Source organism: Streptomyces chiangmaiensis (assembly GCF_036281785.1).
Lineage (GTDB): Bacteria > Actinomycetota > Actinomycetes > Streptomycetales > Streptomycetaceae > Streptomyces > Streptomyces chiangmaiensis.
In genome coordinates, this window is record NZ_JAYWVC010000025.1 from 1 (window position 1) to 55,195 (window position 55,195).

Below are 55,195 nucleotides of genomic sequence, written 5' to 3' on the forward strand. Positions count from 1 at the left end.
CGTGGCGAGGTCGTGACCCGCGACCTGGCCCTGCCCGCCGTCGGCGGTGATCAGCGTGGACAGGATCTTCACGACGGTGGTCTTGCCGGCGCCATTGGGCCCGAGCAGCGCGAACACGGACCCCGCCGGGATACGCAGGTCGATGCCGTCGAGCACGGTCTTGTCGCCGTACGACTTGCGCAGAGCGACAGTGGAGACGGCGGCGGGCGGCTGCGGCCCCTCACCCTGGCTGGATGTGGGCATGACAGAAGAAGGCATGAAGTCCTCCCGTTCGAAGGCTGAAGTGACTGGGGAGTGGGCGAGTTGACGGGGTCGGTGCTCAGGGCCGGGCGCGGCGGATGTCGATGTTGCCCCAGCGGGTCCGGGCGCGAACCTCGACGGTGTCCTCGGTCTTCTGCGGAGGTTCGGAGTCGGCGAGCGTGTTGCGCACCTGCCCGCGCTCGGAGCTGACGTCGAGCCAGGCGGCGGTGCCCTCGCGGATACCGACCTCGATGGCGCCGTAGGAAGTCTCCAACTGGACAGTGCCTCGGGCCACTTCGCCCACGCGCAGGGTGCCGTGGGCGGTGGTGGCGGTGACCGACTCCTCGGCGCGCGCGATGTCGATGTCGCCGTGGGCGCCACTCACCCGCAGCTCGCCGGTCGCGGCGCCGACGGTCGTGGTGCCGTGCGAGTTCTTCAGAACGGCGGGTCCGTCGACGGTGCCGACGCGCAGGCTGCCGGAGCTGGTGGTGATCTCAGCCGTACCCTCGACCCGGTCCACGGTGATCGAGCCGTGCGAGGCGGTCAGCTGCAGCGGCCCGGTCGTGTCGAGGCGGACGTCGCCGGAGGAGGTCTTCACCCGGACCTCGCCGAGCCGGCCCTCGCCGAGCACCTGGGTCCAGGAGCCGGTCATGTCGACGCGCGAGCCGGTGGGCAGGTCCACCGTCACGTCGACGGCGCCGCTGGGCCCGATGATGCGGCGCTCCTTCGTCCTGACGGTCAGGACGCCGCTCGCGTAGGTGGCCTCGGTCTGCTCGGCGGCCCGAACGTCCTTGTCCCGCTTCGGGTCGCGGGGCCGCACCTCGACGAGGGTGTCGGGGCGGTCGACCGCGGTGAACCGGATGGAACCCGCGCCCACGTGGGCGGTGACCGAGATCGGTTCGGGAGTGTCGAAAGAAGGCATGGCTGTCCCGTCCTCTTGAGTCCTTGGGTCGTCCCCGCTGGTGGGACGTGGTGTCGGTGAAGTGGGGCGGGCTCGGGCGCGGTCAGCGCACCCAGCCCGTGAAGCTCTGTCCGGTGGTGCGGGTCTTCTCCGTCGTGCGCGGCTGTGGGGCGCCGTCGACCGCGGCCGACACGGCACGTACCAGCCACGCGTTGACCGACAGGCCCTCGCGGCTCGCGGCCTCCTCGGCGCGGGCCTTGAGGTGGGCCGGCAGCCGCAGGTTGACGCGGGCGGTGCCGCCCTCGTCGCCGTCGGCCGGGGCCGGGGCTTTGAACTGTTCGGCGGGCGCGGCCGGCTCCGCGGTGGCGCCGCCGCCGACGGGCGGCGGCGTCACCACGAAGTCGGGGTCCAGCCCGCGCAGCCGTACGTCGACCGAGCCGGGGGCGAGCTCGCGGGTGATCTCGTCCATCGCGGCGGAGAGCACATTGAGCATGGTCAGACGGGTCGCCGACTCCAGAGGAGCGGTGAGCCGCTCGGCCAGCTCACGGGCGTCTTCCCCGCCGGCCTCGGCGGCCACCGCGAGTTCGCGACGCAGGGTGTCGACATACGGAGTGAGGTCCATAACGCCATAGTGGCATCATCGTGGCGCCATAAGCAAGCCCACATGGCACCCCATATGGCACGCCTATGGAGGCAGCCACCCTGACCTGGGAAAAGGCACGGGGCGTGACCCTGAGCCATGGTGGCACCATCCGTGCTCAGGTGTTTTTGGGAGCCTGGAATGGCACCAGGTGGCGCCATCCGGTGCCACGCTACGTCATGTGACGCGATGTGATGGCGATCGCCACCTTTCTGGCGCGGAAGCCCGAACAACTCTGAGGAGGTCCTGCTTCCTCACCCTGGCGGGAACGCGTGGGGCCTCCTACAGCTTGGGGCATCACGAAGCATGCGCCCGGATGACTGGCACCTCACCGAAGACATCGACGACTTCAGCGGTCGGCGGAAAGCCCGGCCGCCCGTTGACCTCCCTGGTCTCCGTGCGGCAGCGCACGGGCAAGATGGGGGTTCGCCGTCGGTTTGCCGGGCAGTCCCAGCGCTGCCGTGGCCTCCGCCAAGGTCATCGCATACATGTCCACAGCCCGGCGGACGTTGGGGGCGTCCAGGCTGTCGCCGGTCACGAGACGATCGAGGTCCACGTAGGCCGAGCGGACCACCTCCATCCACCGATAGACGCGCCAGTCCTCCTGCCAGCCCTCCGTGTACTCCGCCGGCAGCGAGCGGGACCAACGCGTGAACATCCTCCCGCGGATCTCGGGACGTGTGGGAGTGAGATGCATATGGCGGACCAAGTCGTACAGCGGGTCGCCCACCATGGCCATCTCCCAGTCGATGAGCGTGAGTCCGCCCGACCGACGCACCAGATTCCAGGGGTTCAGATCGCCGTGCAGCAGGGCGGTGGACCGGTGGGTCACCCGGTGCCGGGAGAGGATCTCCCGCAGGCGTTGCGCATCAGGCAGGCCCAGGACTCGGGCCAGTTGCTGCGACTCCTTGGGCAGATTTGCCACCAGCAGGACGAGTTGCTCACTCAGCCATCCGTAGAAGCCGTCCCCGACGGGCGCCTCGCAGGACGTCGGATCAACGGGGGCACAGTCGACCTGCGTCAGGGCGCACAGCTGGTCGACCAGTCCGTCCGCCTCGTGGGGGAGCAGACCATGGACCGGATGGTTCGGTGGCCGGTCCCCTTCGGGAGGGCCGACGTATGTATGGATGGCGAAGGGATCGCCGGCGTGACTCTCGCCGAGGGCGAGCACCCTCGGGGCCATCACCGCGACACCGGACCGCTCGATGGCCGCGAGCACCGCGTGTTCGCTCAGGTAACCGCGCTCGCGACGACAGCCGGATGCCAACCTGCGCCGTACCACAACGGAACGATCGATGTCCGCCACCCGCACCACCGAGTTGAGGTGGCCGGTGCCTTTGAACACCCGGTTGGCCGGCGCGGATCCCTCGGCGAGCAATGCGTCGCGAACGGCCGAACGCGGAAAGTCAGGGTGCTCGGGAAGCCGCTCGTCCGGCTTCCACCGCAGAGCGGTGACCGTCCGGCGGACACCCCTCGCCTGCTCGCCCCGAGACGTCCGCCACCGAATGAGAACCCGCTCGATCTCGGCGACGTCCGGCACATGAGCCAGCCGAAGCGGTTCGGCCGCAGCCTGGAGAGCGCGGCTCACGCTCGCGGTCGCCGCGTCCAGGCTCTTCTGGTCCGGCGAGTTCTCCAGGGACTTCGCCGCACGCATCACATCGGGGTAGATGGACTGGGCACGCTCGAACGCGATGTAGTGACGCAGATCGCCCGCCAGGCCGTTCGCCGCCATCGGTCGGGTCGCCCGGATGGCGTTCGCCCACGCATTGATCACCTCGCCCCACTGGAACTCTGGGTACTGCATCCGGACCAGATGGGTGGCGAGGTCGTGCAGGGGATCGCCGTATGTCGCGAGCTCCCAGTCCACACAGATCAGGGGCGGGTCACCGCGGTAGGTGACGATCACATTGTCCCGGTGCAGATCCGCGTGGAGCAGGCTGAACGGCCTCCGGACCATGAGTGGCACTCGCTCGGCCAGCCGGATCAGCGCGTCCTCGGGGATGCCGAGTGCGGCGAACAGTCCGCCGAAGGCAGTCCAATTGGGCTGACGGATCTGTCGGTCAGCCAAAAGGGCCAGCGTCCTCAGAAAGCCCTGACTGTCCTTGTCGTTGCGCGGCCACCCTTCGGGCAGTCGCGGCAGCGCCTCCCTGCGCACCTGCGACATCTGGGCGAGCAGTCCTGCCAGTGCGTCGATCAGCAACCCGTCGACCGGCTTGCCGTTGGGACAGACAGTGGACAGCGGGACACCTTCCACAAAACTGTGGATGGAAGCCCCCCGCCCGCGGGCCAGACAGATGGGAACGTGCGGAAGTTCCCCTTTGATGGCGTCGAGGATCTCCGCCTCGTCCCGCCAGGTCCTGATGACGACCGGCAACGCTTCGGGTCTGCGCATGCGCACGGTCACATTCGTGCCCGGCTTGCGTCGCACGTGGCGCGCCATGGCCTCGGTAAGGGGCAGCACATAGTTCCGGTTGTGATGACCCCCGGTCATCACCCCGCCCAGCTTTGCCTGGCCCACGAACTCGTCGTAGGCGTCACCGGCGGCCCATCGCCCCCATAAGGCGTGCCGGGGAACGGGAGGTGCGCCCACGGGCCTCTCCTGTTGCTCAAGTTGCGGCAACATTAGCGGCAACCGGAACCGCGCACCTTCCGGACTGGTCTCAACGACGTAACGGGTCGCGATGATGCAAGGCGGCGTGCCGCCATTACGGCGAGTCGGTCACCCGATGCGGAAGTCAGACCGAGAGCAGATCCCACAGCGAGTCGAACCACGACTGCATACTGTCGACGAACGTCGAACCAGGTGAGTTCGGGTCGCGGTCCCTGATGTGGTGGGTGAGCGTGGCGCCGAGTCCGATCACATCGAGCGCCTCGATCTCCTTGCCGCTGTCCAGGACGATGGGCCGCTCGCTCATGTTCGCCATCCTGATGTCTCAGGCCTGAGCGCGCAGCGTCCGCAGCACCGGTTCGAGCGACTCCACGACGACCTCGGCCCCCGCGCTCCTCAACCGCTTCTCCTTGTCGTGGTTGCGTGCGAAGCCCAGGAACGAGACTCCGGCGTCCTGAGCGGCATAGAAGTCCGAGGGGGTGTCTCCGATCATCAGGGATGCGGAGCGATCGGCCCCCATCGCGTTCAGGGCCTGGTTGAGGCAGTGCGGATGAGGCTTCAGCAGGTCGAGGTCGAGGGTGCGGCCGAAGACATAGGGCGCGAAGCAGGAGGCCAGTTCGCGCCTGGTCAGGTATTCGGACGCCACCCGGGCCGAGTTGTTGGTCGCCACGGCGAGCTGACCGCCGAGGGCGCTCCAGGTACGGATCAGCGGGTCCGCGTACGGCGTCGGCATGGCAGACGCCACCGCCTGCAACTCCTGCTGGGTGAGCCGCCCCTCCAACTCGGTCACCAGATCGCTCTGCGGATGTCGTCGATGGATCGTCTCGAGAACGTAGTGCGGGTCCGGATGGACCCGTTCCTCCTCGGTCAACAGGTCCCGCAGACCCCGGCTTTCGAGCCATGAGACCAGTCGGCGCGCCACGTCCTCGGCTGCATGCCCGGCGAAAAGCCGACATATCGGGCCATCGAAATCGAAGAGCACATAACGCACTCCGGCGATCAACTTCCGCAGATTCTCTGTCTCTTCTGCCACCTGTTCAGTCTGCGTCGTATCAGAAGTCACTAGGAGAGTGTCAGGTCCGTCGTGATGGTTTCCCAGAGGGCGTCGAACCACTTCTGGGACTGCTCGACGAAGGCCGCGTCCCGGTGGCCCGTCCGGCGTTCGAAGGAGAAGAGGAGCGACTCGCTACCCAGGGCGTCGTACATCTCGAGGGTCTGGCTGTACACCTCCTCCTCTCGCTTCGTGAGCATGTAGTAGGCGATCAAGGCCTCCGACCCGTTGAGGAGGTACAGCTTCACCGGCGGAGTGAAGGGCAGAGCGCGGAACGTCACGCGTACGTCGATGTTGTGCGACGAGCGCAGGGCCTGGAGGTTGTGGCGCAGGACGTGACCCTGGGCGTTCCGCTGGCCCAGCCAGCGCTTGTGGACCAGGTCCTCCTCGCCACGGCCGTCGACCGGGACAGGGAACGCCAGGTTGATGTCCCGGGACGGCAGCAGAATGCGCGCGTCGATGGACTCCGGGTGAATGCGGCCCTCATGGATCAGTCGCACCGGCTCACCCAGCGCCAGCATCAGCGTCTCGGCGGTCAGGCAGGCAGCGTCGATGCGGACGTGCGGTGCCGCGAACGCCGCCGCGAGCCTCGGGGCGAGAGCGACCATCGTCGGCTGTGGGTCGCCCCTGACCGGCGGCGGCTCGGCGATCCTGGGCGGGCTGCCCTTGCTGACGTTGCTCAGCAGGCCGGCCTCCTGGAGGACGCGCAGGGCCTGGCGGACCGTGCCCCGCTCCACGCCGAACTCCTCGGCCAGCTCGGCCTGTGTGGGCAGGCGGTCTCCTGCCTTCAGCTCGCCGGCGCGGATGCGACCCCGCAACGCGTCGGCGATCTCCTGGGGCGAGAGCCTTCTGCTGCCGTTCATTGCGACGTTCTCCTGAGTCACGACCAAACGCTACAACCTACCTCCATCTATGTGGAGTTGTCTGATGGTTGTTTATACGTATAGACCAACTGGGGATAACTCCAATGAAGTTGGTTGCCAACTTAAGAGTGTTGGCGGAGGTTTTGCCTCCTCTCGCACACCATCCGCAGGTAGTCACCCCATGCAGACGGTTCGCTCCTCCTCGCCCCGCCCTCCGGATCGCCGAGATCCACCCACCCGGAAAGAGGTGCCACCATGCCCGCCATAGCCCTTCTCTCCGCTCTCTTCGTCGTCGGATTCGACCAGTTCGTCCAGTGGAAGTACGGAACGATGGGCATCCTCGGCCTGCTGCTGCTGACCGTCGGCATCAAGGCCAAGAGCCCCACCTGCAGCTCCGTCGGGGCGGTCGTCCTCGCCCTGATGGTCGCTCAGCCGGCCCTCTGACCAGGCCTTCGGGAGACCGTCCGAGCGACTTGGGGGATCGGCTAGTCGCCGAACTCCAGGTCCGAGCTGATGGTCTCCCACAGGGCGTTGAACCACAGATGGGACTGCTCCACGAAGGTGGTGTCCCTCAGGCCCGTTCCCTGCGCGAAAGGGAACAGCATGGACCGCGTGCCCACCGCGTCGTACATCTCCAGGTACTCGTGGTCGATCTCCGCACCGCGGCGCGTCACCGTGTAGTACGCGAACAGCGCCTCCGCCCCGTTGAGCAGATACAGCTTCACCGGTGGGGTGAAGGGCAGCGCCCGGAAGGTGACATCCACGTCGATGCCGTGCGTGCTGCGCAGCGCCAGCAGGTTGTGTTTGAGGACCTGGCCCTGCGCGTTCCGCTGCGCCAGCCAGCGCCGGCGCAGCCGGCCGTCGTCGGTGTCCTCCACCGGCGTGGGGAACGCCAGGTCGATCCGGCCGCTCGGCAGCAGCACGCGCACATCGACCTTGGCCGGTTTCATTCGCCCCGCGTGAATCTCGCGCAACGGCTCGCTCATCGCGAGCGTGAGCGATACCGATGTGAGGCAGAGGGCGTCTATCTCCACATGCGGAGCCGTGAAGGCCGCGGAGATCCGTGGGGCGAGCGCCACCATCGTGGGCTGCGGCGATGCCTCCGGGCCGCCCGCTGCACCGCCCACGTGCGGTGCGACGGTCGCCGGGCTTCCCTTGGACACATTGACGAGCAGATGCTCCGACTGCAGGATGCGCAGCGCCTGGCGCACCGCCCCCCGCTCCACGCCGAACTCGTCCGCCAACTTGGCCTGTGTAGGCATGCGCTGGCCCGGTCGCAGCACTCCGGACCTGATCCGGCTGCGCAGCTCGTCGGCCACGTCATGGTGCGACCTCTGTGGCCGCTGTGACCTCTTCCGCCCGTTGACGGCGGCGTGTTCCGGCTCCACGACCAAACACTACAACTTCACGCCATCTTTGGGCAGTTCAGAGAAAGGTGGTTATGAGACGACTCCAAGCGGAGATAAGTGAGGTGAAGTTGGTCGCCAACTTCGGCAAGTTGAGCGAGCTTGAGCGCTCTTGGCCAGGAAGACGACTGACCGAACTCCCTTCCGGAGGGGAGCCGGGAGCTCGGTCGGTCCGCACCACCCGCACCATCACAACCACAACTGAATCGCTACGGATGAACAGCAAGAAGAGCCACCTCCCGCACGGAAGGAGTGCCACCGAAGAGATCGGCTGCTGAGTCCGCGAGGGTTCAGAAGATGTCCGGGCACCACGGTCGCCTGGACGTACGCAGCAGGGCGTCGGCGACATGGGCGGCGCCCTCTTGCTGTTCCCGCACACGCCCGAGCGCCGCGAGGCGCACGGCGGACTCGTCCCCCAGCCACAGGGTCGCCAACTCGGCGACGGGCAGAATCAGCTGGGGTTCCAGGTCGGTCGGCGCGCACTTTGCACCGTCCGGGCCGGCCTCCAGCCGATAGCGGCCGCCGGTCAGTCCGGCCTCGTCCACGACCTCGAGGACGAGCGTGCCGGAACCGCCGTACGTCCGCGCCTCCAGGGCCCGTACGACGTCCAGGATCCGCACCCACAGCCAGTCCGCATACGTGGTGAGGCGGGCCGCACGCGGGTCCGGCAGGAGGTGCGGCAGCAGGTCGTCGGGCGCCCGGCGGCCCGACTTCACCGTGGTGACCCAGTCGATCGAGCAGAGATAGTGCCACAGGGCGCGCTCGGCGGCCGGGCTGGTGGTGATCAGGTTCTTGACGCTCGCGGTGTTCAGGGGCCGCTTGTCGTCGCCCCAGTGGTCGTCGCAGACATAGGCGGCGAGACCCTCGACCTCACCGGACGGGGACCGGTAGACGGCGAGGAAGGGCTGGGTCCACGGCCGTGCGTCCAGGCGGATCGCACCCGTGGTGACCTGCCACCAGCGCTCGCTGCGGTTGATCACGCCGGGCCGGGTGCGGCGGAGGCGTTCGTGGAGCTCGGGCCCGAGCTTGCGCACGTCGGAGCCGTCGACCAGGTCGATGCGGCCGCCGTCGTCCGGGGTGGGGCGGTGGCGGTCGAGACCGGTGCGGGGGACGTCGATGGTCCACTCGGCGCTGTGGGTGGCGGGGCCGAAGCCGTAGCGGCCGTAGATGGGGTACTCAGCGGCGATCAGCGTGGCGACGACGTCGCCGCGCTCCTTCGCGGCAGCGAGGTCGAGGGCCATCATGCGGCTGAGGATGCCGCGGCGGCGGTGGGTGGCCGTGACGGAGACGTTGGTGATGGCGTCGGCGGGGACGGGCGCGCCTCCGACGGCGGTGAGCTCCTGGGGGAAGGAGCGGAAGGTGGCCACGACGGGGGCCCCGCCGCTCGAGCGAAGCGGGGAGTGGGGGTCGAAGGCTGCGAGCGTACGGGAGGGGATGAGGTACGTGCCGAGGTCGGCGACGTCGTGGTCCGAGAGGTCCGGGGGGCGGAGGAAGCCGGTGTTGAGCGCACGGTTCCATTCCCGGATCTCGGGCTCGGTGATCGGGCGTACCTCGATGTCTTCGGCGCGGCGGGTCATGGCCCCACGCTAGGGGTACGGCGAATCGGGTGTCGCGCGGGTTTCGGCGGCCTACCCTCGCCATACCCCTGTCCCGGGGCCGGACTCGGACTCCAGGAACGGCCCCGCCAGTGCTGTGGCCGGAAGGGTTCGCCGGTGAACCCTTCCGGTCGCAGCACTAGAACACCGCCCGTATCTCCCCCACCTCGCGGCTCCCGCCCAGCAGCGGTGCCCGGCCGATACGGTCCACCACCGGGGCCTCCACGCCCATCAGGGTCAGGCCGCGGGACAGTATCGGTCCCAGCGCCCGGGACGCGCCGTCGTCCACCTTGAACGCCAGGGCCCGGCCGTCGGGGAGGGCCACCGCCTGGACCGCCTCCGCGCCCATCTTCGACAGGGCGCCGGGGATCTCCCGCATGAGCCAGGTGTCGGGGCGGCGCGTACCGGCCACGTACTCCGGGTGCGCCCGCATCGCGTCGGCCACGCGGCGTTCCGCCGTGCCCGGTTCCGCCAGCACGAAGGACCGGAAGGCGCGGGCCAGGCCGGTGAGGCTGATCGCCATCAGCGGGGCGCCGCAGCCGTCGGTGCCGACCGCCGCGACCGGCTCCCCGGCCACCTCCTCCACCACCGAGTGGATCAGCTGCTGCAGCGGGTGTCCGGGGTCGAGGTACGAGTCGAGCGGCCAGCCCCGCAGCGCGCACACCGCCAGCATCGCCGCGTGCTTGCCCGAGCAGTTCATGGCGAGGCGCTCACGCACGGCACCGGACGCCAGGTACGCCTCCGCCTCGGCCGAGTCCAGCGGCAGGTCGGGCGGGCACTGGAGGTGCTCTGCGGTCAGGCCGTGCTCGGCCAGCATCGTGCGCACCAGGTCCAGGTGGAACGCCTCGCCCGAGTGGCTCGCGGCGGCGATCGCCAGCCGCTCCCCGGCCAGCTCCAGGCCCGCCCGCAGCACACCGGCCGCCTGCATCGGCTTGTTGGAAGAGCGGGGGAAGACCGGCGAGGAGACATCTCCGAGCGCGTACTCCACGGAACCGTCCGCACCGAGCAGTACCAGGCTCCCCCGGTGCCGTCCCTCGACGAACCCGGACCGCACCACCTCGGCGAGCACCGGGGGCACGGCGGAGAAGGCGGATTCGGCGGGCAGGACGGTCTGGGCGGAAGTCGACATGGGTGCTTGCCTTCGCGACGGGGACCCGCACCTTCACCCGGATGCCGCCGGGGTACCGGGGCCGCCGCGCACACTCGGGGACCCCGGGTTCGCCGGGGCCCTCCGCGTCACATGAGCAGGTCGTCTACTTGTGCTTCTCCCTCACGGTACCTGCGTGCGATCTCGGCGCTGCAATCGTCCGCCGTGCGCTGCAGCCGCTGCCGCCTTCGGGAGACCTGCCGCTCGTACCGTACGAGCCGCCCCATGCCCGCCCCCAACTCGTCGTCGGTGCGCGCCTGGAGGTCCGACAGCTCGACCTCGGCGAGCATCTCCGCCGCCAGCCGCCGGTACTCCTCGCTCTGCGGTGTACAGACCGTCACATGGCGGGCCGAGGAGCGGTGGCGGGCGGGCGCGTCCCTGAGGATCTCCGGCAGCCGCTTCACGACCTCCTCGGGGGCCCGTCCGCCGCGCCGGGCCAGTTCGGCCCGCAGGATGTCGATACGACCCTGGAGCAGCCGTCGTACGTAGCTGAGATCGGCTTCGTCCCGCTGGGCGTCGCGGCGCAACGCGCGCAGTTCGGTCAGCCGCAGCGCGGACAGGTCGTGCCCCGGCGGAGCGTCCGCGGGCAGCGGGCTGTCCGTGCGCTGCACGGGAGCCCGGCACTCCCCGGCACTTCCCGAACGGGCGGGCGCCGCAACCCCGGGTCGCCGCCCGGTACCCGCTGTGCTCATGTCCTTACCGTCCCCTCGACCGGCGCGGCACCCCCCACGGATGCGCCGCAACACACTCATCGTGCCACCCAAGGTGCCGCTATGTGACCGAGTGCCCCTGATCTGCCCCGGATGGAGGGTTACGGGCCGATAAGAATGCTCTCGTAAGAGATCACAAACAGGGGCGTGAAACACCCCGGACGGACGGCCGCGCGAGGTCCCGCGGGTACCGTCGGCCCCTTCCCGGCGCTGCCGGGCGGCACGGCATGATGGTTTCCATGCGTGCGGTGGTGCAGAGGGTGGACGGCGCGAGCGTCGTCGTGGACGGCGAGACGGTCGGCGAGATCAGCGGCGAGGGACTGTGCGTGCTCGTCGGGGTCACGCACGAGGACACCAAGGAGAAGGCGGCCCAGCTGGCCCGCAAGCTCTGGTCGATCCGCATGCTGCAGGACGAGCGGTCCTGCTCCGACATCGACGCGCCCCTGCTGGTGATCAGCCAGTTCACGCTCTACGGCGATGCCCGCAAGGGCCGCCGCCCCACCTGGAACGCGGCCGCCCCGGGCGATGTCGCCGAGCCCCTTGTCGACGAGGTGGTCGCCCGGCTCCGCTCGCTGGGTGCGACGGTGGCGACGGGCCGGTTCGGAGCGCAGATGCGCGTCTCGCTGACGAACGACGGCCCGTTCACCGTGCTGCTGGAGATCTGAGCCCTACGGTTCGACGATCACTTCCTGGGCCGCCGCCGTCGAGTCGGCGACCAGGCGGGCGTCGACCGGCACGTTCCGTTTGACCAGGGCGAGGGCGACCGGACCCAGTTCGTGGTGGCGCACCGAGGTCGTCACAACGCCGATCTTGCGGCCGTCCGGTCCGTCGTCCGCGAGACGCAGTTCGGTGCCGTGCGGCGGCAGGTGCACCTCGCTGCCGTCCAGGTGGAGGAAGACCAGCCGGCGCGGCGGCTTGCCCAGGTTCTGCACCCGGGCGACCGTCTCCTGGCCCCGGTAGCAGCCCTTCTGCAGGTGCACCGCCGTGCCGATCCAGCCCAGTTCGTGCGGGATGGTGCGGTGGTCGGTCTCGAAGCCGAGGCGGGGGCGGTGGTGCTCGACCCGCAGCGCCTCATAGGCCAGCAGGCCCGCGGCCGGGCCGTTCTTCTGCCCGTACGACTCGAGTTCCGCACGCGGAAGGAAGAGGTCACGGCCGTACGGCGTCTCGCGGACCACGGCACCCCCGGGCGCCTCGGCGATCGAACCGGCCGGCAGATGCACGACCGCGAAGTCGTCCGTCCGGTCGGCGACCTCGACGCGGTAGAAGAACTTCATCGACTCCAGGTAGGCGACGAGCGCGTCCTGAGTGCCGGGCTCGACATGGGCCCAGACCGTCTCGCCGTCGTCCACCAGATACAGCGCGTGCTCGATGTGGCCGTGCGCGGAGAGGATGAGCGCCTCGGTGGCCTGGTTCGGGGGCAGCTCGCTGACATGCTGGGTGAGCAGCAGGTGCAGCCAGCTCAGCCGGTCCTCGCCGCTGACGGTGACGACGCCGCGGTGCGAAAGGTCCACGAATCCGGAGCCGTCGGCGAGGGCACGCTGCTCGCGGAACAGGTCGCCGTAGTGGGCGGCGACGCCTTCGTCCACGCCCTCGGCGGGGACGGCACCGGGCAGGGCCAGCAGGGGACTCTTCATGGGTCCAGCCTACGACGGGGTAGTTGAACTCTTGAGCGAGCAATCCTGGCAGCGGCCGAAGATCGCGAAGTGCTTCATGTCCGTCTCGAAACCGAACGTGTCGCGAAGCTTGGCGGTGAACTCCGCCGCCACGTCGAGGTCCGCCTCGATGACGTTCGTGCAGTCACGGCAGACCAGGTGCAGGTGGTGGTGCCGGTCCGCGAGGTGGTACGTCGGCGCCCCGTGCCCGAGGTGGGCATGGCTGACCAGACCGAGCTCCTCGAGAAGCTCCAGGGTCCGGTAGACCGTGGAAATATTGACCCCCGACGCCGTCTTCCTCACCTCGCAGAGGATGGCGTCGGGGGTCGCGTGCTCCAGGGTGTCCACGGCTTCGAGCACGAGTTGCCGCTGCGGGGTCAGCCGGTAGCCGCGCTGCCGCAGATCACTCTTCCAGTCGGTGCTCACCACACTGGAAAGTCTAGAACTACTTGAAGAATGCGATCCCGTCGTCCGGAAGGTCGTCCGGGAGGGCCTTCGCCCAGCGCTCGACGTCCTCCGGGGTGACGACCTTCTTCAAGTGGGCCGACATGTACGGGCGCAGCGGCACCTCGGGTGTCTGCTTCTCGCCCACCCACATCAGGTCGCTGCTGACATACCCGTACAACCGCTTGCCGCCGCTGTACGGACCCGATGCGGCCGTCCGGGCGACGGCGTCCGTGGCGAGCTCGATCTGCGGCTTCTTCTCGGCCAGCTCGCCGTACCAGACCTCGACGACTCCGTCGTTGCGGACCATGGTGGCCTCGACCTTGCGGTCCGCGTCGATCCGCCAGAAGCCCGACTCGCTCTCCAGCGGCCTGACCTTGTTCCCCTCGCCGTCCAGCACCCAGGTGTGGGAGTGGTACTCCAGGAAGTCCCGTCCGTCGTGGGTGAAGACGGCCTCCTGCCCGAAGTTGCACTTCTCGGAACCGGGGAAGTCGTGCACGCCCGCCCCGGCCCAGTTGCCGAGCAGGAAGGCCAGGGGGACGAGGCCCTTGTGGAGGTCGGACGGGATCTCGATCATCAGCAGCTTTTCGTCGTGGAGGTCGTGTACGTCAGGGGTGCGGGGGTCAGCGCTGGCCCTCGTACAGCTTCTTCACGGTCAGTCCGGCGAAGGCAAGCACGCCGACGCAGACCAGGACCAGCAGGGTTTCGAAGAAGATCTCCACGGGTGCTCCTCGGTTGAGCAGGGTGCGGTATGTGCACAGGGCTGGGCCCCAGCTTAGTCGGCCGGGGCCCGGCCCTCTTGGCGAGGTGCCCGCAGGCTCAGTCGAGCAACTCGGTCTGCAGGGTCACCGTCTGCTGGAAGGGCACGGCGGGGGTGGTGCCCTTGCGGGACTGGATGATCACGGCAAAGACGTCACCAGCGCGGAGGTAGGCCTCGCGGACCTGCTGGGCGCCGTACGGCTTGGGCTCGACGTAGACGGAGCGGGAGATGTCCCTGATCCGGGCCTCGCCCGGGAAGGCGCTGTCCATGACGGAGTCGTGGGCGTCGCGGACCGCGTACTCGAGACTGTTGAAGCTGGCGAACTTGTTCGAGCCGAGGTCGTCCACAACGGTCGCGGTGTCGAAGTGGAGCAGGTAGATCCGTGTGTGCGTGCCGTCCTCAGTGGTCCAGCCCCGGGCGGCGATGTGCCGCAGACCGTGGTCGGTCAGCCGCTGGCCGAACTCCTTGCGGTCCTGCTTGCTCGTGTACTCCGCGAGAAAGTCCTCGGTCGGCAGCCAGCCGTCCGTCCCGCGCAGCGCTTTGTCCTCCCGGGCTCCCGCGGGGGCGGGCAGCACGAGGGCACGCAGGTCGGCGTGGTGCGAGCCGGCCACGTTGGCCTCGGCGAACGGGCGGGGGCTGCCGGACGGCAGCGGCGGCCGGACGATCTCAGGGAAGGTCCAGCGCCCGTCCGCCTCGGTGGCGAGGCCGGGCACGTCCGTACGGTCCATGCTCGTGATGCCGAACGCCGTGGACGCACCGACCGCCGCGAAGACGGCGACGGCCGCGGTCCAGCGCAGCACGGCCCGCAGCACCCGGCGGTCCTTCTTCATGGGCGGCGATCCGGCGCCGGCGAACGCGTCGGGACCGCCGGCCACCGCCGGAGCCGCCTCGGACACGGGCGCGGCCACCTGCTGCGTGGCGACGGCACCCGGCGGGCTCGCCGGCACCGCCGGGTGATCCGTGGTCTGCTGCTCGGTCATACCGCCTCCCCGGGGTCCCCGATACGGTCCAGTTGTGCGCGGAGCAAGGCCGCCGCCCCCTTCTTGTCCAGCGGCTTGACCCCGGACACGGTGGCGCTGACCAGGACGTCGCCCTCGTACGCGGAGCAGACCATCAGGTCGAGCTTCTCGTCGCGGTCCGTCGGCGGCAGAAAGCAGCGGGCGTTCTTGTGGCCCTCGATCGTCGGCCCGGCCCGGAACACCTTCATGGCGCCGAGGAACTCCTGCTGAAAGGCCGCGATGGAACGCACCGTCCGCCGGCTCTCCATCCGGGACAGCACGATCTCGACGGTGAAGGCGTCCTGCGCGTACGCGGTGGAGCCGGACGCGCTCGTCGAACTGAGGTAGCTGCGCATCGCCATGCCCTGGATGTGCTGCCTGTCGATCTCCTTCTCCAGCCGCAGCCGCTGGGAGCGCGGCAGGTTGCGGAGCGACTCCTTGCGCAGCTCGGTGGCCTGCCCACCGCTCAGCTCGGCGTCGGAGCCGAACTCGCCCATGTCCGGACCGCGGCCGTAGCCGCTGGTACCGAAGGGCAGCAGCATGCCCTTGAGGCCGGTGGCCTCGGTCTGGACCTTCTTGTCCGCCTCGGTCTTCGGCAGGCGCCAGACCGGCGCGCCGGGGTCACGCTCGGCGTTCTGCACGGTGACCACGGTGTAGCCGGCGCCGCCGAGCACCGCGGCGAGCAGCACGACACATCCGGCGATCGCACCGACGCGCCGACGGCGGGCGGGGCGCGCGGTTGCGGGTACGGCCGTCGCCGGCGCCACGGGCGGCTCTCCGGTCGGGGCTACGAACCCCGCCTGTCCGGCCTCGTCCACCGGGCCGGCGGGCACGGGATTCTGCGGGTTCTCGCTCACAGCCGTCCCATCTGCCGCTCGGCCAGGCTCATGATCTCCTTCTTGGTGATCGCTTTGGTGTCGGCGACGAAGATGTCCACGGCGATGTCACCACGCCAGGCGTGCGCCTCGGCCGAGTACATCGCGAGGTAGCCCGGCTTCCGGTCGGGCGTCGAGTCCACGTATGCCATGCCGTCGCCGGTACCGGGGATCGGCCAGCCGTGCGAGCCGGATTCCCGTTCCGCCCAGTACACCTGGTTCTCCGCCTGATCCACGGCGTCCATGTCCTCCTCCTGCCGGTACTGCACGAGGCGGATCTCGACATAGTGCGTGTCGCTCGTCCGCCAGGAGGTGATGGCCGCACGCCGGAACTCGCTCGCGATCTGGTCGGTGAAGGCCTCGTCCGGCTTCTCGTAGTTCTCCGCGTACGCGAGGAGGGCCATCCAGCCGTCGTCACCCACCGGGTGCGGGGCGTTCCGGGCTCCGCTCGGGCGTGAGATCAGCAGCTTGCGCAGGTCGCCGTCGGTCTTGACGCGTCGGTCCTGTGCGGCCGACAGCGGCTCCGCCCCTCCCTTGGCCTGCTTGACCACAGGCTGGGACAGCGGCGGCAACGGGGTGGGTGTACGGCCCGCCTGCTCGACGTAGCCCGTGCAGGTTCCGGCGACGACGCCGAGCACGGCGGCACCGGCGAGGAGCATGGCGGTCCGGCCGCGCCGACGACGGCGGGGTGCGTCGTCCATGGACCCGTCCGGTGCCCGCCCCGGTCCTCCGGCCGGGCCCTCGGCACCCTCCGGCAGCTGCGCCTCCGCAGTTTCCGGTGCCACGACGGGACTTTCCGGCCGTTCTTCGGGTCTTTCCTGTTGTTCCAAGACGTCCCCCCACAGAACGTGAAGCGCGATCTTGTGTCCGCGCTTCACAGGAGACCCATGGGTAACGTTCGGAGTTGTAAGGGAGTTGATTACGATTCGGGCATGGCGAAAAAGCTCGTGATCAAAGCGACGGCAGGATCGGACGCACCCGAGCGCTGCTCCCAGGCGTTCACTGTGGCGTCCGTGGCGGTGGCCAGTGGAGTCGACGTCTCGCTCTGGCTGACCGGTGAGTCCTCGTGGTTCGCGCTGCCGGGCCGTGCCGCGGAGTTCGAGCTGCCGCACGCGGCGCCGCTGCCCGACCTGCTCGATGCGATCCTCGCGGCCGGGCGGGTCACCCTGTGCACGCAGTGCGCGGCCCGTCGGGACATCACGGAGAAGGACGTCATCGACGGCGTACGGATCGCCGGCTCCCAGGTGTTCGTCCAGGAGGCGCTGGCGGACGACACACAGGCACTGGTGTACTAGCGGTCCGCGCTGCCGGAGGAGCCGCCCCGGGCGGGAACTAGTGCCGCTTCTTCCCGTCCAGCTCGTCCCACCACTCGTCGGACTTGGGGTCCCCGGAGGGGTCGTCCCACCAGCGGTCCTCAGGGCCGCGCCGGTTCGCCACCATGGCGGCCAGCGGCGGAATCACCATCGCGACGAGGCACATCCCCACGGCTGCGGGGATCGACCAGATCCGCACGACTCCCCAGGCCAGGACGAACATACCGATGCACGTCCCCATCATGGCGAAGTAGATGTGACGCCGTCGTGCGTACATACTTCAAGGCTATGCCCGGACATGCCGAAGGGCCGCACCCCTGCCGGCAAGTGTCCAACCCCCGGCGGATGCGGCCCTTCAGCCGTACACGTACGGTCCCTCGGACCGTCGTGGAGTGACCGTCAGACGGCGATCGCGACCTCCGCGAGGCCGCCCGTCCGCGCGACGACCGTACGGTCCGCGGTGGCGCCCGGCACCAGGGCCCGGACGGTCCAGGTCCCCTCGGCCGCGTAGAAGCGGAACTGTCCGGTCGCCGAGGTCGGAACCTCGGCGGTGAACTCGCCGGTCGCGTCCAGCAGGCGCACGTAGCCCACCACGGGCTCGCCGTCGCGGGTCACCTGACCCTGGATCGTGGTCTCACCGGGCTTGATCGTCGAGGCGTCGGGGCCGCCGGCCTTCGCTCCACACATGGCTCTTCCTTAGGGGTAGGTCCGGGGATCCGGGAATTACTTGGCGGCGCCGAGCTCGATCGGGACGCCGACGAGCGAGCCGTACTCGGTCCAGGAGCCGTCGTAGTTCTTGACGTTCGGGACCTCGAGCAGCTCGTGCAGGACGAACCAGGTCAGCGCGGAGCGCTCACCGATGCGGCAGTAGGCGATGGTGTCCTTGGCCAGATCGACGCTTTCCTCGGCGTAGAGCACCTTGAGGTCCTCGTCCGACTTGAAGGTGCCGTCGTCGTTGGCGTTCTTCGACCACGGGATGTTGCGGGCGGTCGGGATGTGGCCCGGACGCTGCGACTGCTCCTGCGGCAGGTGTGCCGGGGCGAGCAGCTTGCCGGAGAACTCGTCGGGCGAGCGGACGTCGACCAGGTTCTGCACGCCGATCGCGGCGACCACCTCGTCGCGGAAGGCGCGGATGGACGTGTCCTGCGCCTTGGCCCGGTAGTCGGTGGCCGCGCGCTCGGGCACGTCGGAGCCGTCGACCAGCTCGCGTGCGTCCAGCTCCCACTTCTTGCGGCCGCCGTCGAGCAGCTTGACGCCCTCGTGGCCGTAGAGCTTGAAGTACCAGTAGGCGTAGGACGCGAACCAGTTGTTGTTCCCGCCGTAGAGGATCACCGTGTGGTCGTTGGCGATGCCCTTCTCCGACAGGAGCTTCTCGAAGCCGGCCTGGTCGATGAAGTCGCGGCGGACCGGGTCCTGGAGGTCCTTGGTCCAGTCGATCCGGATGGCGTTCTTGATGTGGTTCTTGTCGTAGGCGGAGGTGTCCTCGTCGACCTCGACGATGGCGATGGTCGAGTCGTCCAGGCGCTCCTGCAGCCAGTCGGCGTCGACCAGGACGTCGCTGCGGCTCATGCTCTATCTCCTCCGGGGCAGTTGCGGCGGTGTCTGCGAGTCGAGGTGCGGGTACGCGGATTCGCGGTGGCGTACACGGCGCACGGATGGCCCGGCATCAGGACCAGGGCCGGCGATACGGGAGTCCGCTCTCCCGTTCAGGAAGTGCGACAGAGCATGGCGGCGACACGGCACAGGTCTACTGCCCGCCGCTTCGTGAGATCCGCCTGTCGCTGCATATGTCGATCGTAGGGAGGGACCGCCGGGCGTGTCACCGGGGTGTCGAATGGTGAGATGCGATCGTCCGCAATATGGGAAAGAGGGCCCGACAGACCTGCCGCCGCACGGCCTCCGGGCATCCCCGCGCCCCGCCCCATCTGCGGTACGGACGAGATGTCTCGCCTTTCGGACGCCCGGAGCCCACCGGGCGTCGTCCTACCCGGCCAGCTTGACGTCCGAACCCTTCACCGTGACCTCGACGCCGCCCTTGGCCGCCCGCACCGTGTCGACCCTGATGCCGCCGGGCAGCTGGTCGATCGCCTGCTGGAAGTCGGTGATGGCCCGGACCCGCCCCTCGGCCGGCTGGACGCCCCCGAACTTCGGCAGCGCGTCGGCGTGCACCATCACGGTCTTGCCCTGCACCGTCACCGAGCTGAGCACATAGATCGGGTTCGGCAGCGTCTTGCCCAGGACCGTTGCCTCGATCGCGACCTTGATCTTGCCGTTGCCGCCGTCCGAGAGGCCGACGACGCGGGCGGTGACGCCGGGCGCCACCTGGGTGGACTCGGACTTGGCGGTCCTGAGCAGTTCGTCGTAGGCGATGAGCGCGCTGCCGGTGGCGGTGGCCGCGGTCGCGGAGCTGTAGTCCCCGGTGAACCTCACACCCTTCATGTCCGCGTTCAGATCGTCTATACGGATCTTCTCGCCGTCGCCGGTGGGGGCCTCGTAGTTCCTGATGCCGACCTCGACGTCGTCCAGTTCGCCGCCGGCCACCTGGGTGAGGAAGGGGAAGCCCTTGATGGACACGTCCGGGGTCTCGGCCAGGCTCTCGGATGTCTTCAGCTTGTCCGCCGCCTCGCTCTCCGCGAAGTGGACCGCGACACGGTCCACGATCACGAAGAGAACGCCCAGGATCACGGCGACGATCAGCAGTATCCGGAGTGCGCGCATGCTCGGTGCTCCCCCACCTCGGCGATCGGTGACGACCTGGGTGACCGTCAAGCGCGACTGTAATCCCGTACGGGCCGGCGTCCGCCGAATTGTCGATCACCTGTGACACGGACTGGTGCTGTGGCCGGAAAGGTTTGCCGGTGAACCTTTCCGGCCACAGCACTGGCTAGCCGATGGCACGCCCCAGCAGATAGATCACCGGAGCCGCCGCCGTCAGCGGCAGGGCGACGCCCGCCGTGAAGTGGACGAAGCGGGAGGGGTAGTCGTAGGAGGCGACCCGGTGGCCGATCAGCGCGCAGGCGCCCGCGCCCAGGCCGAGGAAGGCACCGGACGTGCCCAGGCCCGTGGCGTCCCCCATCGCGATGCCCGCGCCCGCCGCCGCCAGCAGGGCCACGACCACCGAGGCCGCGGTCGGCAGCGGCAGCACCCGCGCCAGGACCGCCACGGCGACGGCGACGGCGCCGACGGTGACGGCGTCCGGCTCGGCCGCGAGGTACCCGGCCGCGATGATCGACAGGGCGGCCGAGGCGACGGTCGCCATCAGGCCGTGCATCCGGGTGTCCGGGTCGGCGTGCGACCGAAGCTGCAGGACGAGGGCGAGCAGCACCCACACGCCGGCGCCGACGATCGCGGCGGGCGCCTGCTCGCGGCCGGCCACGAGCACCGCGACGTCCGCGGTCACGGCTCCCAGGAACGCCAGGGCGATCCCCTGCCTGGCGGGCCACATGCCGTTCAGCCGGAACCATCCCGCGGCTGTCACGCCCTGCAGGATCACGAGGGGAAGCACGAGGGCGTACGTCCCGAGGGCCGCGGCACCGGCGAGCAGCGCCCCGAGCGCGGCGGTCAGCGCGGCGGGCTGCAGCCCGGGCTCGATGATCGGCGAACGCCCTTCCAGCCGGGCCCGCTGGTTGGCGGGGAGGCGGGAGATGTCGACGGGGGGTACTGCGGGCGGCGTCGTGGTCTGCGTACCGCCACCGCCGCGGGCCGTCGTCCCGCCGGGGCCGGAGGAATGGGCGAGGCCGCCGACGCCGGGCGCCGCGTAGCCGTGGGGGTCGTACTGGGACTCCGGCGGCAGCGGCTGCGCGGACCCGTACGCCCGTCCGTCCCAGTGCTGCGGGTAGGCCGAGGGCTGCTGCGGGTACCCGGTGTTCGGGTCGTACCACTCCTGCTGCCCAGGCTGCCGCTGGTGGGGGTCGTAGCCCGCGTCGTAGCCCTCGTACGGCTGGTTGCTCATCGCTGCGCTCATCCTCCTGCGAACGGCGGGAGCACCTCGACCGTGCCGCCCTCGGCCAGCCGTACCGTCTCGTGCTCACGGGTCCCGACGGGGTCACTGTCGACGAGGAAGGAGCATCGCCGCAGGACGCGGACGAGTTCGCCGGGGTGTCGACCGCGGGCTGCTTCGAGCGCCTCCGCGAGTGTGGTCGCGTCGTACGGCTCCTCGGCGGTCCCTGCCGCGGCCTTGGCGGCGGCCCAGTAGCGCACCGTGCCTTTTGCCATCTGCTTCCTCAGCTCGGTCGTGGTGAACACCGTCAGGCTAGCCCGCGCGGGAGACCACCCACGCCCCGATCCTCGCCATCAGTGCGTCGTCGCTGGCGTGCTCGGCGTGGCCCATGCCGGGCTCCAGCCACAGTTCGGCGTGGCCGGGGGCCGCGGCGGCCAGCATCCGGGGGTGGTCGAGGGGGAAATAGCCGTCCTGGTCGCCGTGGACGATCAGCAGCGGGGTCGGTGCGATCAAGGGGACCGACTCCACCGGTGAGGCGGGGACCGGGTCCCAGTCGCGGTGGTGGATGCGGGTGCGCAACCCGTAGCGGCCCAGCAGGCGCCCCGCGCGCCGGGTCACCAGCCAGTGCAGCCTCCGCATGGGGGCCGTGCCCCGGTAGTACCAGCGCGCGGGAGCGCTCACGGCCACCACGGCGTCCGTGCTTGCGTCCCCCAGGTGCTGTGCCGCGTGCCGCAGCACCACGGACCCGCCCATGGAGAACCCGACGGTCACCACCCGCGCGTGCCCGAGACTGCGCGCCCACTCCACCGCGGCCGCGAGGTCGTACACCTCGCGGTCGCCGACCGTCGACCGTCCCCCCGACCCACCGTGGCCCCGGAAGGAGAACGTGACCACGGCGCCGTAGTGGGCGAGAACACCCGCCACCCGGCGGACATGGGGCCGTTCCAGATCGCCTGTGAAACCGTGGGCCACCACGATCGCAAGATCCTCGAGGTGGCCGGAAGGTGCACGTCCGGTGTTGTGCACGAAGGAGCCCGGATCGTATGCGGCGTCGATCGGCACCCCGTCGACCGTGTGCAGCAACGTCCGCAGAGGGCCCCGCCGTGCCGTCTCACACTTCGGACGAACCGTGGATCGTGCCATATGACCTGCCGGACCAATGCTCATGTGGGCTATTCTGCTGGGGAGAGGACTCGGGCAGCGTAGCCCCCGGGTCCTTTTGTGCTTTCGGAAGCGTTGTATACGAAGCGGGAAACCGCAGGTGTACGGGCCGTCGAACGCACAGCGGGTCCCAGCGGCGCGGGATTCGCACCGTACGAAGCTGTGCCGAAGGCTCCCTCACTGCCCGAAGGGCGTGGGAGGTACCCCCACTCGCAGGGACCGAGGAGGAACCAGAAGCTATGGGCGAGCGAACCGTGCACGAACGTATGACGACCGAGGCCGGTGGGGTGCGATGAGTTCTCTGCTGCTCCTGACCAATGCCCTTCAGCCGTCGACGGAGGTGCTTCCCGCTCTCGGCCTGCTCCTGCACAACGTGCGAGTGGCTCCGGCGGAAGGCCCCGCTCTCGTCGACACCCCGGGCGCCGACGTCATCCTGATCGACGGACGACGCGACCTTCCGCAGGTGCGCAGCCTGTGCCAGCTGCTGCGGTCCACCGGACCCGGCTGTCCCCTCGTCCTCGTCGTCACCGAGGGCGGCCTCGCGGCCGTCACCGCCGACTGGGGCATCGACGACGTCCTGCTGGACTCCGCGGGACCCGCCGAGGTGGAGGCCCGCCTCCGCCTGGCCATGGGCCGCCAGCAGATCGTCAACGACGACTCCCCGATGGAGATCCGCAACGGCGACCTGTCCGTGGACGAGGCGACCTACAGCGCCAAGCTCAAGGGCCGTGTCCTCGACCTCACCTTCAAGGAGTTCGAGCTCCTGAAGTACCTCGCGCAGCACCCGGGCCGCGTCTTCACCCGCGCCCAGCTGCTGCAGGAGGTCTGGGGCTACGACTACTTCGGCGGAACGCGCACGGTCGACGTGCACGTACGGCGGCTGCGCGCCAAGCTCGGGCCCGAGCACGAGTCGCTGATCGGCACCGTCCGGAACGTCGGTTACCGCTTCGTCACCCCGGAGAAGGCGGAGCGCTCCGGCGGGGGCGCCTCCCGTTCGAGCGAAGCCGAGAGCAGGGGAGAGGCGAAGGCCAAGGCCACCCGGTCAAAGGCGGAGGATGCGGGCGAGATGGCCTCCCTGTCCGGGGCCGAGGTCACGGCTGAGGCATAGAACCGCGTACGCCCTGCCCAGGGCCGGTCCATCCGCGTAGACTCCGCGCGTGGCCAAGGTGACTCGGGACGATGTGGCGCGGCTGGCGGGTACTTCCACCGCCGTCGTCAGCTATGTCATCAACAACGGACCCCGGCCGGTCGCCCCGGCCACGCGCGAGCGCGTACTCGCCGCGATCAAGGAACTGGGGTACCGGCCCGACCGGGTCGCCCAGGCCATGGCGTCCCGGCGCACGGACCTCATAGGCATGATCGTCCCCGATGCGCGCCAGCCCTTCTTCGGGGAGATGACGCACGCGGTCGAGCAGGCCGCCGCCGAACGCGGAAAGATGGTCCTCGTCGGCAACACCGACTACGTGGCCGAGCGCGAGGTCCACTATCTGCGGGCCTTTCTCGGTATGCGCGTCTCGGGGCTGATCCTGGTCAGCCACGCGCTCAACGACCACGCCGCCGCCGAGATCGAGGCGTGGGACGCCCGGGTGGTGCTGCTGCACGAGCGGCCCGAGGCGATCGACGACGTCGCGGTCGTCACGGACGACCTCGGCGGGGCACAGCTCGCCGTCCGCCACCTCCTGGAGCACGGCTACGCGTACGTCGCCTGTATGGGTGGTACCGCGGAGACCCCGGCGGTCGGCGACCCGGTCTCCGACCACGTCGAGGGCTGGCGGCGGGCGATGCAGGAGGCCGGGATCCCCACGGAGGGCCGGCTCTTCGAGGCACCGTACAACCGCTACGACGCCTACCAGGTGGGCCTGGAGCTGCTGTCCGGCCCCAACCGTCCGCCGGCCATCTTCTGCTCCACCGACGACCAGGCGATCGGCGTGCTGCGCGCGGCGCGCGAGCTGCGCATCGATGTGCCGGGGGAGCTGGCGGTGGCGGGCTTCGACGACGTCAAGGAAGCCGCGCTGACCGACCCCCCGCTGACGACCGTCGCCTCAGACCGCTCAGGGATGGCCCGGGCGGCCGTGGACCTGGTCCTGGACGACGGCCTGCGGGTCGCGGGATCGCGGCGGGAGCGTCTGAAGCTGTTCCCGTCCAGGCTGGTCGTACGGCGTTCCTGCGGCTGCGAGGGCTGAACCGGCCCCGGCCGCGGCAGCCGGAGGGCGCACGCCCGGAGTGCTCGGAACAGCGGGTCGGATCGGTTGCAGCCCGCCCCTCCCACGGGACCCCCGGCCTCCGGGCCAGAAGGGCTCCGAGGCGTCTTTATATCGGGCATACGCGGTTCTGTCGGGCTTCTCAGGGACGACTCAGGTGGCTCTCATGATCCCGGGACACCCTCTATTACATGACCGAGAGCTTCCGCCGCAGCGGCGAGTACGAGCACCCCGAGGGTGACGGGCACCAGTTCGCATACCCCCGGCAGCACGCCTCTTCCCCCGTGAACCCCGAGTGGCCGCCTCCGCCGGCGTACCAGCCGGTCCCGCCGGTGACCGTCGAGCCGGGGACCACGGTCTGGCCGGGTCAGCAGCCCGCATACCCCGCCGCCACCGGACACGGCGGTGCGGGCGACGGCGGTGGCACGGCGCCCCACGCTGCGGTCCCCGCCGAGCCCGGGACGCCGAAGAAGCGCGCCAAGGGTCCGCTCGCCCTCGTCGCCTCCGTGGCGATCGTCGCCGCGGCCGTCGGCGGCGGCACGGCCTACGGCATCCAGGAGCTGACCGGCAAGGGCACGGTCCCCTCCAGCTCCACCAGCACCACCGTGGTGCCGTCGAGCAAGAGGGGCACGGTGGCCGGAGTGGCCGCCGCGGTCAGCCCGAGCATCGTGGAGATCAACGCGGCGTCGAACGCCGGCGAGTCGACCGGGTCCGGCGTGGTCATCACCGGCAACGGCGAGATCATCACCAACAACCACGTCGTCTCGGGCGCCTCCTCGATCAAGGTGACGACGAGCAACGGCACGTCGTACCGCGCACAGATCGTGGGCACCGACAGCAGGAAGGACATGGCGCTGATCAAGCTGGACGGCGCCTCCGGCCTGAAGACCGCCACACTCGGCAACTCCGACGGTATCCAGGTCGGCGACCAGGTCGTGGCGATCGGCTCCCCCGAAGGCCTGACCGGTACGGTCACCAGCGGCATCGTCTCCGCCCTCGATCGCGACGTCACCGTCTCGACCGACGACAACCAGGGGCAGGGCCAGGGCAACGACCAGTGGCCGTTCGAGTTCGGCGGCCGGCACTTCAACGGCGACACGGGCTCGTCCACCACCACGTACAAGGCGATCCAGACGGACGCGTCCCTGAACCCGGGCAACTCCGGCGGCGCCCTGATCGACATGAACGGAAACATCATCGGCATCAACTCGGCGATGTACTCGGCCGCTTCCGACTCGACCTCGTCGAGCGCCGGCAGCGTCGGCTTGGGTTTCGCCATCCCGATCAACACCGTCAAGTCCGACCTGGCGAAGCTGCGCTCCGGCTCCCAGAGCTGAGCGAGTCTCCCGCCGGGCGACCGGTAAGGAGTACGACATGATCAAGCAGGTTCTGCACGAGGCCACCGCCCCCATCGCCCCCGCCGGGGTCGCCCTGGCCCTCGCCGTGGCGTACGAACTCCACGCACCGTCGATGAAGCGGGTGCCGAAGCCCTACGAGGCCCCCTCACGCGAGATGCGGCTGCCGGAAGTGGCGGTCCCGCAGCTCATGGGCCTGCGCACCAGCGCCGCACGCCCCCACCGCCGCAAGGTGCCGCTGAGCCGGCTCACCGCGGTGCTCGGCTGAGCCGAGTGCCGTACGGCTCGGGGGTCCCCGGCGAAAAGCCCGAGCCGCCCTTCCCGTCCCGGCCGGGAAACGTGCGAGGCTGAATGCGTTCAGCCCCACCCATCCACCTCGAGGACACTCCACCCCATGAGCCCCGCCGAAGGCGACCGTGAATCGCAGCGCATCCTGATCGTCGACGACGAGCCGGCGGTGCGTGAAGCACTCCAGCGCAGCCTCGCCTTCGAGGGCTACGACACCGAGGTCGCCGTGGACGGCGCGGACGCGCTGGAGAAGGCGACCGCGTATCAGCCGGACCTGGTCGTCCTGGACATCCAGATGCCGCGCATGGACGGTCTCACTGCCGCCCGCAGGATGCGCGGCGCGGGCACCACCACACCCATCCTCATGCTCACGGCCCGCGACACGGTCGGAGACCGCGTCACCGGTCTCGACGCCGGGGCCGACGACTACCTGGTCAAGCCGTTCGAGCTGGACGAGCTGTTCGCCCGTGTCCGTGCCCTGCTGCGCCGCAGCTCGTACGCGGCCGTGACGGTCGGCGCTCCGGAGGACGAGGCGCTGACGTTCGCCGACCTCCGTATGGACCTCGCCACGCGTGAGGTCACACGGGGCGGGCGGCCGGTGGAGCTGACCCGGACCGAGTTCACGCTCCTGGAGATGTTCATGGCCCATCCGCGCCAGGTGCTGACCCGAGAGCAGATCCTGAAGGCCGTATGGGGCTTCGACTTCGAACCGTCGTCGAACTCCCTCGACGTCTACGTGATGTACCTTCGCCGCAAGACGGAGGCGGGCGGCGAGCCTCGCCTCGTGCACACCGTCCGCGGAGTGGGGTACGTCCTGCGGCAGGGCGGCGCCGAGTGATCAAGCGGTTCCGGTCCCTTCCGCTTCGCTCCCGGCTGGCTCTGCTGGTGGCGGCGGCCGTGGCGTTCGGGGTGGCGGCGGTGTCGGTGAGCTGCTGGTTCGTCGTGCAGGGCAAGCTGTACGAGCAGGTGGACAACAACCTGAAGAGCGCGAGCGGTCCGGTCCGGGCCGGGGGACTGGCCAGCGTCCTGAACGACTGCACGACCACGCCGTCCCCGCAGGACGAGCGCGGTCCGGAGCCCGGCACCTACTACACGCAGGTGATCAATACGAGTGGCGATGTCTGCGTCTACCCGAACTCGGCAGGTGTCGTCGAGGTCACGGGCAGCGACATCGACATCGCCAAGAACCCGACCAAGGGTGTCCTCCACAACAGCACGGACAGCAAGGGCAGGCCGGTTCGGGTGTTGACGACGCCCCTGATCAGCGACGGTCTGGGGGGGCCGCAACTGCAGCCCGACAGCGCCCTGCTCCTGGCGTACCCGCTCAAGGACACCGACAAGACGCTCAACGACCTGGCCGTGCTTCTCCTCATCGTGTCCGGGCTCGGAGTCGTGGGCGCCGGTGCCGTCGGTCTGGCGGTCGCCCGCGCCGGTCTGCGCCCCGTCGACAAGCTCACCGAGGCCGTCGAGCACATCGCCCGGACCGAGGACCTGACCACCCGTATCCCCGTGGAGGAGCACAGCGAGGACGAGATCGCCCGTCTCTCCCGCTCCTTCAACTCGATGACCTCGGCCCTGGCCAACTCCCGTGAACTGCAGCAGCAGCTGATCGCGGACGCGGGCCACGAGCTGCGGACGCCGCTCACGTCGCTGCGGACGAACATCGAACTCCTCAGCCGCAGCGAGGAGACGGGCCGCCCGATCCCGCCGGAGGACCGCAAGGCACTGCTCGCCTCGGTGAAGGCGCAGATGACCGAGCTGGCCTCGCTCATCGGCGACCTGCAGGAGCTGTCGCGGCCGGAGAAGGGACAGCACACGGGCAAGACGCAGATCGTGGAGTGGCAGGACATCGTCGAAACCGCGCTGGTCCGGGCGAGGCTGCGCGGCCCGGCGCTGACGATCATGACGAGCCTTCAGCCGTGGTACGTACAGGCGGAGCCGGCCACGCTGGAGCGGGCGATGGTCAACGTCCTCGACAACGCAGTGAAGTTCAGCCCCGAAGGCGGCACGATCGAGGTCGCGCTGGCGAACGGTGTACTGACCGTCCGCGACCACGGACCCGGCATCGCGGCGGAGGAACTTCCGCACGTCTTCGACCGCTTCTGGCGTTCCCCGAGCGCCCGGGCGCTGCCCGGCTCGGGCCTCGGCCTGTCGATCGTGGCCCGCACGGTCCAGCAGGTGGGCGGCGACGTGTCCCTGACGCCGGCGGAAGGCGGCGGCACCGTGGCGACGGTACGGCTGCCGGGGGCGCCGACGCCGCTGCCGGAGACGGGCCGGCACGAACTCGCCTGATGTGCACCAGTCCGGTCGAACCGGCAGGCCCCGCCCCCGTCGAGGGACGGGGGCGGGCCTTCGATCAGCGCACTCCGGTCACCGCACGACCGTGATCCGGTCGGCCGCCGGCACCGGATAGGGTGCCGAGGCCGACGAGTTGGCCGTCAGATACCCCTCGAACGCGGCCAGGTCGTCCCCGCCGACCAGCATGTTCGAGCCCTTGCCGAGCTCCGCGAAGCCGTCGCCGCCGCCCGCGAGGAAGGAGTTCATCGCGACGCGGTAGGTGGCCGCCGGGTCGATCGCCGTGCCGTTCAGCTTGACGGAGTCCACGACCACCCGCGCGGCACCCGACTTCGTCAGGTCGAGGGTGTAGGCCAGGCCGCCCGACACCTGAAGGATCTTCGGCGAGGCCTCGTTCGCGCCGCTGACCTGCTGCTGCAGCGCGGTGATCAGCTGGGCGCCCCTCAGGTCGACCAGGTTCACCGTGTTGGAGAACGGCTGGACCGTGTACGCCTCCCCGTACGTCACGACGCCGTCGCCCTCGCCGCCGCTCGCGGCGTAGGTGAGCGACGCGCGGATGCCACCGGGGTTCATCAGGGCGAGGTCCGCCTCGGGGTCGAGGGACTTGGCGTACGCCAGCTGCGCGTCCGCGATCAGGTCGCCCATCGGGGACTCGGCACCGCTGTTGCCGATCTCACCCGCGATGTAGCCGATGGGACGGGAGGCGATGGGCGCGGCGAGCGTCTTCCACTTCGTGATCAGGTCCGTCATGTCGGGGGCCTTGGCGACGTCCCGGGTCACCACGTGGTTGGCCGAGGTGACGGCCGTTCGTGCGATGTCGCCGGTCCAGCGGTCGTACGTCAGCGTCGTGTCCGTGTACAGACGGCCGAACGAGGAAGCCGACGTCACCATGCGCGGGTGGCCCGCCGGGTCGTCGATCGTGCACACATACGCCTGGTGGGTGTGGCCGGTGACCAGTGCGTCCACGGCAGGGGTGACGTGCTGGGCGATGTCGACGATCGGGCCGGAGATGCCGTCGCCCGCACCCGGGCTGTCGCAGTCGTAGTTGTAGGCGCCGGACGCGGGCGCCCCGCCCTCGTGGATCAGGGCGACGATCGACTGGACGCCCTGCCGCTGGAGCACCTTGGCGTACTTGTTGATCGTCTCCACCTCGTCGCCGAACTTCAGGCCCTTGACGCCTTCCGCGGAGACGATGTCCGGAGTGCCCTCCAGCGTCACGCCGATGAAGCCGACCTTGACGCCGTTCTTCCTCCACACCCAGTACGGGTTGAGGATCGGCTTGTCGGTCTTCTCGGATGTCACGTTCGCGGCGAGGTAGGGGAAGTTCGCCCCCTGGAACTTGCTGCCCGCGTCGTAGCAGCCGTCCGTAGGGTGGCAGCCGCCGTTCTGCAGCCGGGCCAGTTCCCCGGCGCCCTCGTCGAACTCGTGGTTGCCCACGCTGGTGACGTCCAGGTCCAGCTTGTTGAGCGCGTCGATGGTCGGCTCGTCGTGGAACAGTCCGGAGATCAGCGGCGAGGCGCCGACCATGTCACCTGCGGCGGCCGTGATCGAGTAGGGGTTGCCCTTGCGGGCCTCGCGCAGATGCGTGGCGAGGTACTCCACGCCGCCCGCGTCGATGGTCTTGGTGGTGCCGTCCTCCTCCTGCTCGGTCACCCGTCCCGAGGATCCGGCCGGCGGCTCCAGATTGCCGTGCAGGTCGTTGAAGGACAGCAGCTGAAGGTCCTGGTAGCGGCCGGGGAGCCGGTGCCCGGACGTGCTGCCCTGGGCGCCGGCCGGCAGCGCCGCCACCAGGGCGCCGATGGTGGCCAGGCCGGCGGCCGCCCCGAGGATGCGGTGAAGACGTCTGTGCCGGTAGGTCGGCGGCATGTGCCCCCCTCGGTGTAGTGCGCGCAGCCGGCCGCGTGCGCGGAGCCGGCCTCATGTGTGCGGCCGGCTGCCTGTGCGCGCGTTGTGTAAAGAGCGTGCCAAGGCGGCCATTCGGGCAGCCTAGGATCAACGCGCGTAGCGCAACAGGGGGTTCAGGGTTACAAGCGCGTTGCCTTTGCCTCCCTTTTCCCCGGTCCGCCCCGTACCCTCGTACCCATGACCAGCGACGACACCGCCCGCCAGGCACTGCCCCGCTCCCTCGAGACCGTCCCGGAGCTCTCGCCCGAACAGACCGAGGCCGTGCTCGCGCTGCTCGCCGAAGCCGCCCGGGTCGACGGCCAGCAGGCCGTGTCCGAACAGGGACGTCTGCAGTTGCGCGGCGGTGAGCGGGACGGGGTGTCCCATCTGCTGCTGTCGGTGGGCGACACGCTCATCGGCTACGCACAGCTGGAGGACACGGACCCGGTGGAGGCCCCGGCCGCCGAGCTGGTCGTGCACCCCTCGTACCGTGGCCACGGGCACGGCCGGGCACTGGGCTCCGCGCTCCTTGCCGTCTCCGGCAAGCGGCTGCGGGTCTGGGCGCACGGCGGTCACTCGGCCGCCCGGCACCTCGCCCAGGTCCTCGGCCTCTCCCTCTTCCGTGAACTGCGCCAGCTGCGCCGCCCGTTGACCGATCTCGACCTGCCCGAGCCGGGGCTGCCGGACGGCGTCACCGTGCGCACCTTCGTGCCCGGCCAGGACGACGCGGCCTGGCTCACCGTCAACGCGGCGGCCTTCGCCCACCACCCTGAGCAGGGCTCCCTCACCCAGCGCGACCTCGACGACCGCAAGGCCGAGCCGTGGTTCGACCCGCAGGGCTTCTTCCTCGCGGAGCGCAAGGGCGAACACGGCCCCGAGCTCATCGGCTTCCACTGGACGAAGGTCCATGCGGAGGAGGAGCTCGGCGAGGTCTACGTACTCGGCGTCCGCCCCGGCGCCCAGGGCGGCGGTCTCGGCCGTGCCCTCACCACGATCGGCCTGCGACACCTCGCCGCCCAGGGCCTGCCCACCGCCATGCTGTATGTCGACGTGGACAACAAGGCCGCGCTGGCGGTCTACGAGCGGCTGGGCTTCACGACCTACGAGACGGATCTGATGTACCGCACGGAGACGTGAGGCGCGCGGGCCGTCGGCCGGGCGGTGGCCTCACCGCTGAGACCGGCGAGGGGCGCGGAGCGAGGTCCGGCGTCGGCGGATCGGCTCCGGCAGGAGCGCCGCGCCCAAGAGCACCGTGATCACCAGGAGCGCCGCCCACCGTTGATGGGCCGCCGTCCAGCCGGGGGCTCCCACCGCAACAAACAGGGCCCAGCGCCCGGGCAGCAGCATCGCGAGCGCCGTGCCCGCGAGCAGGGCGGCCGCCACACCCGGTCCCGGCTGCGGCTCATCGGTGCAGCGCACGATGGCTGCCGCAGTGGTGAGCGCCAGGGCCGTGAGCACCGCCGCCTCCAGACTCACGTCCTCGGCCGGGGGCCGTATCCCCCGGGGCACGAGGAGCAGGGCCCCCGTCCAGCTCACCGCGGCGAGCGGGACGACGAGCACCATCCGCAGTCCGGTCCGCAGCGCCCGCCGGCACAGCACCACCGCGGTGATGTGCCGTGCCGGGTCGTCCAGCAGGAACGCCGCCCCTAGGGCGAAGGCGATCGCGACCGACCTCAGCAGGACGAGGGCGGGTGCGGTGCCGGACCCACCGGGTACCAGCCGGGTGACCCCGGCCAGGACGAGGCCCAGCCCGGCGGCTGCACCGAGCAGTCGCCAGGGCAGGCTGCGCCCCACCGGCGGAAGAAGGGCACGGATCGCCGCGCGTCTCTGCGCCCGCTCCGCTACTACTCGCACGTCTCCCCCTTCCCGGCCCCCCTTGCCGGGGGCACTCCGAGCAGCTCCGCCACCCGCGCCTGCGATGTCGTCGGGGACGTCAGCTCCGTCCAGTGGGCCTTCACCCTGGCCGTGACGCTGTGGAGGGGACGCCGCAGCAGTTCCCGGACGATCCGGGCCTGCTCGGCACTCATGGAGAGTGGTTCCGTGGGGGTCATGACGACGGCCGAGCCGTTGGCGCCGCCGTCCAGGCGGACCGTGCGCAACGCGGCCATCGGGTCGTCCTGCGCCGCCAGCGCCAGCCACATCACGGTCACCACGCGGGCGTCGCACATACCCGAGACGGCCTCCTCGTCGCCGGCGACGAGGACCGACGCCACCCCGACGGCGAACTCGGGGACCCGGCTGCCGCCCCAGCGTGTACCGACCGTGACCTCGCCCGGTGTGCGCAGAGGGGCGATGGCGGAGTCGGTGCTCAGGTCGTAGAGGACCGGTATCCGCTGCCGGATCGTCAGGCGCGCCCCTCCGGCGCTGCCGCCCGCGAGGTCCTGGACACGGTCGACGACCCGGGCCCAGTCGTCCCGCCAGGCGGTCCACTCCGGGAAGGAGCAGTACGTCGACCGGCCGTGCGCCACGCACGACTGGACCGTCTGCGGCATACGGCTCAGCTGCGCACGGGCCGTGGTCAGGGCGGCCCCGTGACTCGGGGACTGTCCGGCGATCCCCGTGGCCGTGGCACCGAGCGCGACGATCGTGAGCGCCTTCAGCATCCGCGTGCGTCCCCCGCTGAGCAGGACCGCGAGGCACAGCATCAGTGCGGTCAGGCCCGCCAGGTACAGGGCGTGCCAGGCGGCCGGACGGCCCAGGACATCGGAGGGGACCGGCGAGGAGCCGTCCTCGGTGAAGACCGGCTGCAGCCAGTTCAGCCAGTGCACCCGCCCGCCAGTGACGGAGGAGGCGACCATGAACGTGGCGAACCCCACGACCACGAAGAGCGGACCGCCGGCCAGGCTGGCGTAGAGCCGCGCGATGAGCACTCCCAGGGCGCCGCACAGGAGCACCACGAGGGGCGCCACAGCCAGTTCGGCCATCGATCCATGGCCCACGGCACCTGGCTTCAGCGCCGCCCAGCCGTACTCGACGGCGGCGACCACCGCGGTGACCGCCGCGAACGGCACCACGGACAGCACATGTGCCACCGTGCGCCGCCAGGGCTCCATGACCAGGATGTCGAAGTGCCGGTCCGTACCGTGGCGCCGGGACCGCAGCGCGGCGACGTGCACACATATGAGGCATGCGATACCGAGGATCATCGTGCCGGACTGCGTGGCACGATCGGCGTTCTGGAGGATGGGGAAGTCGTCCATGCCGTCCCGGGTGACGAGCAACTTCCAGGCCGTGGAGCCGACGTAGAGCGTGAAGAACACGAACACCGGGATCGTGAGGAAGAGTTCGCGGGCCTCGAAGCGGGCGAGGGCGACGACAGCGGGGGCCGAGTGACGGCCGGCCCGCGCGGGTACGGAGACCACGGAGGGCTCGTCGATGACCGTGCTCATACGGACGCCACCTCCGCGGGCTCTCCGTCCAGGACGAGCAAGTAGCCGTCCTCCAGGGTGGGTTCGAGGAGATCGGCGCCCTTCGGCGGATCGCCGACGTTCCGGAACGTACCCAGACCCGTGCGCCAGCCTGCGCGGGCGCCCGGGTCGCGTTCCGTGCTGGTCCAGACCCGGCCCTCCGCCTTCGCGGTCAACTCGGCCGGGGTGCCCGCGAAGCGGACACGGCCTCGGGCCATGACGATCACACGGTGGCAGAGCATGGCCACGTCCTCGGTCTGATGGGTGGACAGCAGCACCGTGCGGCTCTCACCCGCGTCGGCGATCAGCTCCCGGAACCGCATGCGCTGCTCCGGGTCGAGGCCGACGGTCGGTTCGTCGAGCAGCAGCAGGCCCGGGTCGCCGACGAGTGCGGCGGCGAGGGCGACCCGCTGACGCATACCGCCGGAGAGCCGCTTGATGCGCTTGCCCCGCACGTCGGAGAGGTCGACGGCCTCGAGCACACGCCGCACCTCGCGGTGGCGTGCGCCCCGGTCGGTGAGCTCCTTGAGGATCGCCACGTAGTCGACGAACGCGAAGGCCGTGAATTCGGGGTGGAAGCCCGGGTTCTGCGGCAGATAGCCGAGCCGGCGCCGCATCTCCCGGCGTCCGGCGGCCGTGCCCGGTTCGTGCCCCAGGACGGTGAACGCGCCCCGGTCGGCGGGCACGGCGGTGGCGAGCACCCGCAGCAGGGACGTCTTGCCCGCGCCGTTGGGCCCGAGCAGGCCGGTCACGCCCTCGTGCAGGCGGAAAGTGACATCGTCCAGAGCGGCCGTGCGACCGCAGCGGAGAGTCAGGCCGGCGGCTGAGACGGTGGGGGCACTGGTCATGAGGTGCTCCTGTGGGCGAAGTCAGTGAAGGGAGCGTGGGCCGGCGAGGCGTCGAATCGGTCACGCACGCGGTGCAGCACGACGGCTGCGATCACGGCGATCGCCGCCGCGGCACCCTGGCCCAGCCCCGTGAAAGGCGCGAGCATCCCGTTGGCGGTCGCCTTGGCCACCACTAGCAGGGCGACCCACCCTCCGCTGACCAGGGCGGGTGCCAGAACCGGGCCGAGCCGGGCGGTCAGCGCGAGCCCCGTCGCGGTCAGCGCCAGGGCCGGCAGCAGCCAGGCCAGGGCGCGCAGCCCGTACCCGGGGATGGCCAGCGTCGCCAGCCCGTTCAGTCCCAGGCTCGCGACGAGCACCGCGACCGTGCGGGTCATCAGCAGGCGGAAGCCGTGCAGCGGAGCGACGACCGCCAGCTCGTGGGTCGGGTCGAGAGCCGGGCCGTAGGACAGCGCGACGCCCGCCAGGGGCAGCAGGGGGGCCAGGGCCAGGAACAGGGCGGGCGAGTCCGACGTGTACACACTGGCCACGGTCATGGCCAGGACCAGCAGGACCGCGCCCAGCCAGGAGGTTCGCAGCACGGGTGTCGCGGCGAGCAGCCGCGCAGTGTGATCCGCGACCCCGATCCGCATCAGCAGTCCCTCGACGGCACCCGGCCTGGGCGCGTCAAGCTCGGCATCGAGGCGCTCCCAGCCGATGTGCATGGCCAGCGGGTCGCCGACCTCGGCGAGAGCGTCACGGCAGGTCGCGCACGCGACCAGGTGTGTGTCGACGGACCATAGCCGCGGGGCCTGCAGCTCGCCGTGCGCATAGGCGCGGAGGTCGTCGGTGTCCGCGTGCCATCCGGTGCCCTCGTGCTTCTCGTCCCTCATGCCAGCTCCTCCCGCAACCGCTTGCGTGCACGCAGCGCCCGTGTCTTGACGGTGCCGGGGGGAATGCCGAGCAGCACGGCCGCCTCCCTGGTCGTCAGTCCGTCGATCACCGTCGCCTGGAGGACGGCCCGCAGCTCGGGCGAGAGCCTGGTCAGGGCCCCCGCCAGGTCGCCGTGCTCCACTCCCGCCAGGACGCGCTCCTCCGCGGAGGCCTCGTGCCGGTGCCGCAGCCGGGCCAGCGTCTGGCGCAGCCGACCGCGGGCACCGTCGCCGCGCAGCGCGTCCACCAGCCGCCGGGCGCCGACGCGCCACAGCCAGCCGGCCACGTCACCGTCCTCGTGGTGGCGCGCGGTGCCGCGCCAGACGGCCAGGAAGGTCTCCTGCACGACGTCGTCCACGACCCCCGGGTCGGCGCACCGGCCACGGAGCCGTGCCGTGAGCCACGGCGCATACCGCCGGTACAGCTCCTCGAAGGCGCGACGGTCCCCGTCTGCCGCGGCACGCAGCAGCTCCCCGTCACTTCTCGTTTCCCTCACGCCCCTTCATCGGACGAGCCCCCGCGACCGGTTCACGTCTGAGAGAAGATTTTCGGCGGCACAGGACGAGCCGCCCCACACCCCCCGGTCAGGGACGGCGCACGCCGGTCTTACAGTGCCCCCGTACGCCTCAGCGCCGCCGTAGACGTCCGCGAGCCCCTCCCCGCTATCCCGCACGTCATGTCGCCGTAACCATTGATTCAGACGGACTTGCGACGCTCGGCCAATGAACGCCGCCGCGCCAGAACACACACCCCCCTCGGAGAACGGGGCCGGTGCGGGGCGCGGTCGTGCCTTCGCCGCGCCGCCACCCCGGCTCTCCGACGCGCCCGTCACCCGGCCGGCGCGGAAGAATAGGTCTATGAGCCAGCAAAAAGCCCAGGCACCGGCCGACACGTCCCCCACCGCCCCGGGTGATGGAGAGCCTTCGGGCCGCGCGAACAAGCAGCACCAGCAGCCCTCCGTAGGGTCCATCGCCGCGCATCGCCCGCACACCGTGGCCGCGACGGTCTCGGAGCTGGAACCGGACATCGACGCCGACCTCTCGTCGTACGAGGTGACCGAGGGAGCCCAGCTGCCCCAGGGCCGATTCCTCGACCGGGAGCGCAGCTGGCTCCAGTTCAACGAACGTGTGCTCGAATTGGCCGAGGACCCGAACACGCCCCTTCTCGAGCGGGCGAAGTTCCTGGCGATCTTCGCCAGCAACCTGGACGAGTTCTTCATGGTCCGGGTGGCCGGTCTGAAGCGCCGCATCGCCACCGGTGTCGCCAGCCGGTCGGCGTCCGGTCTCCAGCCCCGCGAGGTGCTGGAGATGATCTGGGCCCGCTCCCGCGAGCTCATGGCCCGGCAGGCGGCCTGTTTCCACGAGGACGTCGCCCCCGCCCTGTCCGACGAGGGCATCCAACTGGTCCGCTGGAACGAGCTGACCGAGAAGGAGCAGGCGCGTCTCTTCACGCTCTTCCGCCACCAGATCTTCCCGGTCCTGACCCCACTGGCCGTCGACCCCGCGCACCCCTTCCCGTACATCTCGGGACTCTCGCTCAACCTCGCGGTCGTCGTGCGCAACCCGGTCTCCGGCCACCGCCACTTCGCTCGCGTCAAGGTCCCGCCGCTGCTCTCCCGCTTCCTGGAGGCCTCCCCGCAGCGATACGTCCCCATCGAGGACGTCATCGCCGCGCACCTGGAGGAGCTGTTCCCAGGCATGGAGGTGCTGGAGCACCACACCTTCCGGATCACCCGCAACGAAGACCTCGAGGTCGAGGAGGACGACGCCGAGAACCTGCTCCAGGCCCTGGAGAAGGAGCTCATGCGGCGTCGCTTCGGGCCGCCGGTGCGCCTCGAGGTCGAGGAGTCCATCGACCGGTACGTGCTCGACCTGCTCGTCCGCGAGCTGAAGATCTCCGAGGCCGAGGTGTACCCGCTGCCCGGCCCGCTGGACCTGACCGGCCTCTTCGCCATCGCCAACCTCGACCGGCCCGAGCTGAAGTACCCGAAGTTCGTCGCGGGCACCCACCGCGACCTCGCCGAGGTCGAGTCGGCGTCGGCCCCCGACATCTTCGCGGCGCTGCGGGAGCGCGACGTCCTGCTGCACCACCCGTACGACAGCTTCTCCACCTCCGTCCAGGCCTTCCTGGAGCAGGCAGCCGCCGACCCGGACGTCCTCGCCATCAAGCAGACGCTCTACCGGACGTCGGAGACCTCGCCGATCGTCGACGCGCTGATCGACGCCGCCGAGTCCGGCAAGCAGGTCCTCGTGCTGGTCGAGATCAAGGCCCGCTTCGACGAGCAGGCCAACATCAAGTGGGCCCGCAAGCTGGAGGAGGCGGGCTGCCATGTGGTGTACGGGCTCGTCGGCCTGAAGACGCACTGCAAGCTGTCGCTCGTCGTGCGGCAGGAAGGCGAAACGCTCCGCCGCTACAGCCACGTCGGCACGGGCAACTACCACCCGAAGACCGCACGTCTGTACGAGGACCTGGGGCTGCTGACCGCGGACCAGCAGGTCGGCGCGGACCTGTCCGACCTCTTCAACAGGCTGTCGGGCTACTCGCGCCGAGAGACCTACCGCCGGCTGCTGGTCGCCCCCAAGTCCCTGCGCGACGGCCTGATCTCACGGATCAACAAGGAGATCCAGCACCACCGGGCCGGCCGGCCCGCGGGCATCCGCATCAAGGTCAACTCGATGGTGGACGAAGCGACCGTCGACTCCCTCTACCGCGCGTCGCAGGCCGGCGTCCCGGTCGACGTATGGGTGCGCGGCATCTGCGCGCTGCGCCCGGGCGTCACCGGCCTGTCCGAGAACATACGTGTACGGTCCGTCCTCGGCCGCTTCCTCGAACACTCCCGGGTCTTCGTCTTCGGCAACGGAGGCGAGCCCGAGGTGTGGATCGGCAGCGCCGACATGATGCACCGCAACCTCGACCGCCGCATCGAGGCACTCGTCAGGGTGGCCGACCCGGCACACCGGGCAGCCCTCAACCGGCTCCTGGAGACCGGTATGTCCGACACCACGTCCTCCTGGCACCTTGGCCCGGACGGCGAGTGGACCCGTCACGCCACCGACGCGGACGGCCAGCCTCTGCGGAACATCCAGGAGATGCTCATAGACGCCCGGAGGCGCCGGCGTGGCACAGCAACACCTTGATCCCCCCACCGACCCCACGGCCGGGCCGACGTCCGGGGACGCCCTCGCGGGCTACCTGCGGGCCCAGGCCATGGAGTTCCTGCGCTCGTTGCGGCAGCACCGGGAGAACGGTGCGGCCGGGGGTCCCCCCGCTCATGGCGGTGTTCCCGCCCGGGCGAAGTCGAAAGCGGGGGAGGAATCGAGAGCCGAGGACGGCGGCACGGAGGACTCCGGCGACGCGGCACTGGCCCTGCGTCGCTCGGCCCGCCGCATCAGCGGCACCCTGCACACGTTCCGGCCGCTCCTCGACGCCGACTGGTCCGAGGCGATGCGTCCCGAGCTCGCCTGGCTCTCGGGCACGCTGGCCCGCGAGCACGCGTACGCGGTCCGGCTCGAGCGGCTGCTCCTGGCCCTGCACCGGCTGTCGGGCTCGTCGGTCTTCCCCGCGCAGTCGGCGAGCGGCGCGGAACCGGCTGGCGCCGGTCCTCGCACCCAGCCCGCGGTACCGGAGCGAGGCAATCTGACCGTCGGCGCGGCGAAGGCGGGCGCCCTGCTCGAGCGCCAGCTGACCCTGGCCCGGACGCGTGCGCACTCCGCGGCTCTGCAGGCCCTCGGGTCGAGCCGCTTCCACGCGGTGGCGGACAGCGTCGCCGTCCTCGCCAGCGAGGTCCCGCTCACGTCCGCCGCGGCCGACGCCGACCTGGGCCCGCTGGCCGCGGCGGCCGAGGAGCGGCTGTGCGACGCGGTGGCCGCGCTGCCGCTGGTCACCGCGGGCCACCCGTACAACGCGGAGGCCCTGATCCACGGACTCTCGCCGGACCCGTCCCCGCACCCGCAGGACGGCCCCTGGCACCAGGTCCGGCTGCTGCTGCGACTGCACCGCTACGCCCGTGAGGTGCTGTGCGGGGCGGACACGGCCGTCGACGTACGGCTGCTGGCGGCCGGTCAGGCGCTGAACCGGCACCGGGACGCCGCCGAAGCGGCCGCCGCGGCGGCCGCCGCGGCGCGCACTCCGCGCATCGCCCCGGCGACGGCGTACGCGCTCGGCGTGCTGCACGCCGACCAGCGCCACGAGGTGGAGGCGGCCCGCTTCGCCTTCCAGCAGGCGTGGCAGAAGCAGACCGTGGTGACTCCCTAGGCGCCGGTTCGTCAGGCGCCTCCACGAAGAGGCACTCGTACGACGGCACGGAGAGGAGCCGGAGCACCTGATGACCGACGACACCATCCGCGCGGCGGGCTGCGTCCTGTGGCGCCGCTCGCCCGTCGACGGCGAGCTGGAGATCTGTCTGGTCCACCGGCCGAAGTACGACGACTGGTCCCACCCGAAGGGCAAACTCAAACGGGGCGAGGACCCCCTTGCGGGTGCGTTGCGGGAGGTCGAGGAGGAGACGGGCTATCACGCGGTGCCCGGAGCGCGCCTGCCCACCGCGCACTACGTGGCGAACGGCCGCCCCAAGGAGGTCCACTACTGGGCGGCCGAGGCGGCGCGCGGTTCCTTCACCCCGAACAACGAAGTCGACCGCGTTCTCTGGCTCCCGCCGACGGCCGCCAGACACCGCCTGACCCAGCCGCGCGACCGGGACCTGGTCGACGCGTTGCTGAACGCGCTGAACCTCACGTAGTCGCATGTCGTCGTAGGTCGAAGGGCCGCTCCGCCGCCCGGAGCGCTCCGCATGCCGAGTTCGCCGTGGTGCCCGGGGGCGACGCCGTGCTCGCCGCACCGGTGGCCACTAACTTGGGTCTTGGACATCTCTCATCCGCCGTTCCCTCACAGGGCCCGCTGCGGCCCCCTCATGGCAGGGACGAAGGAGCATTCCGGAACCGGCGAAGTGTTCCGGAACAACGGGACCGCCCGTACCTGAGCGGGCCGATCCGGTTGCGCAGAGTGACGAAAGCCGGGGCGTCACCCGGGACCCCCCCGTGTCCTCGATGTAAGCGTTCCGTGACCTAACCACACCGACCACAGGGGTTCACCCCCCGTTCACCTTCGGCCATAAGCGGCTTCACCTGTTCTGCCTAATTTCGGCCTTACCTGATGGCGAGCGCGACCTGGAATACGCGCCCGCATCACTCATACTTCGCACGCCGCCGAACAGGACGGCGGCTTCAGGAAGGAACTCCCGAAAGTGAAGCTTCAGCGCATGAACCGGCGGGCCATCACCCTCGGTGCTCTCGCGGTCTCCGGCGCCCTGGCCCTCACGGCGTGCGGTTCCGACGACACGAGCGACAAGAGTGGCGGCAGCAGCGCCTCGTCGTCGTCGACGGCCAACGCGAGCTCGATCAAGTGTGACGACGCCAAGGGCCAGCTCCTCGCCGACGGCTCCTCCGCGCAGAAGAACGCGATCGACGCGTGGGTTGCCCAGTTCAGCCAGGCCTGCGGCGTGCAGATCAACTACAAGGCCGGCGGCTCCGGCGCCGGTGTGACGTCCTTCAACCAGGGCCAGCTCGCCTTCGCCGGCTCCGACTCCGCCCTCAAGCCCGAAGAGGTCACGGCCTCCAAGAAGGTCTGCAGCGGCGGCCAGGGCATCGACCTCCCGATGGTCGGCGGCCCGATCGCCCTCGGCTACAACCTGCCGGGCGTCGACAACCTGGTCCTGGACGCCAAGACCATCGCCGGGATCTTCAACAACCAGATCAAGACCTGGGACGCCCCGGAGATCAAGAAGCTGAACCCGAACGCGAAGCTTCCCTCCACCAAGATCCAGGCCTTCCACCGCTCGGACGAGTCCGGCACCACGGACAACTTCACCAAGTACCTGAAGGCCGCGGCTCCGTCCATCTGGGGCAAGTACGAGGGTGGCAAGGCCTGGGAGGCTCCGGGTGGCCAGTCCGCTCCGCAGTCCTCGGGTGTTGCCCAGCAGGTCAAGCAGACGGCCGGCGCCATCGGCTACTTCGAGCTGTCGTACGCCAAGGACATGAGCACGGTCCAGATCGACACGGGTGCCTCCGCCCCGGTCGCGGCCAACGTCGACAACGCCACCAAGGCGATCGCGGACGCCAAGGTCGTCGGCACCGGCCAGGACCTGTCCCTGAAGCTGAACTACAACACCAAGGCCGACGGTGCCTACCCGATGGTCCTGGTCACCTACGAGATCGCCTGCGACAAGGGCAACAAGGCCGACACCCTGCCCGCCACCAAGGCATTCCTGCGCTACATCGCCAGCGAGGACGGCCAGAAGATCCTCGCCGACGCCAGCTACGCGCCGATCCCCGACGCGATCATCTCCAAGGTCCGCACCACCATCGAGGGCCTGAGCTGACCTGAGAGTGCGGTCCGGTCCCACCACGGGGCCGGACCGCACCGTCCGGTGCACCGCCGCCAGGAGCCGCACAGCGCGTACGGCTCCGCAGACCGGAGATCCCGATGGACATATCTACACAGAACACAGAAGCACCTCCCCCCGCCCCCCGGCCGGCCTCGGGCCGGCTGAAGCGTGCCACCCATGGCGCCACCCGACCCGGAGACCGGATCTTCCTCGGTCTCTCCCGTGGGTCGGGCATCCTGCTGCTGGTGATCATGGCCGCGATCGCGGCCTTCCTCACCTACCGTGCGACCCTCGCCATCGGCACGGACCACGGAAACTTCCTGACCACCTTCGAGTGGAACACCAGCCTCAACCCGCCGGTCTTCGGTATCGCCGTACTGGCCTTCGGCACGGTGGTGTCCTCGATCATCGCCATGATCATCGCGGTCCCGATCGCGGTGGCCATCGCGCTCTTTCTCACGCATTACGCCCCGCGCAGGCTCTCCGGGCCCATCGCGTATGTGATCGACCTGCTCGCCGCCGTGCCGTCCATCGTCTACGGCCTGTGGGGCGCCCTGGTCCTCGTACCGAACCTGGGCGGCCTCTTCGGCTGGCTGAACGAGTACTTCGGCTGGACGGGCATCTTCTCCTGGGAGGGCGGCGCCCCCCGCTCGATGCTCACCGCCGGCATCCTGCTCGCGATCATGATCCTGCCGATCATCACCAACGTAAGCCGCGAGGTCTTCCGCCAGGTCCCGCAGATGCAGGAGGAGGCGGCCCTGGCCCTCGGTGCCACGCGCTGGGAGGTCGTCCGCATGGCCGTCCTGCCCTTCGGCCGCTCCGGTGTCATCTCCGCCTCGATGCTCGGCCTCGGCCGCGCGCTCGGTGAGACGATAGCCGTGGCCACCGTGCTCTCCCCGGACTTCCTCATCCACGCCAGCCTGCTCAACCCGGGCGGCGGCACCTTCGCCCAGAACATCGCCAGCAAGTTCAGCGAGGCGACGGAGAGCGGCCGTGACGCGCTGATCGCCTCCGGTCTCGTCCTCTTCGTCATCACCCTGCTGGTCAACGGCGCGGCTCGCGTGATCATCGCCCGCCGCAAGGAGTACTCGGGGGCCAACGCATGAGCCACGCAGCCGTCGCCGACAAGCGCCCCAGCACGCTGCGCGGCGCCAGACTCCCCAAGTGGACTCCGTGGGTCGTCGCCCTCGGCTCGATCGCCGTCGCGAGCGGCATCGGCGCCGCCGCCGGTCTGAGCAGCCACATCCAGTGGGGCCTGATCGCCGCCGTCTTCTTCCTGGTCGCCATGTACGGCATCGCCGCCCGTGTCGAGGGCCGTCGTCAGGCCAAGGACCGCATCGCGACGTCGCTCGTGTGGGTCGCCTTCCTGCTCGCCGTCGTGCCGCTGGTCTCCCTCGTCTGGACGACCATCGCGCGCGGTGTGAAGGTCCTCGACGTCTACTTCCTGACCCACTCGATGGGCATCGTCGCGGACTCCCAGCCCGGCGGTGGCATCTACCACGCCATCCTCGGCAGCCTCGAGCAGGTCGGCCTCGCCACCGTGATCGGCGCGCCGATCGGTGTGCTCACCGCGATCTACCTCGTGGAGTACGGTCGTGGCCGCCTCGCTCAGGCCGTCACCTTCTTCGTCGACGTGATGACCGGTATCCCGTCGATCGTCGCCGGTCTGTTCATCCTCAGCCTGATGCTGATCTTCGACATGCAGCCCTTCGGCTTCGCCGGTTCGCTGGCCCTGGCCATCCTGATGATGCCGGTTGTGGTCCGGTCCACGGAGGAGATGCTCAAGCTCGTCCCGAACGAGCTGCGCGAGGCCTCCCTGGCGCTGGGCGTCCCCAAGTGGCGCACCATCCTGAAGGTGGTCCTACCGACCTCCATCGGTGGCATCACCACCGGCATCATGCTGGCGATCGCCCGTATCGCCGGTGAGACCGCGCCCGTACTGCTCCTGGTGTTCGGCAACCGCTTCATCAACGCGAACCCGTTCGAGGGTGCGCAGCAGTCGCTGCCGCTGTACATCTACCAGCAGTACTCGAACAGCGCGGGCGCCAACGCGGCGTACGACCGTGCCTGGGCGGCGTCTCTCACCCTGATCGCCTTCGTGATGATCCTCAACCTGGTTGCCCGCGGCATCGCCCGCTGGAAGGCCCCGAAGACCGGTCGCTGACGCGGCCATCAGCGACTGATACTGGAAGTGAAGTAGTCATGGCCAAGCGAATCGACGTAAGCGGACTCACCGCCTACTACGGCTCCCACAAGGCGATCGAGGACATCTCGATGACGGTCGAGCCGCGATCGGTGACAGCGTTCATCGGTCCCTCCGGCTGCGGCAAGTCGACGTTTCTGCGGACACTCAACCGCATGCACGAGGTCACGCCCGGTGGGCGTGTCGAGGGCAAGGTGCTCCTGGACGACGAGAACCTCTACGGCGCCGGCATCGACCCGGTCAGCGTCCGCCGTGAGGTCGGCATGGTCTTCCAGCGCCCGAACCCCTTCCCCACCATGTCGATCTTCGACAACGTGGCCGCGGGTCTGCGCCTGAACGGCAACTACAAGAAGTCGGAACTGAACGACATCGTCGAGAAGTCCCTCAAGGGCGCGAACCTCTGGAACGAGGTGAAGGACCGCCTGAACAAGCCGGGCTCCGGCCTGTCCGGTGGTCAGCAGCAGCGTCTGTGCATCGCCCGCGCGATCGCGGTCGAGCCGAACGTCCTGCTGATGGACGAGCCCTGCTCCGCCCTGGACCCGATCTCCACCCTCGCCATCGAGGACCTGATCGGCGAGCTGAAGGAGCGCTTCACGATCGTCATCGTGACGCACAACATGCAGCAGGCGGCGCGAGTCTCGGAGCGCACGGCGTTCTTCAACCTGTCGGCCGTGGGCCAGCCCGGCAGGCTGATCGAGATCGACGAGACCGAGCGGATCTTCTCCAACCCGTCCGTCCAGGCGACGGAGGACTACATCTCGGGCCGCTTCGGCTGATCCGACGGTCTGTGTAAACCCCTCGCGGTGCTGCATGGCGGTGCCACCGCGAGGTCGAAGGGCCCGCCCCCGGCTCCCGGGGGCGGGCCCGTTCGTGTTGTTCATTCAGCGAGCTCCGTCCGTTCCCACCAGCGGTAGACGTTCACCTGCCCCTCCTGGGTGTCCTCGTGGCGCGACGTGACTTTGTAGTGCTCGTATCCGCCGCGGTGCGGAATCTTCAGCTCTTGTCCCGGGGGCACGACCGGCACGATCTTGCCTGCCAGATCGTCCGGTCCGCCCTCGAGGAGTGCCTTGCTAGTCATAGCTCCAGTCTTGCCCCCACTCCGGTGCCCGCATCTCGAACCGGACCCCGGCCGCGCGTGGCGCATGGTCCGGGCACGGCGGGCGTCGGGCACCGGAGCGGGGTCTCCTGGCGCGGGGCGGCAGGTGCGGTCCGGGCGCCGGAGCAGGTGGCGTCGAGGCATTCCCCGCGGAAGCAGCCACCACCGACAGCGCGGCATGAGCAGGGGCTCACGGCCACGGACCGGGGCGACGCGGTATCGGGGGCCCGCCGGGCCCGGGACGGCCCCCTGAGGCGGAAACGTCACGCCACGTTGCGGGGTGGGGTCCTGTGGAACGGCCAGGGGAGGCGGCAGGCGCGGGTTCCAAAGAGGCGGCACCCGAGAGGTGGGGCACGAGGCCCTTGGGAGCGGTCGGCACAGCCGGGGGGTACGGGCGACACGGCGCCCGGCGGCCTCGAACCGGCCAGGGAAGCGGACGGCGAAAGGGTCCCGTCGGCGTCGGGACCTCCGGCGGTTACAGGAACGCCAGGTTGATCAGCCAGAAGGCGCCCGCCGCCACGAACGCGGCCGCCGGCATCGTTATGAACCAGCCCAGGACGATGTTCTTCGCGATGCCCCATCGCACCGCGTTCACCCGCCTCGTCGCACCCACGCCCATGATCGCCGACGTTATGACGTGTGTCGTCGAGATCGGGGCCTTGAACAGGAACGCCGTCACGAACATGATCGAGGCGCCGGTGGTCTCCGCCGCGAATCCCTGGGGCGGATCAAGTTCGATGATCTTGCGGCCCAGTGTGCGCATGATGCGCCAGCCGCCGGCGTAGGTACCGAGGGACAGCATCGCCGCGGAGATGAGCTTGACCCACACCGGGATCGGGTCCCCGTAGTTCTGCACGTCGGCGATGACCAGCGCCATCACCACGACGCCCATCGTCTTCTGCGCGTCCTGCAGACCGTGGCCGAGGGCCATGCCGGCCGCCGACACCGTCTGCGCTATGCGGAATCCTCGCTTCGCCTTGTGCGGATTGGCGCGGCGGAAGATCCACATGATCAACATCATCACCAGATAGCCGACGATCAGGCCCACGACCGGCGACAGGAACATGGGGGTGATGATCTTGTCCAGCACTCCGGACCAGTAGACCGTCGTACCGCCCGCCAGCGCTGCACCCACCAGTCCGCCGAACAACGCGTGCGACGAGGACGACGGCAGGCCGAAGTACCAGGTGATCAGGTTCCAGACGATGGCACCGGTCAGCGCGGCGAAGAGGATCCCCATCCCCTTGCCGCCCACGGGCGTCTCGATCAGGCCCTCACTGACCGTCTTCGCGACCCCGCTGCCGAGAAACGCACCGGCGAGGTTCATCACCGTGGCCATCGCCAGCGCCGCCCGCGGTGTCAGCGCACGGGTCGACACCGATGTCGCGATGGCGTTCGCCGAGTCGTGGAAGCCGTTGGTATACGCGAAGAAGAGTGCGACCAGGATGGTCAGGATCAGAGCAAAGGTGTCCATGGACGCCTCAGGACTCCTTGACCGCGATGGTCTCCACGGTGTTGGCCACGTGTTCGAAGGCGTCCGCCGCTTCCTCCAGCACGTCCACGATCTGCTTGAGCTTGAGGACCTCGATCGCGTCGTACTTGCCGTTGAACAGATGGGCGAGCAGCTTGCGGTGGATCTGGTCCGCCTGGTTCTCCAGGCGGTTCACCTCGATCCAGTACTCGGTGAGGTTCTCCAGCGTGCGCAGGTTCGGCATGGCCTCCGCCGTGAGCTCCGCTGCCCTGGCCAGCACCTCGATCTGCTGCTCGACGCCCTTCGGCAGTTCCTCGATGTTGTAGAGGACGACCAGGTCGACGGCTTCCTCCATGAAGTCCATGATGTCGTCGAGGGAGGACGCGAGAGAGTAGATGTCCTCACGGTCGAACGGCGTGATGAACGAGGAGTTCAGCTGGTGGAAGATCGCGTGCGTGGCGTCGTCACCAGCGTGTTCCGCGGCCCGCATACGCTCTGCGATCTCGGCCCGAGCGGAGGCGTCCGCCCCGAGCAGTTCCATCAGGAGTTTCGAGCCGGTGACGATGTTGTCCGCGGATGCGGCGAACATGTCGTAGAAGCTCGTCTCCCTGGGGGTCAGACGAAAGCGCACGTGGGGTCCTCAAGATGCTTCGGTTTCGGTCAGGCTGATGCTAGGGGCATCAACCGGCCACGGCTAAGGGGCCGTCCCCCAGTGTCGCCCATCGAGCAGCGTGGTCCGCACGGGGGCGGTACGGGGGCGACCACGGCGTCGGCCAAGGGCCCTATACCCAGCAAAGTTCGTTACCATATACCCACCAGGGGTATGTGTCCGTACCGGGATACACGGATCCTGGACCGACGGTCGTCTGTCCGGATCCTGCTCCCCGGGGCGGCTGTCAACGGGAGGACGCGATGACGAGCGAGACCGGCGCGGCAGCGCCCCCCGAGAGCACCGGGACCGTGGTGACCGACCACGACCGGGGCATCCACGGCTACCACAAGCAGAAGGACGAGCACCTCAAGCGGCTGCGCCGTATCGAGGGCCAGATCCGGGGTCTGCAGCGGATGGTCGACGAGGATGTGTACTGCATCGACATACTCACGCAGGTCTCCGCTTCCACGAAGGCCCTCCAGTCCTTCGCCCTCCAGCTTCTGGAGGAGCATCTGCGCCACTGCGTGGCGGACGCCGCACTCAAGGGCGGGACGGAGATCGACGAGAAGGTGGAGGAGGCGACGAAGGCGATCGGCCGCCTCCTGCGGACGTGATGTTCCCGACATTGTGTGGGATCGCGGGTAGGGGCCCCCGTTTCCCCACGGCGCACAGCTCACCCGCCGGAGGTGTTCCTTTCCTCGGCCACCTTCAGCACCTCGTCGATGCTCTCAAGACTGAGCCGGTCCTCGTGTGCGGCGGAGGCCGCGATGATCAGGTCGCCGCACAGCTCGATCTCGGCGAGGGCCACGTGGTCCTGAACTGCCGTACCGCCGACCGGAGCCACGTGCATCACCTCTTTCTGCCGTCATCGGCTTCCTAGAGTAGGGAGCGGCTACGCACCGCGCATGGCACGGACGGACCATTTCCGGCCCCTCAGCCGCGCCACTTTCCGGAGTGTCCCCGGTCGTTTCCCACCCGCTTCGGGCGAACAGGACCGGCCTCCCGGGCTCGCGCCCTCGTCCGGGCGCGAGCCCGGCCCCGGCCCGGGTCACTGCGCGGCGATCTTCCCGGCGTAGATGTCCTTGGTGTCCGGCAGCCGTACATCGGCGGGGGCCCCGAACGCATAGAGCAGGGTCGTCGAGGCCACCGCGACGGCGGTCTTCTGCCGGCCGTTGACGAAGCTGAACCGGTGGCGGATCTTCCGGATGCGGCCCTGGTCGTCGAGATAGGCGTCGAACGGCACCTCGGCCGTGGCGAAGCCTTTCGCTGCGGCCTGCAGCGACGCCTTGTTGTCGCCGGACGCGCTCTGCGCCGCGAGCCCGATGTCGGCGATCCCGCGGTAGTGCCGCACCGGCGTTCCCGCGACCTCGGTGCGCCCCACATACGTGGCCTGCCGCACACCCCGCAGCAACTCGGCGGCCGCGTAGGGGTCGGTGGCGCCGCCCGTGACGAGATTGCCGTCGCTGAGCGCGGTCGTGTCGACCCGCACCCACTTGTCGGCAGGCACACCCGCACCCCGGTTCTTCATGAACAGGGCGCCCGGGGCGAGCAGTTCGGTGATGGGGCGGTGCTCCTCGGCGCCAGAGGGGTCCAGCGGCAGGGTCACCCTCAGACGGCCGAGCCGTTCGCGGTAGTCGTAGACGCCTTCGCCGCGGATGGTGACCCGGGTGCCTCCGGTGGCCATCTCCATCGACGTACGAGCCCTGGAACTGCCCGCCCGCACCAGGGTTGCGGCCGACTGCCGAAGCGTCTCGAGGGCGCCCGGGCCGGAGCGCGCGTCGTCGGCGGCGGCCCCACCGCTCGAACATCCGGCGAGCGAGGCGCCACAGACGAGCAGTCCCACCGCCGCGACGATCGCCGCACCGACCCGACCGTGCCGCCGCACCACCATCACCTGCCTACCCCCAGCCGGTCTGTCCCGGTGCCCTCCTGTCGTTCCGCTTAACGACGGGTCGAGGGACCCGTCACGCGCTCGCACGGCTGGACAATTGCCCCGGGTAACCTTGTCGGAGTGGAGCGACAGAACACCCCCACCATTCCGCTGGAGCACCGCACCTCGACCGTCGAACAGGGCCGTTTCTGCGTGGCCCGTTGCAGCTGCGGCTGGCGGGGACCCGCGCGCAGAGCACGCAGCCTGGCCAGAGCGGACGCCGAGAAGCACACGGCCGCCTAGGACCGGGGCTTCGGCGACCCCGGCTGCGCAACCCGCCCCGGGGACAGTCCTACTGGGGTCCACACCGGGCAATTCGGGCGTACGCGACACGGGCGTTGTAGCCGTTCTGTGGCACGCCCCTGCGAACTTTCTGCCACGAGGCGCCATCTCATTCCACGGAACCTATGGGAGGCGCACATGCAACGGCGTACGTTCATCGGCGGTGCCACCGCCACGGTCGCGACGGCGGTCACCGCGGCGTGCAGCGGCGGTGGCAGCAGCGGCACATCGTCCGCCACCGGCACGTCGGTACGTACGACCACCACCCCGGCCACGTCCACGGCCGCGACCGGCACCCATGCCGCCGCCGACTGGAAGGCCCTGTCCAAGGACCTGGACGGCGCCCTGCTCCGCCCCGGCGACCGCGCCTGGACGACCGCCCACCAGCTCTACAACACCCGCTTCGACTCCCTGAAGCCCGCGGCCGTCGCGTACGTGGCGCACGCCGACGACATCCGCACCGTGCTGTCGTACGCCCGCGCCCAGGGCGTCAAGGTCGCGATACGCAACGGAGGTCACTCCTACACCGGTTGGTCCTCCGGGGACGGCCGTCTGATCATCGATGTGGGCAAGCTGAACACGATACGAGCGAGCTCCGGCGAGGCGGTGGTCGGCGCCGGGTCCAAGCTGATCGACGTCTACCGCGCGCTGACCGCGAAAGGCGTGACGATACCCGCCGGCTCCTGCCCCACTGTCGGCGTCTCGGGCCTCACGCTCGGCGGCGGCCACGGCGTGGTCTCCCGGGCGTACGGACTGACCTGCGACAGCCTCACCCAGGCGACCTTGATCACCGCGGACGGCAAGCAGCTCGTCGCGAGCGCCACCGAGAACACGGAGCTCTTCTGGGCCCTGCGAGGCGCGGGCAACGGGAACTTCGGCGTCGTCACCGAACTGCGGTTCAGGACGCATCCCGCGCCCCAGGCGGTGACGGCCTACATGACCTGGCCCTGGTCCCAGGCTGCGGCGGTGCTCGAGGCGTGGCAGGAGTGGGGCCCGGACCAGCCGGACGAGATCTGGTCCTCCTGCCACCTCGAGAACGGCGGCTCGCCGAGCGTCTCGGTCGCCGCGTTCTCGCTCGGCACCTACGGCGAACTCCAGAACGCGGTGGACCGCCTGGCCGCGCGGGTGGGTGCTCCGGCCCGCAGCGTCTCACTCAAGCGGCATTCGTACGAGGACGCGATGGAGGCGTACGCGGGCTGCTCGTCCTTCCCCACCGAGGCCCAGTGCCATCTGCCGGGCTCGACGCCGGGCCGCTCGGCGCAGGGTGCCCTCGGCCGCGAGACGTACGCGGCCCGCTCCGACTTCTTCGACCGCTCGATCCCCGCGGCGGGCATCCAGACGATCATCGATCAGATCGCGCAGGCGCGGGGCGGCGCGGGCAGCGTCGCGTTCACCGCCCTCGGCGGCGCGGTCAACCGGGTCTCACCGACGGCGACGGCGTTCGTCCACCGCCGCTCGCGCATGCTGGCGCAGTACATCGCGAGCTGGCACGCGGGCACCTCCGGGACGACGGCCCAGTCCTGGCTGACGTCCGCGCACGCGTCCATGCGCGGCTACGGGTCCGGGGCCGCGTACCAGAACTACACGGACTCCACCCTGACGAACTGGCGGAAGGCGTACTACGGCGACGCGGCCCCCCGGCTGGTACAGCTGAAGCACCAGTACGACCCGAACGGGTTCTTCACGTTCCCGCAGGCACTCTGACGAACACGGGACCCCCCGGCCACGGGCGACCGGCAGCCGACAGGCGCTCACCGGAGCCTGGCCGGCGGGCGGCGGCTGTCGGGCGTGGCCGGGGATCCGTCCCCTCCGTCACGCCGCCAGACCCCGCTCCTCCGTCGGACAGTCCGTCCGGGTGCCGGAGATCGGGGGGTCCGCGGACCGCGCCTCGCGGGCGAGGATCAGCCGTCCGGCACGCGGCGAGTGCTCGATCGCCTTCATGAGCGGGGTGAGCATGGCCGTGGCGAGCGGGGAGAGCAGCAGGACGACCGCCGTGCCGAGGGCGAAGCCGCCGATGACGTCCGTCGGGTAGTGCGCCCCCAGGTAGACTCGGCAGAACCCCTCGAGGAGCGCGAGTCCGAGGCCGACGAGGCCGAACTTCCGGTCGGCGACGAACACTCCGACGGCCATCGCCATCGTGAGCGTGGCGTGGTCGCTCACGAAGGAGTATCCGCTCCTGGCGGAGACGAGGACGTCGAGTCCCTGGTGGTCGACGAACGGACGCGGGCGTTCCACGAAGCCCCGGATCGGCACGTTCACCAGCAGGGCGATGCCGGCGGCCAGCGGCGCCCAGACGAGCGAGGCCATGGAGGACGCGACGGCCTCGCCACCCCGTCGGCGCACGGTCCACCAGCACGACAGGACCAGCAGGACCATGGCGACCAGAAGACCGTACTCGCCGACGTGTCCCAAGCCGCGGTCGAGCCAGTGCGGCACTTCCTTGGCCAGGCCATTGATGTCGTACAGCAGATCGACGTCGGGGTTCGACCCGGATTCGGCGAGTCCAGCCATCGTGCGCGGCCCCTTCGTCCTCTGTCGCGTTCCACGACGCGCGCGTGCGCGCCGCTCCACCACCCCCCGTGGTCGTAGATCCGCTCCACGTCAAGCCGTCCGCCGCACGTCGACGTTCTACGTCAGAAGGAACGCACGGCCCTCTTCCTCACGTTCCGCATTCCACCTAATGATCACGCAGACGTTATCGAAGAGAGACTCGTCTTCGCAGTTCAGGGGGGCACACACAGGAGAGAGTTCCAGCCAGCGCGCACCCTTCGACGTGTCGTTCACACCCCGATTCACACCGTCGTGGGCAGCGCTTTCGCGCCATCTTCGGTGACCCGCGTCGCACCGAAGTAGTCGGCGGTGTCGATCGGGTCGAAACGGATCACGGCACCGGTCCTGGGCGCGTCGATCATGTAGCCGCCGCCGACATAGATCCCGACGTGATGGATGGCGCGGGAATCGGCCGGGTCGTGCGAGAAGAACACCAGGTCGCCCGGGAGCAGTTCGTCCCGCTTCGGGTGAGGTCCGGCGTTGTACTGGTCGTTGGCGACGCGCGGCAGGGTGATGCCCACGCTCGCGTACGCGGCCTTGGTCAATCCGGAGCAGTCGAATCGCCCGCCTTGGTCGGCGGTGCCGTTGCCACCCCACAGGTAGGGCGTGCCGAGTTTCTTCTGCGCGTAGTAGATGGCGCCTGCCGCCTGCTTCGACGGCTCGAGCCGCTGGACGGGCGCGGCAAAGCTCTTCGCCAGGGTGGTGATGGTCTTCACATAGTTCTGGGTCTCCCGGTACGGCGGCACACCGCCGTACTTGATGACCGCGTACGCCCCCGCGTTGTACGCCGCGAGCATGTTCTCCGTCGGGTTCCCCGGCGCGTCCTTCACATAGGAGGCGAGCTTGCAGTCGTACGAGGCGGCCGAGGGGATGGCGTCGCGCGGGTCCCACACGTCGGCCACCCCGTCGCCGTTGCCGTCGATGCCGTGAATGGCCCAGGTGCCGGGGATGAACTGCGCTATCCCCTCGGCCTTCGCGGGGCTCTTGGCGTTCGGGTTGAAGCCGCTCTCCTGGTAGAGCTGGGCGGCGAGCAGTGCGGGGTTGATCGCGCCGCACAGATTGCCCCATTTCTGGACGAGTGTCGCATACGCGGCCGGCACGGCGTTCTTGGCGAGCCCGGCGGACCTCCCTGCGATGACGTTGGCGAGGTTGCCGGCGACCAGGTAGACCCCGACGACGAGGACCATCACGAAGCTGAGCGCGGCACCGACGGCGACCGTCGTCCAGATCCACGCCTTGCGCACCGTCAACCGCCCCTCGCCGCACGGGAGTCCGCCGAGGGTCAGTGTAGGGGCGCGCAGGGCGGCCGGACCCCGAAAAGTCCTGGTCCGGCCACACGGACGTACGAGATCGGCCAACCGGGCAAGCGCGGCGACGGCGTACGTACGGTGACCCGTCGGCGGACGCCGGAGCGCCGTCGGGAACCGCCGCTACTGCAGACCCGAGGCCGCCCGGTACAGGTCCGCGGCCTCGTCCCCCAGCACAACGCTGTAGGAGACGTCCGGGGTGGAGCCGCCCTGCTCATGGCCGCCGAGGACACCCACGACCTCGCCGTCGGCGTTCACCCATGGGCTGCCGCTGGTGCCGCTGGTGAAGCCCGGGCAGTCGATGCTCTGTTGGGTACTGCTGAGCACGGCCGGCTTGTTGGTGCAGGTGATCGGTGTCTCCTCGGAGTCGGGGTACCCCGTGACGGTGACCGCGGTCGCTCCGGTCGCGCGCCCGGTGACGAACCGGTTGGCCTCGACGACGTCCTCGACGTCGACACCGCCGATGGACTCCAGCGTGGCGAAGCCGACGTCGCTGTCCTCGTCCTCGTCACCGCTCCAGGCGTCGTCGACGAACGTCCTGGTCACCTTCCACACCCCGTACGGCGCCCTGCCCTCCCGGTAGCCGGGTGCGAACCACATCGTGCCGCCGCTCAGACAGTGCGCGGCGGTCACGATCAGATCGCCTCGTGGGCTGTGAACCACGGAGGCCGTGCAGAAGTGGCCGCCCTCCAGCGAGTCGCCCGCTCCGAAGAGCGCACCGACCTTGGCGCCGGCCATGGTGGCCTTCGCCACGGTGGTCACCCCCAGCGGACCGGGGCCGCCGTCGGCCGCCGACACGGAGGAGGTCGTGACGGCCAGCAGCACAAGGGCGCCGAAGAAGGCGTGCCGCCGGTTGCCAGGGAGGCGTGGGATGCGGTTCATCACCTCCCACTGTGACCCACAAAGGTGAGAAAGACTCTGCGAGCACTCTGAAATTCCTCTGTGAGGCCCCCTATTGCCACAGGCCGGCGTGGGCATGAGGCCCAGGCGACCTCCCCCTTTCGGACGCACCGGGCAAGACCGGCACCTTTCCCCCGAAGGGTCTACGCATGCGTGTACGAAGGACGGTCCACAGACGCAGTCAAAGGCCCCCGAAGGCAGGGCCTAGCCGCCGGTGTACGCCGCCGTCGTCCGGTCCGCCGCCGCCCGCGCCGACTCCTCCGGTTCGCCCGCCGCCACGTTCGCCTCCCGCCACGCCTCGCTGCTCAACGTCACGAAGCGGCGCCCTGCGTCCGACATCAGCCACGCCATGCCCTCCGCAGGATCCATGGCGGCCCCGGTCGCCAGGTACAGCGAGAGGCCCAGCAGGCCCGTGTCCCAACCCACGCCCACTGCCCCCGGACCGAACTCCGCCCAGCGTTCGTCGTCCACGTGGGCGATGTGCTCCAGGTCGAATCGCGTCCCGCCATCCTCCACCGGCGTCAGGCGCAGCTCGATCCAGCTCACCTCACCGCCGTACTCCCAGGTCGCGAAGAAGCTCTTCGGCGGATCGCACCGCTCGATCGTGCCGCCCGCATTGCCCTCGAGCTGAAAGCGGCCGCCGACGCGGAGGTCTCCGGAGACCGGTAGGAACCAGCGCGGAATGCGCTCGGGGTTCGTACACGCGTCCCAGACGTCGTCGAGCAAGGAGCCGTACGTACGCGAGACCGTCACCACCCGCGCCTCGCCCGCCTTGAACACCCACCGGCCCACCTGCCGCCGTACCGCATTGATCTCGTGCGTGACATCGATGCCGTCAGCCATCACTCTCTCCTTTCGGGCGCCCCAGGCGGCGCTCCCGCTTCCCCCGTGCCAACTCCGTTTCCAGCGCGTCCAGCCGTGGGGTCCAAAA

60 protein-coding genes (1 of these 60 cut by a window edge) are annotated in these 55,195 nt (G+C 69.9%); 20 read left to right on the plus strand and 40 right to left on the minus strand.

Features of this window, described 5'->3' with window-relative positions:
• From VXC91_RS10995 to VXC91_RS11025, 7 genes are all read right to left on the minus strand, one after another.
• A partial coding sequence (locus VXC91_RS10995; RefSeq protein WP_329506923.1) for an ATP-binding cassette domain-containing protein occupies positions 1 to 258 on the minus strand: 258 nt, incomplete at its 3' end.
• A gap of 61 nt (positions 259 to 319) precedes the next feature.
• Positions 320 to 1,162 (minus strand): DUF4097 family beta strand repeat-containing protein, encoded by an 843-nt coding sequence (locus tag VXC91_RS11000; protein ID WP_329506924.1) that lies wholly within the window; start codon positions 1,160 to 1,162, stop codon positions 320 to 322.
• Between the two features lie 82 nt (positions 1,163 to 1,244).
• Positions 1,245 to 1,763, minus strand: a complete 519-nt coding sequence (locus tag VXC91_RS11005) for a hypothetical protein (RefSeq protein WP_329506925.1) — start codon at positions 1,761 to 1,763, stop codon at positions 1,245 to 1,247.
• A 367-nt stretch (positions 1,764 to 2,130) separates the two neighbouring features.
• Positions 2,131 to 4,371 carry a phosphotransferase family protein gene (locus VXC91_RS11010; protein WP_408057368.1) on the minus strand — a complete coding sequence of 747 codons (2,241 nt, stop codon included), beginning with the start codon at positions 4,369 to 4,371 and terminating at the stop codon, positions 2,131 to 2,133.
• Positions 4,372 to 4,516: 145 nt separating this feature from the next.
• Positions 4,517 to 4,696 (minus strand): hypothetical protein, encoded by a 180-nt coding sequence (locus VXC91_RS11015; protein WP_329506926.1) that lies wholly within the window; start codon positions 4,694 to 4,696, stop codon positions 4,517 to 4,519.
• Between the two features lie 18 nt (positions 4,697 to 4,714).
• A complete protein-coding gene (locus VXC91_RS11020) occupies positions 4,715 to 5,503 on the minus strand; it encodes an HAD family hydrolase (protein WP_329506927.1) in 789 nt (262 codons plus the stop codon).
• Entirely contained in the window at positions 5,452 to 6,303 is an 852-nt protein-coding gene (locus VXC91_RS11025; RefSeq protein WP_329506987.1) for a winged helix-turn-helix domain-containing protein, read from the minus strand. The genes VXC91_RS11020 and VXC91_RS11025 overlap by 52 nt, the downstream gene beginning before the upstream one ends.
• 255 nt (positions 6,304 to 6,558) lie before the next feature.
• On the opposite strand from VXC91_RS11025, the gene VXC91_RS11030 reads away from it, so the two are divergent.
• Positions 6,559 to 6,747 carry a hypothetical protein gene (locus VXC91_RS11030; protein ID WP_329506928.1) on the plus strand — a complete coding sequence of 63 codons (189 nt, stop codon included), beginning with the start codon at positions 6,559 to 6,561 and terminating at the stop codon, positions 6,745 to 6,747.
• 41 nt (positions 6,748 to 6,788) lie between these two features.
• Here VXC91_RS11030 and VXC91_RS11035 read toward each other — a convergent pair whose 3' ends face one another.
• The 4 genes from VXC91_RS11035 to VXC91_RS11050 form a co-directional block, all read right to left on the minus strand.
• A complete protein-coding gene (locus VXC91_RS11035; RefSeq protein WP_329506929.1) occupies positions 6,789 to 7,697 on the minus strand; it encodes a GntR family transcriptional regulator in 909 nt (302 codons plus the stop codon).
• Between the two features lie 302 nt (positions 7,698 to 7,999).
• Positions 8,000 to 9,286: a GNAT family N-acetyltransferase gene (locus VXC91_RS11040; RefSeq protein WP_329506930.1), complete on the minus strand. Its 1,287-nt coding sequence runs from the start codon at positions 9,284 to 9,286 to the stop codon at positions 8,000 to 8,002.
• Between the two features lie 157 nt (positions 9,287 to 9,443).
• A complete protein-coding gene (locus VXC91_RS11045; protein ID WP_329506931.1) occupies positions 9,444 to 10,433 on the minus strand; it encodes an asparaginase in 990 nt (329 codons plus the stop codon).
• A 107-nt stretch (positions 10,434 to 10,540) separates the two neighbouring features.
• Positions 10,541 to 11,143, minus strand: coding sequence for an RsiG family protein (locus VXC91_RS11050; protein WP_329506932.1), 603 nt, complete (start codon positions 11,141 to 11,143; stop codon positions 10,541 to 10,543).
• 257 nt (positions 11,144 to 11,400) lie between these two features.
• Between VXC91_RS11050 and dtd the strand changes: the two genes are divergently transcribed.
• Complete coding sequence (gene dtd / locus VXC91_RS11055; protein WP_329506933.1) at positions 11,401 to 11,826, plus strand: D-aminoacyl-tRNA deacylase; 426 nt, start codon at positions 11,401 to 11,403, stop codon at positions 11,824 to 11,826.
• 3 nt (positions 11,827 to 11,829) lie between these two features.
• Here dtd and ygfZ read toward each other — a convergent pair whose 3' ends face one another.
• The 6 genes from ygfZ to VXC91_RS11085 all read right to left on the minus strand — a co-directional run bounded on the left by ygfZ (position 11,830) and on the right by VXC91_RS11085 (position 16,675).
• Positions 11,830 to 12,795: a CAF17-like 4Fe-4S cluster assembly/insertion protein YgfZ gene (ygfZ, locus tag VXC91_RS11060; protein ID WP_329506934.1), complete on the minus strand. Its 966-nt coding sequence runs from the start codon at positions 12,793 to 12,795 to the stop codon at positions 11,830 to 11,832.
• A gap of 9 nt (positions 12,796 to 12,804) precedes the next feature.
• Positions 12,805 to 13,242, minus strand: a complete 438-nt coding sequence (locus tag VXC91_RS11065) for a Fur family transcriptional regulator (protein ID WP_329506935.1) — start codon at positions 13,240 to 13,242, stop codon at positions 12,805 to 12,807.
• Positions 13,243 to 13,258: 16 nt separating this feature from the next.
• Complete coding sequence (locus VXC91_RS11070; RefSeq protein ID WP_329506936.1) at positions 13,259 to 13,834, minus strand: FABP family protein; 576 nt, start codon at positions 13,832 to 13,834, stop codon at positions 13,259 to 13,261.
• Positions 13,835 to 14,076: 242 nt separating this feature from the next.
• Positions 14,077 to 14,997, minus strand: coding sequence for a hypothetical protein (locus VXC91_RS11075; protein WP_329506937.1), 921 nt, complete (start codon positions 14,995 to 14,997; stop codon positions 14,077 to 14,079).
• Positions 14,994 to 15,872 (minus strand): hypothetical protein, encoded by an 879-nt coding sequence (locus VXC91_RS11080; protein WP_329506938.1) that lies wholly within the window; start codon positions 15,870 to 15,872, stop codon positions 14,994 to 14,996. Before VXC91_RS11080 ends, VXC91_RS11075 begins: the two co-directional genes overlap by 4 nt.
• The gene (locus tag VXC91_RS11085; protein ID WP_329506939.1) at positions 15,869 to 16,675 is read right to left on the minus strand and encodes a hypothetical protein; all 807 of its coding nucleotides are present in this window, start codon (positions 16,673 to 16,675) and stop codon (positions 15,869 to 15,871) included. Before VXC91_RS11085 ends, VXC91_RS11080 begins: the two co-directional genes overlap by 4 nt.
• A 147-nt stretch (positions 16,676 to 16,822) precedes the next feature.
• Here VXC91_RS11085 and VXC91_RS11090 point away from each other — a divergent pair, with 147 nt between their 5' ends.
• Complete coding sequence (locus VXC91_RS11090; RefSeq protein WP_329506940.1) at positions 16,823 to 17,185, plus strand: DsrE family protein; 363 nt, start codon at positions 16,823 to 16,825, stop codon at positions 17,183 to 17,185.
• Between the two features lie 37 nt (positions 17,186 to 17,222).
• Here VXC91_RS11090 and VXC91_RS11095 read toward each other — a convergent pair whose 3' ends face one another.
• The 7 genes from VXC91_RS11095 to VXC91_RS11125 form a co-directional block, all read right to left on the minus strand.
• A complete protein-coding gene (locus VXC91_RS11095) occupies positions 17,223 to 17,480 on the minus strand; it encodes a DUF3099 domain-containing protein (protein WP_329506941.1) in 258 nt (85 codons plus the stop codon).
• A 122-nt stretch (positions 17,481 to 17,602) separates the two neighbouring features.
• Entirely contained in the window at positions 17,603 to 17,890 is a 288-nt protein-coding gene (locus VXC91_RS11100; protein WP_329506942.1) for a DUF1416 domain-containing protein, read from the minus strand.
• A 36-nt stretch (positions 17,891 to 17,926) separates the two neighbouring features.
• On the minus strand, positions 17,927 to 18,772 hold the full coding sequence (locus VXC91_RS11105; RefSeq protein ID WP_329506943.1) for a sulfurtransferase: 846 nt from the start codon (positions 18,770 to 18,772) through the stop codon (positions 17,927 to 17,929).
• 414 nt (positions 18,773 to 19,186) lie between these two features.
• The gene (locus tag VXC91_RS11110; RefSeq protein ID WP_329506944.1) at positions 19,187 to 19,921 is read right to left on the minus strand and encodes an LmeA family phospholipid-binding protein; all 735 of its coding nucleotides are present in this window, start codon (positions 19,919 to 19,921) and stop codon (positions 19,187 to 19,189) included.
• A 166-nt stretch (positions 19,922 to 20,087) separates the two neighbouring features.
• Positions 20,088 to 21,155 (minus strand): hypothetical protein, encoded by a 1,068-nt coding sequence (locus tag VXC91_RS11115; RefSeq protein WP_329506945.1) that lies wholly within the window; start codon positions 21,153 to 21,155, stop codon positions 20,088 to 20,090.
• An 8-nt stretch (positions 21,156 to 21,163) separates the two neighbouring features.
• Entirely contained in the window at positions 21,164 to 21,418 is a 255-nt protein-coding gene (locus VXC91_RS11120) for a MoaD/ThiS family protein (RefSeq protein ID WP_329506988.1), read from the minus strand.
• A gap of 37 nt (positions 21,419 to 21,455) precedes the next feature.
• Positions 21,456 to 22,310, minus strand: coding sequence for an alpha/beta hydrolase (locus tag VXC91_RS11125; RefSeq protein ID WP_329506946.1), 855 nt, complete (start codon positions 22,308 to 22,310; stop codon positions 21,456 to 21,458).
• Positions 22,311 to 22,596: 286 nt separating this feature from the next.
• Between VXC91_RS11125 and VXC91_RS11130 the strand changes: the two genes are divergently transcribed.
• From VXC91_RS11130 to VXC91_RS11155, 6 genes are all read left to right on the plus strand, one after another.
• Entirely contained in the window at positions 22,597 to 23,412 is an 816-nt protein-coding gene (locus tag VXC91_RS11130; RefSeq protein WP_329506947.1) for a response regulator transcription factor, read from the plus strand.
• Between the two features lie 49 nt (positions 23,413 to 23,461).
• Positions 23,462 to 24,487, plus strand: coding sequence for a LacI family DNA-binding transcriptional regulator (locus VXC91_RS11135; protein ID WP_329506948.1), 1,026 nt, complete (start codon positions 23,462 to 23,464; stop codon positions 24,485 to 24,487).
• Between the two features lie 209 nt (positions 24,488 to 24,696).
• On the plus strand, positions 24,697 to 25,842 hold the full coding sequence (locus tag VXC91_RS11140) for a S1C family serine protease (protein ID WP_329506949.1): 1,146 nt from the start codon (positions 24,697 to 24,699) through the stop codon (positions 25,840 to 25,842).
• A gap of 37 nt (positions 25,843 to 25,879) precedes the next feature.
• Positions 25,880 to 26,128, plus strand: coding sequence for a hypothetical protein (locus VXC91_RS11145; protein ID WP_329506950.1), 249 nt, complete (start codon positions 25,880 to 25,882; stop codon positions 26,126 to 26,128).
• Positions 26,129 to 26,254: 126 nt separating this feature from the next.
• The gene (locus tag VXC91_RS11150) at positions 26,255 to 26,986 is read left to right on the plus strand and encodes a response regulator transcription factor (protein ID WP_329506951.1); all 732 of its coding nucleotides are present in this window, start codon (positions 26,255 to 26,257) and stop codon (positions 26,984 to 26,986) included.
• A complete protein-coding gene (locus VXC91_RS11155) occupies positions 26,983 to 28,440 on the plus strand; it encodes a sensor histidine kinase (protein ID WP_329506952.1) in 1,458 nt (485 codons plus the stop codon). Before VXC91_RS11150 ends, VXC91_RS11155 begins: the two co-directional genes overlap by 4 nt.
• A gap of 78 nt (positions 28,441 to 28,518) precedes the next feature.
• Here the strand turns inward: VXC91_RS11155 and VXC91_RS11160 are convergent, their stop codons facing one another.
• Complete coding sequence (locus VXC91_RS11160) at positions 28,519 to 30,309, minus strand: bifunctional metallophosphatase/5'-nucleotidase (protein WP_329506953.1); 1,791 nt, start codon at positions 30,307 to 30,309, stop codon at positions 28,519 to 28,521.
• A 216-nt stretch (positions 30,310 to 30,525) separates the two neighbouring features.
• Here VXC91_RS11160 and mshD point away from each other — a divergent pair, with 216 nt between their 5' ends.
• The gene (gene mshD, locus VXC91_RS11165) at positions 30,526 to 31,464 is read left to right on the plus strand and encodes a mycothiol synthase (protein WP_329506954.1); all 939 of its coding nucleotides are present in this window, start codon (positions 30,526 to 30,528) and stop codon (positions 31,462 to 31,464) included.
• A gap of 30 nt (positions 31,465 to 31,494) precedes the next feature.
• Here mshD and VXC91_RS11170 read toward each other — a convergent pair whose 3' ends face one another.
• From VXC91_RS11170 to VXC91_RS11190, 5 genes are read right to left on the minus strand one after another with little or no spacing between them, the layout of a single operon-like run.
• Positions 31,495 to 32,181 (minus strand): ABC transporter, encoded by a 687-nt coding sequence (locus VXC91_RS11170; RefSeq protein WP_329506955.1) that lies wholly within the window; start codon positions 32,179 to 32,181, stop codon positions 31,495 to 31,497.
• Entirely contained in the window at positions 32,172 to 33,716 is a 1,545-nt protein-coding gene (locus tag VXC91_RS11175; protein ID WP_329506956.1) for an ABC transporter permease, read from the minus strand. Before VXC91_RS11175 ends, VXC91_RS11170 begins: the two co-directional genes overlap by 10 nt.
• Positions 33,713 to 34,582 carry an ABC transporter ATP-binding protein gene (locus VXC91_RS11180; RefSeq protein WP_329506957.1) on the minus strand — a complete coding sequence of 290 codons (870 nt, stop codon included), beginning with the start codon at positions 34,580 to 34,582 and terminating at the stop codon, positions 33,713 to 33,715. The genes VXC91_RS11175 and VXC91_RS11180 overlap by 4 nt, the downstream gene beginning before the upstream one ends.
• On the minus strand, positions 34,579 to 35,451 hold the full coding sequence (locus VXC91_RS11185) for a zf-HC2 domain-containing protein (RefSeq protein ID WP_329506958.1): 873 nt from the start codon (positions 35,449 to 35,451) through the stop codon (positions 34,579 to 34,581). The genes VXC91_RS11180 and VXC91_RS11185 overlap by 4 nt, the downstream gene beginning before the upstream one ends.
• Positions 35,448 to 35,987 (minus strand): RNA polymerase sigma factor, encoded by a 540-nt coding sequence (locus VXC91_RS11190; protein ID WP_329506959.1) that lies wholly within the window; start codon positions 35,985 to 35,987, stop codon positions 35,448 to 35,450. The genes VXC91_RS11185 and VXC91_RS11190 overlap by 4 nt, the downstream gene beginning before the upstream one ends.
• 361 nt (positions 35,988 to 36,348) lie before the next feature.
• Between VXC91_RS11190 and VXC91_RS11195 the strand changes: the two genes are divergently transcribed.
• The 7 genes from VXC91_RS11195 (at position 36,349) to pstB (ending at position 44,852) form a co-directional block, all read left to right on the plus strand.
• Positions 36,349 to 38,628 carry an RNA degradosome polyphosphate kinase gene (locus tag VXC91_RS11195; protein WP_329506960.1) on the plus strand — a complete coding sequence of 760 codons (2,280 nt, stop codon included), beginning with the start codon at positions 36,349 to 36,351 and terminating at the stop codon, positions 38,626 to 38,628.
• A complete protein-coding gene (locus VXC91_RS11200; RefSeq protein ID WP_329506961.1) occupies positions 38,609 to 39,745 on the plus strand; it encodes a CHAD domain-containing protein in 1,137 nt (378 codons plus the stop codon). The genes VXC91_RS11195 and VXC91_RS11200 overlap by 20 nt, the downstream gene beginning before the upstream one ends.
• A gap of 70 nt (positions 39,746 to 39,815) precedes the next feature.
• The gene (locus VXC91_RS11205; RefSeq protein ID WP_329506962.1) at positions 39,816 to 40,229 is read left to right on the plus strand and encodes an NUDIX hydrolase; all 414 of its coding nucleotides are present in this window, start codon (positions 39,816 to 39,818) and stop codon (positions 40,227 to 40,229) included.
• Positions 40,230 to 40,733: 504 nt separating this feature from the next.
• Positions 40,734 to 41,867: a phosphate ABC transporter substrate-binding protein PstS gene (gene pstS, locus VXC91_RS11210; RefSeq protein ID WP_329506963.1), complete on the plus strand. Its 1,134-nt coding sequence runs from the start codon at positions 40,734 to 40,736 to the stop codon at positions 41,865 to 41,867.
• A gap of 104 nt (positions 41,868 to 41,971) precedes the next feature.
• The gene (gene pstC, locus VXC91_RS11215) at positions 41,972 to 42,979 is read left to right on the plus strand and encodes a phosphate ABC transporter permease subunit PstC (RefSeq protein WP_329506964.1); all 1,008 of its coding nucleotides are present in this window, start codon (positions 41,972 to 41,974) and stop codon (positions 42,977 to 42,979) included.
• Positions 42,976 to 44,037, plus strand: a complete 1,062-nt coding sequence (pstA, locus tag VXC91_RS11220) for a phosphate ABC transporter permease PstA (protein WP_329506965.1) — start codon at positions 42,976 to 42,978, stop codon at positions 44,035 to 44,037. The genes pstC and pstA overlap by 4 nt, the downstream gene beginning before the upstream one ends.
• A 38-nt stretch (positions 44,038 to 44,075) precedes the next feature.
• Positions 44,076 to 44,852: a phosphate ABC transporter ATP-binding protein PstB gene (pstB, locus tag VXC91_RS11225; RefSeq protein ID WP_329506966.1), complete on the plus strand. Its 777-nt coding sequence runs from the start codon at positions 44,076 to 44,078 to the stop codon at positions 44,850 to 44,852.
• 101 nt (positions 44,853 to 44,953) lie between these two features.
• Here pstB and VXC91_RS11230 read toward each other — a convergent pair whose 3' ends face one another.
• The 3 genes from VXC91_RS11230 to VXC91_RS11240 form a co-directional block, all read right to left on the minus strand.
• A complete protein-coding gene (locus VXC91_RS11230) occupies positions 44,954 to 45,154 on the minus strand; it encodes a DUF5988 family protein (protein ID WP_329506967.1) in 201 nt (66 codons plus the stop codon).
• Positions 45,155 to 45,647: 493 nt separating this feature from the next.
• The gene (locus tag VXC91_RS11235) at positions 45,648 to 46,646 is read right to left on the minus strand and encodes an inorganic phosphate transporter (RefSeq protein ID WP_329506968.1); all 999 of its coding nucleotides are present in this window, start codon (positions 46,644 to 46,646) and stop codon (positions 45,648 to 45,650) included.
• A gap of 7 nt (positions 46,647 to 46,653) precedes the next feature.
• On the minus strand, positions 46,654 to 47,274 hold the full coding sequence (locus VXC91_RS11240; RefSeq protein WP_329506969.1) for a DUF47 domain-containing protein: 621 nt from the start codon (positions 47,272 to 47,274) through the stop codon (positions 46,654 to 46,656).
• A gap of 281 nt (positions 47,275 to 47,555) precedes the next feature.
• On the opposite strand from VXC91_RS11240, the gene VXC91_RS11245 reads away from it, so the two are divergent.
• Entirely contained in the window at positions 47,556 to 47,909 is a 354-nt protein-coding gene (locus VXC91_RS11245) for a metal-sensitive transcriptional regulator (protein ID WP_329506970.1), read from the plus strand.
• Positions 47,910 to 47,968: 59 nt separating this feature from the next.
• Here the strand turns inward: VXC91_RS11245 and VXC91_RS11250 are convergent, their stop codons facing one another.
• Both VXC91_RS11250 and VXC91_RS11255 read right to left on the minus strand, forming a co-directional pair.
• Entirely contained in the window at positions 47,969 to 48,145 is a 177-nt protein-coding gene (locus VXC91_RS11250) for a hypothetical protein (RefSeq protein ID WP_329506971.1), read from the minus strand.
• A gap of 198 nt (positions 48,146 to 48,343) precedes the next feature.
• Entirely contained in the window at positions 48,344 to 49,186 is an 843-nt protein-coding gene (locus tag VXC91_RS11255; RefSeq protein WP_329506972.1) for a hypothetical protein, read from the minus strand.
• Positions 49,187 to 49,306: 120 nt separating this feature from the next.
• Here VXC91_RS11255 and VXC91_RS11260 point away from each other — a divergent pair, with 120 nt between their 5' ends.
• Together VXC91_RS11260 and VXC91_RS11265 are read left to right on the plus strand one after the other, a co-directional pair.
• Complete coding sequence (locus tag VXC91_RS11260) at positions 49,307 to 49,468, plus strand: hypothetical protein (protein WP_329506973.1); 162 nt, start codon at positions 49,307 to 49,309, stop codon at positions 49,466 to 49,468.
• 177 nt (positions 49,469 to 49,645) lie between these two features.
• Positions 49,646 to 51,211: an FAD-binding oxidoreductase gene (locus tag VXC91_RS11265; RefSeq protein ID WP_329506974.1), complete on the plus strand. Its 1,566-nt coding sequence runs from the start codon at positions 49,646 to 49,648 to the stop codon at positions 51,209 to 51,211.
• A gap of 108 nt (positions 51,212 to 51,319) precedes the next feature.
• Here VXC91_RS11265 and VXC91_RS11270 read toward each other — a convergent pair whose 3' ends face one another.
• The 5 genes from VXC91_RS11270 to VXC91_RS11290 form a co-directional block, all read right to left on the minus strand.
• Positions 51,320 to 52,018, minus strand: a complete 699-nt coding sequence (locus VXC91_RS11270; protein WP_329506975.1) for a phosphatase PAP2 family protein — start codon at positions 52,016 to 52,018, stop codon at positions 51,320 to 51,322.
• Between the two features lie 281 nt (positions 52,019 to 52,299).
• Positions 52,300 to 53,307, minus strand: a complete 1,008-nt coding sequence (locus VXC91_RS11275) for a bifunctional lytic transglycosylase/C40 family peptidase (RefSeq protein WP_329506976.1) — start codon at positions 53,305 to 53,307, stop codon at positions 52,300 to 52,302.
• Between the two features lie 180 nt (positions 53,308 to 53,487).
• Positions 53,488 to 54,246, minus strand: coding sequence for a trypsin-like peptidase domain-containing protein (locus VXC91_RS11280; protein WP_329506977.1), 759 nt, complete (start codon positions 54,244 to 54,246; stop codon positions 53,488 to 53,490).
• Between the two features lie 222 nt (positions 54,247 to 54,468).
• A complete protein-coding gene (locus VXC91_RS11285) occupies positions 54,469 to 55,107 on the minus strand; it encodes an SRPBCC family protein (RefSeq protein WP_329506978.1) in 639 nt (212 codons plus the stop codon).
• Positions 55,100 to 55,195 carry the 3' end of an ArsR/SmtB family transcription factor gene (locus VXC91_RS11290; RefSeq protein WP_329506979.1) on the minus strand. 261 nt of this gene lie beyond the right edge of the window, so 96 of the gene's 357 nt are visible here — the last part of the coding sequence; its start codon lies beyond the right edge, outside the window; it ends in the stop codon at positions 55,100 to 55,102. Before VXC91_RS11290 ends, VXC91_RS11285 begins: the two co-directional genes overlap by 8 nt.

Coding starts and splice junctions, on each gene's coding strand:
- VXC91_RS11000 (WP_329506924.1), bottom strand. CDS start 1,162: ATGCCTTCTTTCGACACTCCCGAACCGATCTCGGTCACCGCCCACGTG.
- VXC91_RS11005 (WP_329506925.1), bottom strand. CDS start 1,763: ATGGACCTCACTCCGTATGTCGACACCCTGCGTCGCGAACTCGCGGTG.
- VXC91_RS11015 (WP_329506926.1), bottom strand. CDS start 4,696: ATGAGCGAGCGGCCCATCGTCCTGGACAGCGGCAAGGAGATCGAGGCG.
- VXC91_RS11025 (WP_329506987.1), bottom strand. CDS start 6,303: ATGAACGGCAGCAGAAGGCTCTCGCCCCAGGAGATCGCCGACGCGTTG.
- VXC91_RS11030 (WP_329506928.1), top strand. CDS start 6,559: ATGCCCGCCATAGCCCTTCTCTCCGCTCTCTTCGTCGTCGGATTCGAC.
- VXC91_RS11040 (WP_329506930.1), bottom strand. CDS start 9,286: ATGACCCGCCGCGCCGAAGACATCGAGGTACGCCCGATCACCGAGCCC.
- VXC91_RS11045 (WP_329506931.1), bottom strand. CDS start 10,433: ATGTCGACTTCCGCCCAGACCGTCCTGCCCGCCGAATCCGCCTTCTCC.
- VXC91_RS11050 (WP_329506932.1), bottom strand. CDS start 11,143: ATGAGCACAGCGGGTACCGGGCGGCGACCCGGGGTTGCGGCGCCCGCC.
- dtd (WP_329506933.1), top strand. CDS start 11,401: ATGCGTGCGGTGGTGCAGAGGGTGGACGGCGCGAGCGTCGTCGTGGAC.
- ygfZ (WP_329506934.1), bottom strand. CDS start 12,795: ATGAAGAGTCCCCTGCTGGCCCTGCCCGGTGCCGTCCCCGCCGAGGGC.
- VXC91_RS11070 (WP_329506936.1), bottom strand. CDS start 13,834: ATGATCGAGATCCCGTCCGACCTCCACAAGGGCCTCGTCCCCCTGGCC.
- VXC91_RS11075 (WP_329506937.1), bottom strand. CDS start 14,997: ATGACCGAGCAGCAGACCACGGATCACCCGGCGGTGCCGGCGAGCCCG.
- VXC91_RS11090 (WP_329506940.1), top strand. CDS start 16,823: ATGGCGAAAAAGCTCGTGATCAAAGCGACGGCAGGATCGGACGCACCC.
- VXC91_RS11095 (WP_329506941.1), bottom strand. CDS start 17,480: ATGTACGCACGACGGCGTCACATCTACTTCGCCATGATGGGGACGTGC.
- VXC91_RS11100 (WP_329506942.1), bottom strand. CDS start 17,890: ATGTGTGGAGCGAAGGCCGGCGGCCCCGACGCCTCGACGATCAAGCCC.
- VXC91_RS11105 (WP_329506943.1), bottom strand. CDS start 18,772: ATGAGCCGCAGCGACGTCCTGGTCGACGCCGACTGGCTGCAGGAGCGC.
- VXC91_RS11110 (WP_329506944.1), bottom strand. CDS start 19,921: ATGCGCGCACTCCGGATACTGCTGATCGTCGCCGTGATCCTGGGCGTT.
- VXC91_RS11115 (WP_329506945.1), bottom strand. CDS start 21,155: ATGAGCAACCAGCCGTACGAGGGCTACGACGCGGGCTACGACCCCCAC.
- VXC91_RS11120 (WP_329506988.1), bottom strand. CDS start 21,418: ATGGCAAAAGGCACGGTGCGCTACTGGGCCGCCGCCAAGGCCGCGGCA.
- VXC91_RS11125 (WP_329506946.1), bottom strand. CDS start 22,310: ATGAGCATTGGTCCGGCAGGTCATATGGCACGATCCACGGTTCGTCCG.
- VXC91_RS11130 (WP_329506947.1), top strand. CDS start 22,597: ATGAGTTCTCTGCTGCTCCTGACCAATGCCCTTCAGCCGTCGACGGAG.
- VXC91_RS11140 (WP_329506949.1), top strand. CDS start 24,697: ATGACCGAGAGCTTCCGCCGCAGCGGCGAGTACGAGCACCCCGAGGGT.
- VXC91_RS11145 (WP_329506950.1), top strand. CDS start 25,880: ATGATCAAGCAGGTTCTGCACGAGGCCACCGCCCCCATCGCCCCCGCC.
- VXC91_RS11150 (WP_329506951.1), top strand. CDS start 26,255: ATGAGCCCCGCCGAAGGCGACCGTGAATCGCAGCGCATCCTGATCGTC.
- VXC91_RS11160 (WP_329506953.1), bottom strand. CDS start 30,309: ATGCCGCCGACCTACCGGCACAGACGTCTTCACCGCATCCTCGGGGCG.
- mshD (WP_329506954.1), top strand. CDS start 30,526: ATGACCAGCGACGACACCGCCCGCCAGGCACTGCCCCGCTCCCTCGAG.
- VXC91_RS11175 (WP_329506956.1), bottom strand. CDS start 33,716: ATGAGCACGGTCATCGACGAGCCCTCCGTGGTCTCCGTACCCGCGCGG.
- VXC91_RS11180 (WP_329506957.1), bottom strand. CDS start 34,582: ATGACCAGTGCCCCCACCGTCTCAGCCGCCGGCCTGACTCTCCGCTGC.
- VXC91_RS11185 (WP_329506958.1), bottom strand. CDS start 35,451: ATGAGGGACGAGAAGCACGAGGGCACCGGATGGCACGCGGACACCGAC.
- VXC91_RS11195 (WP_329506960.1), top strand. CDS start 36,349: ATGAGCCAGCAAAAAGCCCAGGCACCGGCCGACACGTCCCCCACCGCC.
- VXC91_RS11205 (WP_329506962.1), top strand. CDS start 39,816: ATGACCGACGACACCATCCGCGCGGCGGGCTGCGTCCTGTGGCGCCGC.
- pstC (WP_329506964.1), top strand. CDS start 41,972: ATGGACATATCTACACAGAACACAGAAGCACCTCCCCCCGCCCCCCGG.
- pstA (WP_329506965.1), top strand. CDS start 42,976: ATGAGCCACGCAGCCGTCGCCGACAAGCGCCCCAGCACGCTGCGCGGC.
- pstB (WP_329506966.1), top strand. CDS start 44,076: ATGGCCAAGCGAATCGACGTAAGCGGACTCACCGCCTACTACGGCTCC.
- VXC91_RS11230 (WP_329506967.1), bottom strand. CDS start 45,154: ATGACTAGCAAGGCACTCCTCGAGGGCGGACCGGACGATCTGGCAGGC.
- VXC91_RS11235 (WP_329506968.1), bottom strand. CDS start 46,646: ATGGACACCTTTGCTCTGATCCTGACCATCCTGGTCGCACTCTTCTTC.
- VXC91_RS11245 (WP_329506970.1), top strand. CDS start 47,556: ATGACGAGCGAGACCGGCGCGGCAGCGCCCCCCGAGAGCACCGGGACC.
- VXC91_RS11250 (WP_329506971.1), bottom strand. CDS start 48,145: ATGCACGTGGCTCCGGTCGGCGGTACGGCAGTTCAGGACCACGTGGCC.
- VXC91_RS11255 (WP_329506972.1), bottom strand. CDS start 49,186: ATGGTGGTGCGGCGGCACGGTCGGGTCGGTGCGGCGATCGTCGCGGCG.
- VXC91_RS11265 (WP_329506974.1), top strand. CDS start 49,646: ATGCAACGGCGTACGTTCATCGGCGGTGCCACCGCCACGGTCGCGACG.
- VXC91_RS11270 (WP_329506975.1), bottom strand. CDS start 52,018: ATGGCTGGACTCGCCGAATCCGGGTCGAACCCCGACGTCGATCTGCTG.
- VXC91_RS11280 (WP_329506977.1), bottom strand. CDS start 54,246: ATGAACCGCATCCCACGCCTCCCTGGCAACCGGCGGCACGCCTTCTTC.
- VXC91_RS11285 (WP_329506978.1), bottom strand. CDS start 55,107: ATGGCTGACGGCATCGATGTCACGCACGAGATCAATGCGGTACGGCGG.